Genomic DNA, 56,892 nt, shown 5'->3' with positions numbered 1-56,892 from the left:
CGGCCACCTGGCCTCGCACCTGGCCCTGGACACCGCCGGGCCGCCGCTTGCGGGCGCCGTGATCTGGTACGGGCCGAGCGACCTGACGGTCCCGCGGGGCCCCTTCGCCCCGGAGGACCCCGCCACCCCCGAGGCGCTCCTCCTCGGCGCGGCTCCCGCGACCGTCCCCGGCCTGGCCTCGGCGGGCAGCCCGCTGGCCCGCGTCCACCCGGGGGCGCCGCCGTTCCTGCTGGTCCACGGCGAGAGGGACACCATGGTGGACCACTCGCACAGCGCGTCGCTCGCGGCCGCCCTGCGGGACGCAGGGGCGCGCGCCGAGCTGTGGACCGTGCCGGAGGCGGACCACGGGTGGCTCGGCGCGCCGGAGGAGAGGGCCGAGGAGATCTTCACGTACTCGCTGGAGTTCGCGAGACGCCGGACGGGCGGGGACATCTGAGCCCGTCCGGCGTCCGAGGACGAGCCGGGGGCGGCCCCGGCGGGCGGTGACTACAGGTTGCCGCGCCGCTCCTGCTCCCGCTCGATCGCTTCGAAGAGCGCCTTGAAGTTGCCCTTGCCGAAGCCCATCGAGCCGTGCCGCTCGATCATCTCGAAGAAGACGGTCGGCCGGTCCTGGACCGGCTTGGTGAAGATCTGGAGCAGGTACCCGTCCTCGTCGCGGTCGACGAGGATCTTCAGCTCGCGCAGCGTCTCGACGGGCACGCGGGTCTCACCGGCCCACTCGCCGAGCGTGTCGTAGTACGAGTCGGGGGTGTCGAGGAACTGGACACCCGCCGCGCGCATGGTGCGCACGGACTCCACGATGTCGTTCGTGGCGAGCGCGATGTGCTGGACGCCTGCGCCGCCGTAGAACTCCAGGTACTCGTCGATCTGCGACTTCTTCTTGGCGATGGCGGGCTCGTTGATCGGGAACTTCACCTTCAGGGTCCCGTCGGCCACCACCTTCGACATCAGCGCGCTGTACTCGGTCGCGATGTCGTCGCCCACGAACTCCTTCATGTTCGTGAAGCCCATGACCTTGTTGTAGAAGGCGACCCACTCGTTCATCTTGCCGAGCTCGACGTTGCCCACGCAGTGGTCGATCGCCTGGAAGGTCCGCTTGGCCGGCGGCTCGACGATCGGCTTCGCGGCGACGAAACCGGGCAGGTATGGACCGTCGTAGTCGGTGCGCTGCACCAGCGTGTGCCGGGTCTTGCCGTACGTGGCGATGGCGGCGAGCACGACCGTGCCGTTGTCGTCCTTCACCTCGTACGGCTCGGTGATGCCGCTCGCGCCGTGCTCGACGGCGTAGGCGTACGCGGCGCGGGCGTCCGGCACCTCGATGGCGAGGTCGACGACGCCGTCGCCGTGCTCGGCCACGTGGGAGGCGAGGAAGTGGCCCCAGTCGCTGGAGGGCTTGATGACGGAGGTGAGGACGAAACGGGCGCCGCCGTTCGTGAGCACGTAACTGGCGGTCTCGCGGCTGCCGTTCTCCGGTCCGGAGTAGGCGACGAGCTTCATGCCGAAGGCCGTGCAGTAGTAGTGCGCGGCCTGCTTGGCGTTGCCCACGGCGAAGACGACCGCGTCCATTCCCTTGACCGGGAAGGGATCGGCCTCGCGCGCGGTCACGGGGGTGGTGTGAGTGGTTGTCTCAGTCATGGCCCGAGACTCCCGCCGATTTACAAGGTGCGCAATAGTTCGAGTTTTCAGTGGTCAAACTGCTCAGTGACGGACCAGGATGGCCGGGCTATCTGTACATCATGACCACCGCGGAGGCCGTATGGCGATCGATCATCTGGACGGCAGGCTCATCGTGCTCCTCGCGCGGGAGCCCCGCATCGGGGTCCTTGAGGCCTCGCGCAGGCTCGGCGTCGCGCGCGGCACGGTGCAGGCGCGCATGGACCGCCTTCAGTCCAATGGAGTCATCCGGGGCTTCGGCCCCGAGGTCGACCCCGCCGCGCTCGGCTACCCGGTCACGGCCTTCGCGACGCTGGAGATCAAACAAGGCCAGGGTGCGGATGTGCGCGCCCATTTGGCGGGCGTCGCCGAGGTCCTCGAACTGCACACCATCACCGGCCACGGCGACATGCTCTGCCGCCTCGTGGCCCGCTCGAACGCCGATCTCCAACGTGTGATCGACCGGGTCGTGGGTTTTGATGGCATCGTCCGGGCCTCCACCGCGATCGTCATGGAGAACCCCGTTCCGCTGCGGATCATCCCGCTGGTGGAGCAGGCGTCCGAAGACCCCTGAGTCCTCCGGAAGAACGAGGTGAGCACTTCAGTGAACTTCTGGGACTACCTCGGCAGCCGCCACCAGCAACTGCTGACCGACGCGTACCAGCACGCCAGCGCCGTCTTCCAGTGCATGGTCGTCGCCACCGTCATCGGCGTGGTGATCGGCGTCCTCACCTACCGCAGCGAGTGGGCGGGCAACGTGGCCACGACCGTCACCTCAACCATCCTCACCGTGCCCTCGCTCGCCATGATCGGCCTGCTCATCCCGGTCGTCGGTCTCGGCGTGGCGCCGACCGTCGTCGCCCTCACCCTGTACGGCCTGCTGCCGATCGTGCGCAACGCCATCGTGGGGCTGCGGGGCGTCGACCCGACGCTCGTCGACGCCGCGAAGGGCATCGGGATGTCCCGCTTCGCCCGGCTCTTCCGGGTGGAGCTGCCGATCGCCTGGCCGCCGATCCTGACCGGCATCCGGGTGTCCACGCAGATGCTGATGGGCATCGCGGCCATCGCCGCGTACGCGTCGGGGCCCGGCCTCGGCAACGAGATCTTCCGCGGCATCGGCTCGCTCGGCAGCAAGAACGCGCTCAACCAAGTGCTCGCGGGCACGCTCGGGATCGTCATCCTGGCGCTGCTCTTCGACGCCGTGTACGTCCTGATCGGCCGGCTGACGATCCCGAGGGGTATCCGTGTCTGAGACGTCCGAGACCACCGCCGGCGGCTCCGGCGCCACGGCGGACGATGCCGCCGGGCCCGCTTCCGCCGTCTCCGCCACTTCCGGGGCGACGATCGAGCTGGAGAACCTCACCAAGCGCTATCCAGGGAGCGCCGAACCGGCCGTCGACAGCGTCAGCATGGAGATCAAGGCGGGTGAGACGGTCATCTTCGTCGGCCCGTCCGGCTGCGGCAAGTCGACGACGCTGAAGATGATCAACCGCCTGATCGAGCCGACCGGCGGCCGCATCCGCATCAACGGCGAGGACGTCACCGACATCGACCCGGTGAAGCTGCGCCGCAAGGTCGGGTACGCGATCCAGTCGTCCGGCCTCTTCCCGCACATGACGGTCGCCCAGAACATCGCGCTCGTGCCGAAGATGATCGGCTGGGGCAAGACGCGGGTCAGACAGCGGGTGGAGGAGATGCTCGACCTGGTCGGCCTCGACCCGGCCGAGTTCCACGGCCGCTACCCCCGCCAGCTCTCCGGCGGCCAGCAGCAGCGGGTCGGTGTGGCCCGCGCCCTGGCGGCCGACCCGCCCGTCCTCCTCATGGACGAGCCGTTCGGCGCCGTCGACCCGATCACCCGCGACCACCTCCAGGACGAGCTGATCCGGCTCCAGCGGGAGCTGCACAAGACCATCGTCTTCGTCACGCACGACTTCGACGAGGCGATCAAGCTGGGCGACCGCATCGCCGTCCTGCGGGAGCACTCGCACATCGCGCAGTTCGACACCCCGGAGGCGATCCTCACCAACCCCGCGGACGACTTCGTCTCCGGCTTCGTCGGCGCGGGCGCGGCGCTCAAGCGGCTGAACCTGACCCGCGTACGCGACGTGGAGATCGCCGACATCCCGACGGTGACCGTCGACACCCCGCTCCAGGACATCTTCGACGCCCTGCGCGCCCACGGCACCAACGAACTGCTCCTGCTCGACAAGCGGCGCCGCCCCTACAAGTGGCTGCGGCGCGGCGACCTGATGCGCGCCAGGGGTTCGCTGGCCCGCGCGGGCACCCTCGTGCACGACACGGTGACCCGTGACGCCACGCTGCGCGACGCCCTTGAAGCGGTCCTCACGGACAACGCGGGGCGGGTCGCGGTGACCGGTCGGCGCGGTGAGTACACGGGCGTGGTCGACATGGAGACGCTGATGAACTCCGTGCACGAGATGCTGGAGGCCGACCGCTTCGACGCCATCGAGCACCAGCACGAACTGGAGGAGCAGCGGGCCCAGGTGACGCACCAGGCCCAGGAGGGCACCCCGGGGGAGTCGAAGGCATGAGGCCCCACGAACACCGCCCCGAGGGCGAGCACGAGGTCAAGGGCCTCGCCTTCCGCGACATCGGCGAGGGCGAGCAGGAGGCCCCGCCGCCACCGGCACCGCGGGGGCAGCCGCGGCGGGTCACCTGGCAGAAGCTCACGTTCCTGCCCGCGGTGCTCGCGGTGGTCCTGCTGCTGACCTGGTTGTGGTTCCAGCAGGCGGACCTGGACTCGATCTCGCGGAACGCGCTGGCCGACGGCAACGTTTGGCTCCGCCTGCGCCAGCACATCGAACTGACGGTGATCTCCACCTTCTTCGTACTGATCATCGCCATCCCGCTCGGCATCCTGCTGACCCGCAGGAAGCTGCGGAAGGCGGCCCCGGGGGCGATGGCCCTGGCCAACATGGGCCAGGCGACCCCGGCGATCGGCCTGCTGGCGCTGCTCGTGATCTGGATCGGCATCGGCAAGAGGGCGGCGCTGATCGGCATCATCATCTACGCGGTCCTGCCGGTCCTCTCCAACACCATCGCGGGCCTGAAGGCGAACGACCCCACGCTCCTGGAGGCCGCGCGCGGCATCGGCATGTCGCCGATGGGCGTCCTGACCAAGGTGGAACTCCCCCTGGCGGTCCCGCTGATCCTGGCGGGCGTACGGACGGCACTCGTCCTCAACGTCGGCACGGCCACCCTCGCCACGTTCGGCGGTGGCGGCGGCCTCGGCGACCTGATCACCACCGGGATGACGAACCAGCGCATGCCGGTCCTGATGCTCGGCTCGATCCTGACGATCGCGCTGGCGCTGCTGGTGGACTGGCTGGCCTCCGTGGCCGAACTGTTCCTGCGCCCACGCGGTCTGGAGGTGCGGACATGAGGGTCACGACGCGTACGACGGCGGTCGCCGTGGTGGCGGGCGCCCTGCTCGTGAGCTGCGGTCTCACCAGCGGCAGCCCGATGGTGGACGACGTGCGGCCCGGCTCCGTCGGCAAGGGCCTCCCCCTGAAGGGCGTCGATCTCACGGTCACGTCCAAGGAGTTCACCGAGCAGCTCATCCTCGGCGCGATCATGGGCATCGTCTTCAAGGCGGCCGGAGCGGACGTGCTCGACCGCACGGGCATCCAGGGCTCGATCGGCGCGCGCGAGGCGGTGAAGAGCGGGGACGCGGACGCCATGTACGAGTACACGGGCACGGCATGGATCACGTACCAGGGCAACACGGACCCGATCACGGACCCGCACGAGCAGTGGCGGGCCGTACGGGACGCGGACCTGAAGAACGGCGTCACATGGCTGGCCCCGGCGACCCTGAACAACACCTACGCCCTGGCGATGAACGCGAAGAACGCGGCGAAGTACGGCACGAAGACCCTCTCGGACGTGACGGCACTGTCGAAGAAGGACCCGGGGGCCGTGACGCTCTGCGTGGAGAGCGAGTTCGCGTCCCGCGACGACGGACTGCCGGGCATGCAGAAGGAGTACGGGATGAGCATCCCCTCCTCCAACATCACCAAGATGGACACCGGGATCATCTACACCCAGGCGTCGAAGGGGAAGTGCGTCTACGGCGAGGTCTTCACCACGGACGGCCGCATCAAGGCGATGAACCTGACGACGATGGAGGACGACAAGCACTTCTTCCCCAACTACAACGCGGCCCCGGAGATCAACACCAAGTCCCTCGAGAAGCACCCCCAGATCGCGGACATCCTGGCCCCCATCACGGCGAAGCTGAACAACACGGTGGCCCGTGACCTCAATTCGAAGGTGGACGTGGACGGCAGGGACCCGCACGAGGTGGCGAAGGACTGGCTGGTCGAGGAGGGTTTCGTGAAGGAGTAGGACGACCGGGCTCCATGGGAGAACGAGAGTTACAAAGACTTAGTTGCAAAGAATCCGTTGCAACGAAGTCTCTGCATCTCTACGCTCACTGTCATGACGGAACAGCCCGAGCCCCGGAAGCTCCACACGCTCAACCCCCGTACGCTGCGCGGGCTCGCCCATCCGCTGCGGGTGCGGCTGCTCGCTTCGCTGCGGCTCGACGGCCCCGCGACCGCGTCCCAACTTGCCGAGCGCCTGGGCGAGTCCAGCGGCGCCACCAGCTACCACCTGCGCCAGCTCGCCGCGTACGGCTTCGTCGAGGACGACCCCGAGCGCGGCAAGGGACGCGAACGCTGGTGGCGCTCCAGCCACCAGGGCACCTACTTCGACGAGTCGCTGCGCCACGACCCGGACCCCGCCGTCCGTGGCGCCGCCGACTTCTACCTCCACGAGAACGCGACGCTGCACGCCCAGGAGCTGTCCACCTGGCTCGGCACGATGCGCGAGTGGCCGAAGGAGTGGACCGAGAGCGCGGACATGAGCGACTACAGCCTGCGGCTGACGCCGGAGCTGACCGCCGAGCTGAACCAGAAGCTGAGTGCGCTCATCGAGAGTTACCGCCCGCTTGCGGTGGACCCGGACACCCCGGACTCCGCCAGGGTCCGGCTGCACACGCACGTCTTCCCGACCCGTTCCACCGAGTGAGAGGACCCAGCCATGCACTCCGACATACACCTGCTGCTGCACCACGCCCGCTCCGCCGACCTACGGCGAGCGGCGCCCTTACGGAAACGGCGCCCCCGGCTCCGTACGCGAGTGGGCTGGACCATGGTCGAACTGGGCCTGCGGCTGGTCAGCAGCTCGGGACGTCGCCGTTCTTCTTCAGGGCTCGCAGTGCGTCGACCGTCCCCTTCAGCGTGGTGATCGGGATCAGGCGCAGCCCCTTCGGCTTCTCCGCCTCGGCGTCCGCGCACTCGTCCTTCGGGACCAGGAAGACCGTGGCTCCGTCGCGGCGGGCCGCCTGGGTCTTCAGGGCCACGCCGCCGACCGCGCCCACCTCGCCTGAGGCGGTGATCGTGCCGGTGCCCGCGATGGTGCGGCCGCCCGTCAGGTCACTGCCGCTGCCGTCGCCGTCGCCGTCCAGCTTGTCGATGATGCCGAGCGAGAGGAACAGGCCCGCGCTGGGGCCGCCGATCTTGCCGAGGTCGGCCTCGACCTTCACCTTGCCGGTGTTGTCGACGCCGTTCGCCTTGAGGTAGGCGAGCGCCGCCTCCGTGGCGTCGTCCTGCGACTTCTTCATGTCGCCGAGGTTGTGCTTCTCGACTTCCTTCACGTTGTCCCCGGTCGGGTAGACCGAGTCCTTCGGCATCACCGCGCGGTCCGTGCGGAACCACCCGTCGATCACGTCGCCGAGCCGCACGTCCATCTGCGGCCCCGTGGCCACGATCGTCGTCATGCGCAGCGCGCCCTCGGTCTTACGGGTGGGCACCCCGGTGATGGTGAGCACCGGCTTCCCCTCATGCTTCCCCAGGACGTTCGTGGTCCCCCCCGGCTGAGCCACGGCGAACGGCAACGGCGCGAGCCCCGCGACAGCGAGCAGAGCCACCACGGGCAGCGCGCAAACGGCGAGAACCTGGGGACGCGTGAGACGAGAGAGGGAGAACAGCACGGGATCAATCTAACGCGACCCGCACAACCGCCGACGCCTGAGCCCGCCCGGACGAAGATTGAGCCCGTCAGGCCAGGGATTGAGCCCGTCCGGCGATTGAGGACAAGCTCGGCGCAGCCGGCGAAGACCAAGCCCGTCCGGCGATTGAGGACGAGCTCGGCGCAGCCGGCGATGGACCGAGCCAAGAGAAACCGCTCAAACCGCGCGGTCAGCGCAACGCGTCGGCGACCTCCCGCGCCGCGTCCACCACCCGCGGCCCCACCCGCTCCGGCACGGAGTCCGCCAGCATCACCACGCCCACGCTGCCCTCTATCCCCGTCACGCCGACCAGCGGCGCCGCGGCCCCGCTCGCGCCGGCCTCCAGTTCGCCGTGGGTGAGCGCGTACCCCGGGTCGGTGACCAGGTTCTGCCGGGCGGCGAGGATGGCGCGTCCGGCGGCGCCCCGGTCCAGCGGGTGACGGAAACCCGTCCGGTAGGCGACGTGGTAGTCCGTCCACGTCGGCTCGACCACGGCGACCGCGAGGGCCTCCGTACCGTCGACGAGGGTCAGGTGGGCCGTCGCCCCTATGTCCTCCGCGAGCGAGCGCAGCGCGGGCAGCGCGGCCTCGCGCACCAGCGGATGCACCTGGCGGCCGAGCCTCAGCACCCCGAGCCCGACGCGGGCACGGCCGCCGAGGTCACGACGGACCAGGGCATGCTGTTCGAGCGTGGCGAGCAGGCGGTACACCACGGTGCGGTTCACGCCGAGCTTGTTGGAGAGCTCGGTGACCGTGAGGCCATGGTCGGTGTCGGCCAGCAGCTTGAGGACACGCAGTCCTCGGTCGAGCGTCTGGGAAGTCTCCGCGGTCACGACGCCCACTCCTTAAGTGAGGACGGCGACCCCCTTACGCGGCGGTTGCGCCGCCGGTCCCGTGGGCGACGCGCGTCAGAGGCCGCCGGTCGGAACACCGGCTGCGCTCCGCGGCGGCGCTGCCACGGGGCGTGTGCGTAGCTCGGGACATTAGCGAGGCCGTCCCGCTCAGCGGAAGACTCCGTCCAGAATCCGGGCACGGAGACGCCCCTAGCGCCCCCCATTGCCCCGTTACGCGGGGGGCGCAACAAAAACACCAGGCGCCTCACGCGTCACTTCATGCGCGTGGCCCACTCCTGTACCTTCTCGATGCGCTGCCTGAGCTGCCCGGCCGTGGCCTCGGCGCTCGGCGGTCCGCCGCAGGTGCGCCGCAGCTCCGTGTGGATGACGCCGTGCGGCTTGCCGCTCTGGTGCACGTACGCGCCGACCATCGTGTTCAGCTGCTTCCGCAGCCCGAGGAGTTCCTTGTGGGAGACCACCGGGCGCCGCTCGGCGGGCATTTCGAGGAGGTCGGCCTCCTCGTCCGGCTTCTTCCTGCTGTGGGCGATCTGCCGGGCCTGCCGCTTCTGGAGCAGCATCTGCACCTGGTCGGGTTCGAGGAGCCCGGGGATGCCGAGGTAGTCCTGCTCCTCCTCGCTGCCCGGGTGCGCCTGCATGCCGAACTCCGCGCCGTCGAAGAGCACGCGGTCGAAGACGGCCTCGGACTCCAGCGCCTCGAAGGAGAACTGCTCCTGCTCGCCGGTGTCCTCGTCCTGCTCCTTGTTCGCCTCGTCCATCTCCTTCTCGGACTCGGCGTAGGGGTCCTCCTCCCCTTCCTTCTTCGGCTTGTCGAGGGCGTGGTCGCGCTCGACCTCCATCTCGTTGGCGAAGGTGAGCAGGTCGGGGACGGTCGGCAGGAAGACGGAGGCGGTCTCGCCGCGCCGCCTGGACCGTACGAAACGGCCGACGGCCTGCGCGAAGAAGAGCGGCGTGGAGATGGTGGTGGCGTACACGCCGACGGCGAGGCGCGGCACGTCGACGCCCTCGGACACCATGCGGACCGCGACCATCCACCGGTCGTTGCTCGCGCTGAAGTCATCGATGCGGTTGGAGGCGCCCGTGTCGTCGGACAGCACGACGGTCGCCTTCGCCCCGGTGATCTCCCGGATCAGCTTGGCGTAGGCGCGCGCGGAGTCCTGGTCGGAGGCGATGACGAGGCCGCCGGCGTCGGGGATGGCCTTCCTGACCTCGGTGAGCCGCTTGTCGGCGGCCTTGAGGACGTTCGGCATCCAGTCGCCGCGGGGGTCGAGGGCGGTGCGCCAGGCCTGGCTGACGGCGTCCTTGGTCATCGGCTCGCCGAGCCGCGCGGCGATCTCGTCACCGGCCTTGGTGCGCCAGCGCATGTTGCCGCTGTAGGAGAGGAAGATGACGGGCCGCACGACGCCGTCGCCGAGGGCGCTTCCGTAGCCGTAGGTGTAGTCGGCGGATGAGCGCCGGATGCCGTCGTTCCCCTCCTCGTACGTGACGAAGGGGATCGGGTTGGTGTCGGACCGGAACGGTGTACCGGTCAGCGCGAGCCGCCGCGTCGCCGGCTCGAACGCCTCGAGGCAGGCCTCGCCCCAGGACTTGCTGTCGCCCGCGTGGTGGATCTCGTCGAGGATGACGAGCGTCTTGCGCTGCTCGGAGCGGTTGCGGTGCAGCATGGGGCGCACGCCCACACCGGCGTACGTGACGGCGACCCCGTGGTACTCCTTGCTGAGCGGGCCCGCGCTGTACTCCGGGTCCAGTTTGATGCCGATACGGGCGGCGGCCTCCGCCCACTGCTTCTTCAGGTGCTCGGTGGGCGCGACCACGGTGACCTGCTGCACGACGTGGTGGTGCAGCAGCCAGGACGCGAGGGTGAGCGCGAACGTCGTCTTGCCGGCGCCGGGGGTGGCGACGGCGAGGAAGTCTCGCGGCTGTTCCTGGAGGTACCGCTCCATCGCGCCCTGCTGCCAGGCACGCAGCTTGTTGGCGGTGCCCCAGGGGGCGCGGCCGGGGAAGGCGGGCGAGAGGTGGTGGGAGGAGTTGGCGGCGGCGCTGGTGGTAGTCACGGTCTCCGCGTTTGACTGCTCGGGTACGTACGACAACCGGGCCACCCTACCGGTGCCGCGTTGACACCTCCCCTGGCCGACGAGGCCGCGGGGCTCCGGTGCGACAGGCATCACATGGCGCCGCCGGGCGACCGCGGTACCGCTCCGCGAAGCCCCGGCGGCGCCCCGGCGGCGCCCCCCGTCAGGCGTCGGGCGTCCGCGCCCGCAGCCGGGTGCCGACCCAGGCGCCCACCAGCGCGACCGCCGCCATCGGCAGGAAGACCGCCACGAACGCGGCCGGGTGGGAGCCCGCGACGCCGTCCGTTCCGTGGCCCGCGCCCACCGTGCCGCCGCCCAGCGCGGCGAAGGCCGCGCCGCCCGCGGCCAGCAGGAGGACGTTGGAGAGGCCGTCGGAGATCTGGAGGGCCGCCGAGTTGGCGCCGGCGTCCTTCGGGGGCGAGAGCTTGAGCAGCAGCACGCTCGTGGAGGCGATGACCATGCCCATGCCGAAGCAGCCGAACGCCCACGCGACGGCGACGACCCACACCGGCACGGCCTCGGCGAGGACGGTCGGCGCCGCGAGGATCGAGGCGGCCACCAGGAGCATGCCGGTGACCATGAGCCGCGCGCGGTGGGGCTCCATGCGGGGCCGCGACTGTACGTACGATCCGAGCGCCCACGTCGCCCCGCCCACCGCCAGCGAGAGTCCGGCCATGGTCGGGCTGAGCCCCCGCTGCGTGACGAGCATCAGCGGCACGAAGGACTCGGCGGCGATGAAGGACCCCGCGGCGACACCGCGCAGCAGCACCACGGACGGCAGCCCGCGGGCGGCCCGGTACGTGCCGCGGGGCAGCAGTCCGAGCACGGCGGGCACGAGGACGACCGCCCCCAGCACGGCGGGCAGCACCGAGAGCCAGTGCAGGTCCTGGGCGGCGTACTGGAGGAGGGCCGCCCCCAGCGAGATCCCCAGCGCGAGGCGGATGCGGTGCCGGTCGTAGGGGGCGACGGGCGCCGACGGGTCGACGGGCCCCGCGGCGGTCCGCCGTATCGCGGGCAGCGCGAGGACGAGCGGCGCGACGACGAGGACGGGGATGCCGACGAAGACCCAGCGCCACCCGAGGTGTTCGGTGACGGTCCCCGCGATGAGCGGACCCACGACGGACGGCACGACCCAGCTCGCCGCGAACGCCGCCATGATGGAGGGGCGCAGGTGTTCGGGGTAGGCCCGGCTGACGACCACGTACAGCGCGACGATGACGAGCCCGCCGCCGAGCCCCTGCACGGCCCGCCCCGCGATGAACAGCCACATCGTCCCGGCGGTCCCGCTCAGCAGCAGCCCCGCCGCGAACAGCGAGATCCCGGCGGCGAGCGGCCCGAGCGGCCCCCGCCGGTCGGCCCACTGCCCGCTGAACACCATGCCGAAGAGGCTGGTGGTGAAGTACCCGGAGAAGGCGAAGGCGTACAGCGAGACCCCGTCCAGCTCCCGCGCGGCCACGGGCATCGCCGTCCCCACGGCGGTCGCCTCGAAGGCGATGAGGAGAACGACGGAGACGATGCCGATGCTCAGCGCGCGGTAGGGCTTGCGCAGGACGCCGGGGTTCTCCCGGCTCGGCGGGGCCTTGGGTGCGGCGGTGACGCCGGTGTCGGGGGCGGTGTCGGTCATGGACGCCAGGGTAAGTGGCGTCCGAGTTGTTCACCCCTGTCGAGGGGCGGGACTTCGGGGGTCCCTTAGTCGTAGGTCTCTCCCGAGGAACGTGACTCAGCCCATGCTGAGGGCGCCGTCCAGGGACTCGCGGATGATGTCGGCGTGCCCCGCGTGCTGCGCGGTCTCGCCGATGATGTGCAGCAGCGTCCGGCGGGCCGTCCACGACCCGCCGGGCTCCCACCACGGGGCCTCCGGGAGGGGGTGGGACACGTCCAGGTGGGGCAGGCCGCGCACCACGTCCTCGGTGCGGGCGGCGACTTCCTCGTAGGCGTCCAGTACGCCCGCGAGCGTCTCGCCGGGCTGCATCCGGAACTCGTCCGCCCGCTGGGCCCAGTCGTCGTCGGTCATGTCGGTGACGGCGCCGAGGGCCGGCAGGCCCTCCTGGATGAACGCGGTCCACACCTTCTCGACCGAGGTGACGTGCTTGATGATGCCGCCGACGCACAGTTCGCTCGCGGTGGTGCGCAGGCCGGCCTGCTCGTCGGTGAGGTCACGGGCCGTGTGGCGCAGCATGGTCCGGTGCTGGGCCAGCGTCTCCAGCAGGTCGGCGCGCTCGCCGGTGACCGTCGGCTGGTCGAGGCTCGTGGTGTCGGGCATGGTGGCCGCCTTCCGTTGGTACCGCTCCTTCGGACAAGCAGCACGTTAGAACCCAACTAGGTCAAGGTTTGGCCTAGTTGACGCCCCACGCATGCGGGCTCCCTTCGTGAACGGCGCATGGCAGTCCCGTTGCGGCACGCGGTGATTCCTTGAGCGTGCCGCCCGGCCGCCGCTACGTTCGAGGAGTCAAGGTGACGACTTGGCCGTGTGCCCGAGTGGCTGAGGGGCTGGACTGCAAATCCAGTAACGCGGGTTCGATTCCCGCCACGGCCTCTGGCGGCGCGGGGCGGCACGGAGGGCCGTGCCGCCCCGGCCCGTGTCCAACTTCCGTGCGTATCTCGCCGGTTACCCCCGCCCCCGCGCCCTCCCGACGCCACAATGGCGTCGGCGAACGTGAGCGGCCACGGGCGAGAGGTACGGGGTGGAGGCTGGGGACTACATCACGGCGGCGAACTCCGCCGTGGCCGGCGGCGCCGTGGCCGTCGCGTGGTGGCAGGTCAGGGTGTCGAAGCTGTCGGCCGTGGCCCAGACGGAACAGTTGCGCGAGCAGACGACACGGGCCCGGGACGAGCGGGACAGGGCCGACTGCCCGCAGTTCATCCTGGTGGAGAGCGACGTCCACGCCGGTGACGACGCCCCTGAAGTCGTCGCCGTCATCAAGCAGACCGCCGGTTCCGACCTCGACGAGGCCAAGGTCACCGTCCATCTGAACCACCGGCCCGCCCCCATCATCGGGGGCGCCGACGACGGCACCCTGCTCTGGCCGCACACCGGCCCCACCGCGATGAGGCGGCTGCGCCTCCCGGCGCCGGACGGGCACCGGGGAGTCCTGGAGATCCGCGCCGATCTGGTGTGCCGCGAGGCGGGCGGCGGCGGACGGACGTGGGCGTGCCGTGTCTTCGGCTATCCGAGCGTCGAGTGGGAGCAGATCCTCGACGAGGCGGCTCTCACGCCACCGCCGCCACCCTCGCCCCCACCGCTCCCGCGTCTCTCCGCGATCCGCCCCGCTTCCCCCGGCCGCTCGGCCGACGCGGCGGTGCTCGGCCGCCGGGGAGACCCGCCCATGATGCACTGGCGGGCCGCCCTGCCTCTCGTGGCCGACCGCCCCCGCCGGCTCCCGGCGCCCGAGGTCGTCCTCCCGACCCTGGTCCACCCCGAGGACGTCGGCCTGCTGGCCGTGACCCCGGTCCTGACGAGTACCGCCGGTCGGCGCACCTGAGGCGGCGCCAGGGTCACGCCACCCGCGCCGTCTCCCGCTCCGTGAGGATCGCGTCGATCGTCTCCTCCACCGACATCTCCGAGCTGTCCAGCCACAGCCCGATCCGCGGCGTGGTCTCGCGCATGCCGGTGTCGAGGTCCTCCACCGTCCACGCGCCGTAGCCGGTCTTGCCGCGGCCCGCCTCGCGGGCGGCGACCACGTCGGGGCGCGGGGCGAGCACGACGACGTACAGGGGGCGGGTGCGGACCAGCTCCGCGTACGTCTTCAACTCCTCGCCCAGGATGACGTCCTGGACGACCGCGGTGAAACCGGCGTCCGCGTACGCGTCCGCCGTCGACGCCGAGAGGCGGTACCGCAGGCGCAGTTGGGCCTCGGCCTCGGCGCCCGCGCCCGGCTCGTAGTCCAGGCCGCCGGAGACCATCATCCGCCGGTAGACGTCACCCCGTACGTGCGCGGCCTTGGGCAGCCGCTCGGCGAGTGCCTGCGCCACCGTGGACTTTCCGGAGGCCATGATGCCGGTGATGACGACGACACCGGAGAGGGCGGGCGCGGGGGCGGAGGCGGAGGTGGGGTCAGAGGTGGTCATGCGGCCCATGGTGCCACCGGCCGCCCACGCGGGGCCCGCGATTATTGGGCGACGGCCGCCTGCGGCCGGATCGGGAGGCGGTTGACCGGGCGGCCCGTCGCGGCGCGGACCGCCGAGGCGATGGCCGCCGGGGACGTCACGACCGGGACCGCGCTCGCCGCCTTCGCGCCGAAGGGGGCGACGACGTCCCGCTCCTCCACCAGTTTCACGATGCGGATGTCGGGGGCGTCCAGGGCGGTGGGGAGGGCGTAGCCGGTCAGGTCCGGGTGGCGGACGATGCCGCGCGGAGTGCGGAGGTTCTCCGTGAGCGCCGCGCCCACGCCCTGCGTGACGCCCGCCTCGATGCGGGTCCTGAGCTGGGCGGGGTTGAGGATGCGGCCGACGTCCTGGGCGACGGCGAGCTCCACCACCCGTACGGACCCCATCTCGACGTCGACGTCGACGACCGCGCGGATCGCGCAGAACGCCATGCCGACGAAGGCGTCGCCCTGCCCGGACTCGTCGAGCGGCTCGGTCGGATGCGGGCGGCACTGGGCGGTGGCCCAGAGCTCCTTGCCCTCAAGGGCCTCCGTGACCGTCGTGGACAGCACGCCGTCGTACGAGGTGATCTTGCCGTCGGTGATCTGGAGCAGCTCGGTGGACATCCCGAACTTGTGGGCCAGCGGCTGGAGGAGCTGGGTGCGCACCATCTTCGCCGCGCGCTCCACGGCACCGCCCGACACCCACGTGTGACGGCCGCGGCAGCTCGGGCCCGCGGGCGGCTGGTCGGTGTCCACGGGCGCGACGCGGACGTCGTCGATGCCGAGCGTCTCCTGGACGATCTGCCGGGCCAGCGTGGTGAAGCCCTGGCCGGTCTCGACGGCCGCGCAGATCACGGTCGCCGCGCCGTCGTGGACCTTCACCGTGGCGGTGGAGACCTCGTCGGTGCCCTCGGCGCCGAGGAGCTGGACCATGCCGAGGCCGTAGCCGACGCCCCGCCGGACGGCGGCCGGTTCGCCCGCGCCCTCGGGGCCGCCGGGCAGCAGCCACCCGCTCTCGGGGCTGTCCTTGGGCAGGTCGGGCAGGGGGAAGTCCCTGACCGCGCCGAGGAGTTCGGCGACCGGGGCGGGGCAGGTCACCGTCTGTCCGGTGGGCAGGATGTCGCCGGTCGCCATGGCGTTGCGCAGCCGCAGCTCGGCCGGGTCGGTCCCCAGCTTCTTGGCGATCTTGTCCATCTGGGCCTCGTACGCGGCGCACACCTGCATGGCGCCCTCGCCGCGGACGTGCCCGGAGGGCGGGTTGTTCGTACGGACGGCCCAGCCCTCGATGAAGGCGTTCGGCACCACGTAGGGGCCGCAGGCGAAGGAGACGGCCGCGGCGAGGGCGTCCGACGAGGTGTCCGCGTAGGCCCCTGCGTCGAGCAGGATCTGCGCCTCGACCTTGACGAGGCGGCCCTCGGCGTCCGCGTGGTGGCGGTAGCGCAGGAGCGTGGGGTGGCGGTGGGCGTGGCCGAGGAAGGACTCCTCGCGGGTCGCCGTCAGCTTGACCGGGCACCCCGTGCGCAGGGCGAGCAGTCCGAGGGGAAGCTGGAAGCTCGCGTCCTCGCGGTCGGCGGTCGCGCCGGGCACGCCGGTGACGACGACCTTCACGCGCTCGGGCGGAATGCCGTAGCAGGCGGCGGCGCGGTCGCGGTCGGCGTGCGGGTCGGTGGAGGCGATGTAGAGCTCCACTCCCCCATCCGGACGCGGCACCGCGAGGCCAGCCTCCGCGCCGATCGGCGCCGGGTCCTGGCGGCCGATGCGGTAGAGACCCTCGACGACGAGTTCGCCCGCGGCCTCGGGGTCGCCGTGCCGCAGCGGGATGTGCCGGATCAGGTTGCCGTCGGGGTGCAGCGGCTCGGCCTCGAACGCCTTCTCGGGGTCCGTGACCGGTTCGAGCACCTCGTACTCGACGATGACGGCGGCGGCGGCCATCCGCGCGGTGTCGGGGTGGTCGGCGGCGACCGCGGCGATGGCCTCGCCGTGGTGGCGCACGACGTCGGAGGCGAAGACCGGCCGGTCCGCCGTCCTGCGGCCGTGCAGCGATTCGCCCGGCACGTCCTCGTGCGTGATGACGGTGTGCACGCCCGGCATCTCCAGGGCGTGGCTGGTGTCGATGGAGACGATGCGCGCGTGCGCGTGCGGGGAGCGCAGGACCGCCGCCCACAGCAGGCCCTCGGCCCACAGGTCGGCGGCGTAGGGGAAGGTGCCCTCCGTCTTGGCGCGGCTCTCCGCCGACGCCAGGGACGCGCCGATGCCCTGCGTCGGCTCGGCGTCCCGCCCGTCGGCGGGATCGGCCGTGGTGATGGTCTCGCCGCTCACGCCCGGCCTCCGTCCCGGCCGTACGGCCCCTGTGGTCCTTCGGGTCCTTCGTACGGGTGGGGCGCCTCGTAGGGGCCGCCTGGGGCGCCGCCGTACGTCGCGTCGTACCCGTTCTCGTACGGGCCCTCGTGCTGGTGGTGGACACCGCCCGCGCCCGGTCCCGCCTGGTGCGGGATGCGGCCCTCGGCGGTGTGCTCATCGGGCGCCGGGGCCTGCTCGGCAGCGGCGGAGGCCTGGCGCTCGGCGACGACCTCGCGCACGGCGTCGAGCACACCGCGGTAGCCCGAGCAGCGGCAGAGGTTGCCGCAGAGCGCGCGGCGGGTCTCCAGATCGGTGGGAGCGGGGTTGCCCTCAAGGAGGTCGTGCACGGTCATGGCCATGCCCGGTACACAGAAGCCGCACTGCACCGCGCCGCAGGCCCCGAGGGCGCGCTGCACGTCGGAGGGCTGCCCGTCGACGGCCAGGCCCTCGACGGTACGGACCTCGCTGCCCGCGGTGGTCGCGGCGGGCACCAGGCAGGAGGCAACGAGCCGCCCGTCGACCTGGACGTTGCACGCGCCGCACTCGCCCTGCGAGCAGCCGTCCTTGGCGCCCGCGAGGCCGAGCCGCTCCCGGAGGACGTAGAGCAGGGACTCGCCGATCCAGGCGTCGGTGACGGGACGGTCGGTGCCGTTCACGCGCAGGACGTAGGAGAGGAGGGGGTGGTCGTCGTGGAGGGGGGCGGCCGGGGGCTCGGCGGATTCGTCCGCCTCGCCCGCCTCTTCGGGGCCTGCGGCCTCGGGGTCCGGGCCGTCGGCGGCTTCGTCCTGCTCCGGGGCCGAGGCGGCGGCTTCCGGCTCGACGGAACCGCCCGGATGGCCCGCATCGCCCGCATCGCCCGGGCCGACCGGATCGCCCTGCTCGCCTGGATCGCCCTGATCGGCGGGCTCGAAGGCCCCGGCAGGTTCGACCGGCTCGGCCTGCTCGGCCTGTTCGGTCCGCTCGGCCTGTTCAGTCTGCTCGGGCCGCTCGGTCTCCGTGGAGCCGATCGGCTCCTCGGGGCCCGCCTGCTCGACGGGCTCGTCCGGCTCGATGTCCTCGAAGGGCTCGGCGGGCTCCGCGGTCGGGTCCTGCTGAGGGCGCGCGTCGAAGGGCGCCATGGCGTCGGCGGCCGGTTCGGCGGCCTCCGGGTGCCCCGGCGCCCCGACGGACCGGCCGGAGCCACGGTCGGAGGCCGGCCTTTCGACCTCGGGCACGCTGATCGCCCTCAGCAGCGTCGTCCGCTCGAACGGGTTCTCCCCGTCCGGGTGGCCCGCGCCCGCCGGAGCCGTCTGTTCCGGGGCCTCCCGAAGCTGCGGCCCTGCGTCCTGCGCCGGTGCTGGTGCCTGTGCCTGCGCGCCCCACGGCGCACCGGCCCCCGCGCCCGTCGCCCACGGCGCGGGCGCGCCGCCCGGCAGGGTCGCGGGAGGCGTGCCGCCGCCCGTCCAGGCGTTGAACCGCGTCGCCTCCGGGGTGGCTCCGTCCGCCGTCAGCGCCGATGCGGAGTACTCGCCGGACTCGTCCGGCAGGTCGCCGCCCGCGACGGGGATCGACCACTGCCCCGTGACGTCGTGCCCGGTGCCGTCGTGGCCGGTGCCGCCCTGCCCGTACTGCTGCTCGTAACCCTGGGCGTAGCCCTGGTGGCCGTCGTGGCCCTGGTGGTGTCCGTAGTCCTGCCCGTACGGCTGCTGTTCGGCCGCTTCCTGCTCGGTGAAGCTCCACTGGCCGGTGGCCCGGGGGTCGTAGCCGTGGTGCTCCGCGTGGTGCGGCTCGGGTTCCTGGGCCGTGCCGGCCTCCGGCCAGCGCACCGCGCCGGCCGCCCCCGTCAGCTCGGGCGGCATGACCCACGTGCCCGTGGCCGCCGGGTCGGTGGCGTCCGCGGTGGCGGGGGTGACCGTTATCGGCGGTGGTACATAGCCGTGCCCGGGCGCGGCGAGCGGCGCGTCCAGCATGCCTTCGGGGAGCTGCACGAACGCCGTGGCGTCCGAGTCGTACTCGCCCTGGGGATGCGGCTGCCAGCCGCCGCCCTCGTTGCTCCGGTCGTCGCTCACGACAGTGCCCTCCCCAGTGCTCGTCGGGCCAGCGCGGCGACGGTGCGCCGCAGGTGCAGTACGGCGGGCGACAGCGGCTGTTCGGTGCCGTCGGCCGCCGGTGGCTGGTCCGGGATACAGGCGGATGCCACGTACTCACCGAAGGCGGTGACCGCCTCCGGCACGAGGCTGCCGCGCCCGCCGTCCCAGTCGATCAGGGAGGCGACCCACTCCTCGGCCTCCAGGGGCCGCAGCGGCATCGGCGCGATGGCGCCGACCGCGCACCGCACGCCGCGTCGCGCGGGGTCGAGGACCAGCGCCACGGAGGCCGTCGCGCGGCCCGGTCCGGTGCGTCCGGTCGCCTTGAGGAAGACCTGGGGGGCGTGCAGCAGCGGCACGCGCACGAAACCGATGAGCTCGCCGGGGCGGAGCATCTCCATGCCCGCGAGCAGGTGCGACACGGGGATCTCACGGCGGTTGCCGCCGGGCCCCGCGATGATCAGGACGGCTTCGAGCGCGGCCAGCACGGGCAGCGCGTCGCCCGTGGGCGCGGCCGAGGCGATGTTGCCGCCGAGGGTGCCCGCGTTGCGGATCTGGGGCGGCCCCGCGGCGCGCGCGGCGGCGGCCAGGGCGGGGATCAGGGCGGCGAAGTCGGGACGGCCCATGCGGGCGTGGGTGAGTCCCGCGCCGAGGAGCGCGTGGCCGTCCTGGTACTGCCAGCCGCGGATCTCGCTGATGCGCCCCAGGCCGACGAGGGCGGCGGGGCGGAGCTGCCCGGAGTTGACCGAGGCCATCAGGTCGGTGCCGCCGGCGACGGGCACGGCGGCGGGCATGGCGGCGAGCGCCGCCACTGCCTCATCGAGCGTGGCGGGCAGCTTCACCGACTGCGGTGCCTGTGCCGCCCGCGGTGCGTGCGTGGTCAAAACCGGCTGCCCCTTCCCGATGCCCGGCCGCGTCCCTCACGTACGACACGTACGTGAAGTGCTCGCCGTTCGCGACGTGTCACCGTTACGCCTGCTCCGCCGTACGGTACGTGCTCACAACCCGGACGTGGCAACTCTGGCACATCTTCACCGGGGCCCGACGCGGGGGTCCGCTAGGAGGCATTCGTCCGTAGACCAGGGGGATATGCCGTTTTCGTACTCCGTTGACGGTCGGGGCGATTCGCCCCTCTCCGGTGGCACTTGGGAGCCTTGCGCCGACTGCCGCCACGGGGTCCCCGCCGGGGTTCCCGGCAGCCGCGCGTGCGCGCGAGCCGCCGGGAACGGGCGTGCGGCGACCGCCTCACACGTTCGGGGGCGGCCCCTCGATCGGGCGGCCGAGCACACCGGGCCGCTGCTGGTGCGGCAACGGTCCGTTCGGCGGCCGGTAGTCGACGCCGAGTGCGTCAAGTCGCGCGTAATGGGCCGTCATCCGCCGCTCGAAACCGGCGAAGTCGCGCTCGGCGGGCGCGGGCAGCCTGCCCCAGGCGACCTCGCTGAAGGCGGCGAGGCGCGGGAACACCTGGTAGTCGACGCGGCCCTGGTTTTCCATCACCTCGGTCCAGACGTTGGCCTGGGCGCCGATGACGTGCGCGGCCTCCTCCTCGGTGAGTTCGGCGGGAACGGGTTCGAAGCGGTAGACGTCCTCAAGAGTGCGGATGAAGCCGATGGGCATCGGCTCGTCGGGACCGCCGTGCTGCCGGTGGTCCAAGTACACGTGCTGCTCGGGGCACATGATGACGTCGTGGCCCGAGCGGGCCGCGGCGATGCCGCCCCGGTAGCCGCGCCAGGAGGAGACGGTGGCGCCTTCGGCGAGGCCGCCCTCCAGGATCTCGTCCCAGCCGACGAGCCGCCGCCCGCGTGCCGTGAGCCACCGGTCGAAGTGGCGGATGAACCAGCTCTGGAGGCCGTCCTCGCCGTCGACCCCGAGCTCCTTGATGCGGGCCTGCGCGGTGGCCGAGGCCTTCCACTGGTCCTTGGGGCACTCGTCGCCGCCGACGTGGATGAAGGTGGAGGGGAAGAGGTCGAGGACCTCCTCGAAGACGCCCTCGTAGAAGCGGATCACTTCTTCGGTGGGGGCGAGCACGTTGGGGTTGACGCCCCAGGTGTCCCAGACGGTCAGCGCCCCGGTGTCGACGACGTCCGTGTTGCCGAGGTGCGGGTAGGCGCTGATGGCCGCCTGCGAGTGGCCGGGGATCTCGATCTCGGGGACGACGGCGATGTGCAGGGAGTCGGCGTAGGCGACGATCTCTCGGATGTCGTCCTGCGTGTAGTAGCCGCCGTGCGGGCGCTCCTCCCAGAGAGGGGAGGCGCGGTGTCCCCACTTGGAGCGGGCCCGCCAGGAGCCGGTCTCGGTCAGCTTCGGGTGGCGCTTGATCTCGACGCGCCACCCCTGGTCGTCGGTGAGGTGGAAGTGGAAGACGTTGAGCTTGTGGGCGGCGAGCAGGTCGAGGTAGCGCAGGACGCCGTCCTTCGGCATGAAGTGCCGGGAGACGTCGAGCATCATGCCGCGCCAGCGGAACCGCGGGGCGTCCTCGATGGCCACCGTGGGGACCGACCACGCGCGCGTGGGGTCGAGCGGCGCGCGCCGGAAGGCGTCGGGCCCCAGGAGCTGGCGGAAGGTCTGGGCGCCCCAGAAGACGCCCGCGGCCGCGCCGCCCTCGATGCGGACCGTGCCGTCCTCCGCGGTGAGGCGGTACGCCTCGGCCGCGAGGCTTCCGTCGATCCGCAGCACGATGCCGCCGCGGCCTTCGCCACCCTGCGCCTCCCCGTCCTCCGGGGCGTCGGGGAGGCGGAGTCCTGTCGCGGCGCCGACCGTGGCGCGCAGCCACCGCGCGACGCCCTCGGTGCCGGGCCCCGCGCGGAGCACGGTGTCGTCGTCGAGCGGGAGGGAACCTGGGGTGGGAGCCACCCAGCGGGCGCTGTTCGGCGCCGGGATCAGCTGCTCAAAGGTCATGCCACAGAAGGCTGTCACGCGATTGCGCAACGCAAAAGGGGCGTTGCGGCAGGCGCAACGCCCCTTCCGTTCAGAGCGGAGTACAGCGGTAGAACAAGCCCCCGGAAGGGCTACGAAGAACTACGAAGGACTAGGAAGGCCTAGGAAGGCCTACGAAGGACAGGACTACTTCTTGCCGTCCTTGCCGCCCTTGTCCTTGTCACCGCCGGCGTTCATGGACTCGTAGATCTCCTTGCACATGGGGCAGACGGGATACTTCTTCGGGTCGCGGCCGGGGACCCACACCTTGCCGCAGAGCGCGACGACGGGGGTGCCGTCGAGCGCGCTCGCCATGATCTTGTCCTTCTGGACGTAGTGCGCATAGCGCTCGTGGTCGCCGTCACCGTGCGACACCTGGGGTGCCGGCTCTACGAGGGTCCCCGTACCTGCCCCGCGCTCGGGCTCGGGCTCGGGCTCAAGAGTGCTCATGGTTGCCAAGGGTACTCACGCGCGCGGCGTCCTGGCAGCGACCGGCTCCCGGAGCCTTCCGCGAAGGCGCCGTCACGAGGTGCAGCACGAGCCCCGCCCCCGCCACCGCGGCCGCCGCCCACGGCAGATGGCGTGGCGCGAGCCCCGCGGAGAGGGCGATTCCCGCCAGGCCGGAGCCGACCGCGCTGCCCAGGTAGAGCGCGGAGTTGTTGAGCGCGAGGGCGACCGTGCCGCGTTCGGCGCGCGGGGCAAGGAGCCGGTGCTGCTGCGGGACCTGGAGCGCCCAGCCGGCGGCGCCCCACAGGACCAGCGCGGGGTACGCGGCGGCGCCGAGCGGCGGGAGCACGCCCACGGCGACGGCGAGGGCGGCCATGATCCCGCCCACCAGCACGGCCGCCCTGCCCGTACGGTCCACCAGCGGCCCCGCGACCACGCTGCCGAGGACCCCGCCGATGCCCCAGGCCCAGAGATAGGGGGCGAGGTCGCTCTCGGCCACGCCGCCCGCCGAGCCGAGGACCGGGGCGAGGTAGGTGTAGAGGCCGAGGCTCGCGACCGCGGCGAGGAAGGAGACGCCGACGACGGGGACGACACCCCGGTCGGTGAGGGCCGCGAGCCGCGTCCGGGCGGGCACCGGGGGGTCGGCGGGCACGGCGGGCAGCCACACCGCGAGCCCGGCGAGGGCGAGCGCCCCCAGCGCGGTCACCACCCACATGGTGGCGCGCCACCCGGCGTGGTCTGCGAGCAGCACACCCAGCGGCACCCCGAGGACCGTGCCGGAGCTCATCCCGCCCATCACCAGCGCGAGCGCCCGGCCGCGCCGCTCCTCCGGTACGAGCGTGGCCGCGGCCGCGGTGGAGAGCGCGGAGTACACCCCGGCCCCGGCGCCCGCCACGGCCCGGGACAGGAGCAGCACCGCGAGTCCTGGCGCCAGGGCGGTCAGGGCGTTGCCCAGGGTGAAGACGCCGAGCGCGCCGATGATGAGGACGCGGGGGCTCGGCCCGGCGGCCGCTCCCGCGACGAGGGGCGCGCTCACCGCGTAGGCGAGCGTGAAGACGGTGACCATCTGCCCCGCGAGCGAGACGGTGGTCCCCAGATCCCCGGCGACGACCGGCAGCAGCCCGGCCATCACATAGGCATCGAGCCCCAGCGTGAAGGCCCCCAGCATCAGCAGCCATACCTTGCGCACGGCGTTCAACTCCCTCTGTCTCCGGGCCGCTAAGCGCGGCGGAACGGAAACGTAGGCACCCTCCGCATCCCGGGGGAAATGCCGACGGAGCCCATTTATGCTGGGGCGGCATGGATCACGTACGGGATGAGGGCGGCGTGCGGGATACGGGTGCGGGGCGCGAGGTGGCGGGGCGCGAGGTGGCGGGGCGTGAGGTGGCGGGGCACGCGGGGGCAGGGCATGCGGGCGATGAGCATGCGGGGGCGGGGCACGAGGGCGCGGAACGCGAGGCGGCAGGCCACGAAGGGGCAGGGCACGCAGGGGCAGGCCACAAAGACGCGGAACGCGAGGCGGCACGCCACGAAGGGGCGGGGCACTCTGGGGCAGGCCACGGAGGGGCGGGACGCGAGGCGGCAGGCCACGAACAGGCGGGACGCGAGGCGGCAGGCCACGGAGGGGCGGAGCACGCGGCGGCGGGGCTCGCGGGGGCAGGGCGCGCGGGGGCGGATGCCCTTCTCGGTGTTGAGTTGCGGCATCTGCGGGGGTTTCTCGCCGTGGCCGGCGAGCTGAGCTTCACGCACGCCGCCGACCGGCTCCGCGTCGGGCAGCCCGCGCTCACCCGGACCGTGCGGGCCCTGGAGGAGAGCCTCGGGACGCGGCTGCTCGACCGGACCACGCGGCGCGTCGCCCTCACCGAGGCGGGCCAACGGCTGCGCGACGGCCTCGGCCCCCTGCTCGGCCGCCTGGACGCCACCCTCCGCACCGCCGCGGGCACCGAGCCGCCGCTCCTGCGGCTCGGCTTCACCTCGCTGCTGCCCGAGGCCTGCGCCACGCTCAACGCCGCGTTCGAGGCGGCCACCGGCGCCGGCGTCCGCCTGGTCCGGCGCGACGCGCCCCTCGCGGGCCTCAAGTCGGGGGCGTGCGACGTGGCGGTCGTACGGGGCGACATCGCACCCGGCAGCCCGGTGCGCTCACACGTACTGCTGCACGAACCCCGCGTCGCGGTCGTCGCCCGCGGCGCGGCCGAGCTCGCGGGCCGCCGCGTCGTGGACTGGTCGGAGCTCGCGGAGCTGCCCCTGGTCGTGAACACGGTCACCGGCACGACCCGGCCCGACCTGTGGCCCGAGCACCGCCGCCCGCGCCTCGCCTGCACCGCCGACAACTTCGACGAGTGGCTGGAAGCGGTCGCCGCGGGCCATGGAGTCGGCGTGGCCCCCGAGCCGGTGGCCCGCAGACACTCCCACCCCGCGCTGCGCTACGTACGCCTGAAGAACGCCCCGCCCGTCGCCGTGCGCCTGGCGGTCCCCGCGCGGGACGCGCACCCCCTGGCCGAGCGCTATCTCGCTCAGTTCATCGAGGCGTCGTCCGGATAGGTCGCCACCATCGCCAGTTCACTGCGCTGGCGTCTGAGGACCGCGCGCCACAGCCGCTCCGGGTCCGGGGACGAGACGTCGCCGGGCTCGGACTCGACCACGTACCAGGCGCCGTCCGCCAGCTCGATCTCCAGCTGGCCGGGGCCCCACCCCGAGTACCCGGCGAAGATCCGCAGGCTGCCCAGGGCCGGGGAGAGCAGCTCGGGCGGGGCCTCCAGGTCGACCAGGCCGATCGCGCCGTGCACTCTGCGGAAGCCCACGGGATCACCGCCGCCCCCGCGGAACCTGGAGCCCGCGGCGGACGCCTCGTCGCCGGGGACCACGGCGATGCCCAGTGCCGAGTCCAGCGAGACGGGGCCGCCCTGGAAGACGACGCCCGGGGCTCCCGCCAGGTCGCCCCAGCCCTCCAGGATGTCGGCGACGTCGACCGGCGTGGGGCGGTTCAGGACCACGCCGAGCGAGCCCTCCTCGTCGTGGTCGAGGAGCAGCACCACCGCGCGGTCGAAGTTCGGGTCCGCCAGGGCCGGTGTGGCCACGAGCAGCCGCCCTGTGAGGGAGGACACCTCGGTCATGAACGACATGATCCCGCATCTTCCCCCCGCACGGGGAGGCTATGGGCGTACGTGAGTGAATGCAGCTCAGGGCGCAAGGAGGCGGACGGAGCGCACACGGCGGGCAGTGACCCAGAGCGTCCGGATACGTACGGTTCGTGTTGTCACGAACTCCTGACCTGATCTGGACGCCCTCACCCTTACGGAACGGGGGTACGCGGCCATTACGCTTGCCCTTTGGTCCCCCCGTCCATTCAATCGGAACGCGAGATTCATGACCGTCACCGACGATGTCCTGCTTGTCCACGGCGGAACCCCGCTTGAGGGCGAGATCCGTGTCCGCGGCGCGAAGAACCTCGTGCCCAAGGCCATGGTCGCCGCGCTGCTCGGCAGCGCGCCGAGCCGGCTGCGCAATGTCCCCGACATCCGCGACGTCCGTGTCGTACGCGGCCTGCTGCAGCTGCACGGCGTGACGGTCCGCCCCGGCGAGGAACCGGGCGAACTCGTCATGGACCCGTCGCACGTGGAAAGCGCGAATGTCGCCGACATCGACGCCCACGCGGGCTCGTCGCGCATTCCGATCCTCTTCTGCGGCCCGCTCCTGCACCGCCTCGGGCACGCCTTCATCCCCGGCCTCGGCGGCTGCGACATCGGCGGCCGGCCGATCGACTTCCACTTCGAGGTGCTCCGCCAGTTCGGCGCGACCATCGAGAAGCGCGAGGGCGGCCAGTACCTGGAGGCCCCGCAGCGGCTGCGCGGCACGAAGATCAAGCTGCCGTACCCGTCCGTGGGCGCCACCGAGCAGGTCCTGCTCACCGCCGTGCTCGCGGAGGGCGTGACCGAGCTCTCGAACGCCGCGGTCGAGCCGGAGATCGAGGACCTCATCTGCGTCCTGCAGAAAATGGGCGCGATCATCGCCATGGACACCGACCGGACCATCCGGATCACCGGTGTCGACAGCCTCGGCGGCTACAACCACCACGCCCTCTCGGACCGCCTGGAGGCCGCCTCCTGGGCTTCCGCGGCCCTGGCGACCGAAGGCAACATCTACGTCCGCGGCGCCCAGCAGCGCTCGATGATGACGTTCCTGAACACCTACCGGAAGGTGGGCGGTGCCTTCGAGATCGACGACGAGGGCATCCGCTTCTGGCACCCGGGCGGCTCGCTCGACGCGATCGCCCTGGAGACGGACGTCCACCCGGGCTTCCAGACGGACTGGCAGCAGCCGCTCGTCGTCGCCCTGACGCAGGCCGCGGGCCTCTCGATCGTCCACGAGACGGTCTACGAGTCGCGGCTCGGCTTCACCTCCGCGCTCAACCAGATGGGCGCGCACATCCAGCTCTACCGCGAGTGCCTCGGCGGCTCCCACTGCCGCTTCGGCCAGCGCAACTTCCTGCACTCGGCGGTCGTCAGCGGCCCCACGAAGCTCCAGGGCGCCGATCTGGTCATTCCCGACCTGCGCGGCGGCTTCTCGTACCTCATCGCGGCCCTCGCGGCGCAGGGCACGTCCCGCGTCCACGGCATCGACCTGATCAACCGGGGCTACGAGAACTTCATGGACAAGCTGGTGGAACTGGGCGCGAAGGTCGAGCTCCCCGGCAAGGCGGCGCTGTAACGGCGTCAGCCCGGCCGGCGTTTGAGGCCATTCTTTAGACGGCAACCCAAAGGGGCGGCCACCCGCAACGGGTGACCGCCCCTTTGAAGCTGCTCGAGGCTACTTGCCCTTAGCCGCTTCCTTCAGCTTGGAACCAGCCGAAACCTTGACGCTGTAGCCGGCCGGGATGTTGATCGGCTCGCCGGTCTGCGGGTTCCGGGCGGTGCGAGCGGCACGGTGGGTGCGCTCGAAGGTCAGGAAGCCGGGGATGGTGACCTTCTCGTCGCCCTTGGCAACGATCTCGCCGACGGTCTCGGCGAACGCGGCCAGCACGGCGTCGGCGTCCTTGCGGGTCACCTCTGCGCGGTCGGCCAGCGCGGCCACCAGCTCACTGCGGTTCATGTTTGTACTCCCGTGTTCTTTTGCCGTTGAGGCGTGCCACGCGGCAGAGCCGCATGATGGGCACAGCGAAGACGATGCTGCCAGGGTCCTCGGACAGTCCCCGGACCCGGGTCCTGAGTCAGACCCTCGCGCCCGATTACGCATCCTGCCCCCACCTGCGGCGGTAAAGCCAATCCGGCGCCCTCAGGGGTCACACGGAAAGCGTCCGCCGTCCCCGGAAGTGGGGCGTGGGAGGCCTGCTGCCAAGCCACCCTAGAGGGGGCCCGTGGGGGCAGGGTCCCGCGACGCGCCGTTGGACTAGACCGTGGGGCCTGTCACAGCGGCCCCCGCGGCCTTGGCGGCGGTGCGCACCGCTCCGGCCACCGCGCCCGCGACCTTGTCGTTGAAGACGCTGGGGATGATGTAGTTCCGGTTCAGCTCGTCCTCGGCGACGACGTCGGCGAGGGCGCCCGCGGCGGCCAGCATCATCTCCGTGTTGACCGTACGCGACTGGGCGTCGAGCAGGCCGCGGAAGACGCCGGGGAAGACCAGGACGTTGTTGATCTGGTTCGGGAAGTCCGAGCGTCCCGTGGCCACGACTGCCGCCGTCTGGCGCGCGATGGCCGGGTCGACCTCGGGGTCCGGATTCGCGAGCGCGAACACGATGGCGTCGTCGGCCATGGCGGCGACGTCGTCGCCGTTCAGGACGTTCGGGGCCGACACGCCGATGAAGACGTCGGCGTCGACGACGGCCTCCTTGAGCGTGCCGGTGAGACCCTCGGGGTTGGTGTTGTCGGCGATCCAGCGCAGCGGCGAGTCCACCTCGGTGCCGACGAGGTCCTCGCGGCCGGCGTGCACGACGCCGTGGATGTCGGCCACGACGGCGTTCTTGACGCCCGCGGCGAGCAGCAGCTTCAGGATGGCCGTGCCCGCCGCGCCCGCGCCGGACATGACCACGCGCACGTCGCCGACGTTCTTGTTGACCACGCGCAGGGCGTTGGTGAGGGCCGCGAGGACGACGATGGCCGTGCCGTGCTGGTCGTCGTGGAAGACGGGGATGTCGAGGGCCTCGCGCAGCCTGGCCTCGATCTCGAAGCAGCGGGGCGCGGAGATGTCCTCCAGGTTGATGCCCGCGAAGCCGGGGGCGATGGCCTTGACGATCTCGACGATGGCGTCGGTGTCCTGGGTGTCCAGGCAGAGCGGCCAGGCGTCGATGCCCGCGAAGCGCTTGAAGAGGGCCGCCTTGCCCTCCATGACCGGCAGCGCGGCCTTCGGGCCGATATTGCCGAGGCCGAGCACCGCGGAGCCGTCCGTTACGACCGCAACGGAGTTCCGCTTGATGGTGAGGCGGCGGGCGTCCTCGGGGTTCTCCGCGATGGCCATGCAGACCCGGGCGACGCCCGGGGTGTAGATCATCGAGAGGTCGTCACGGTTCCGGATGGGGTGCTTGGACGCCATCTCGATCTTGCCGCCGAGGTGCATCAGGAACGTACGGTCGGAGACCTTGCCGAGGGTGACGCCCTCGATGGTCCTGAGCTGCTCGACGATCTCGTCGGCGTGCGTGGTGGAGGACGCCGCGATCGTCACGTCGATCCGCAGCATCTCGTGGCCGGAGGCCGTGACGTCGAGGCCGGTGACCGAGCCCCCGGATGACTCGACGGCCGTGGTGAGCTGGGAGACCGCGGTTCCGCTCGCGGGCACCTCCAGCCGGACCGTCATCGAGTAGGAGACGCTGGGCGCCGTTGCCATGGCCGACTTCCTCTGCTTTCACCTTGTAGCTCTTGCCGTCCGATGGTCGCACCTACCGCTGAGTACGTGGTAGCCGCCCCGGATTGAGAACGTTTTGTTCATCGGCCGCTGGGGTTCAGTGGGGCTTCATTTTCGGAAACTTGTTTCCACCATACGAGAAGTGGCCGGAAACAGAAAGAGGCCCACGCCACCATGTGACGTGGGCCTCTCTACGTTCATGACACCGACCCGCCATGCTCGCCTCGCGGCAAGTGGTCGCTCGTAGCGACGATGGTTGGGCCCGGGGGCTTGGATCGAGCCGGTGCCACATCCAAGGTAACACCGCACCACCCGGAGGGAAGACCCTCAGGCCCCCCTCATGCCGCCTCGTGCCGCCTCATGCCCGTGAGGCGAATCCAGCCCCTAGGGTCTGTCGTTTGGATCAGGTCGGCTGTAGGGGCGGTGCCTTTGAGCCTGGCCGGAGCGGGGTCTGGTGCGTGCAGCTGCAAGGCGGAGGAGGGCGACAACGCGATGGGGGTGCCCCCTGCTCGAGCGGAGCCGAGAGCTTGGGGGAGTTGGCAACCGACGACAACGCCGGTGGGGGTCCCCCCGCGCCGTTCAGGCGTGGGGGAGTGCGTGCCAGACCCCGCGACGCCGAGATGACCAAACGACAGGCCCTAGTCCCGCAGCAGATCCGGCACGCCCTGCGCGTCCGGGTCGTCGCGCTCGCCCGACAGGACCGTCAGCTGCTGGGTCGCGCGCGTCAGCGCCACGTACAGGACACGCAGGCCCGCCGGGGACTCGTCGGCGATCTCCGCGGGCGAGACGACGAGCGTCGCGTCGTACTCCAGGCCCTTGGCCTCCAGGCTACCGAGCGCCACCACGCGGTCGCCGAGCCCGGCGAGCCAGCGGGCGGCCTGCTCGCGGCGGTTCATCGCCACGACCACGCCGACCGTGCCGTCGACCCGGTCCAGGAGCCGCGCGGCCTCCTCGCGCACCGAGGCGGCGAGGTCCCCGCCCCGTACGACGGCGAAGCGGGGCTCCACGCCGGTGGAGCGGACCGCCGACGGCGACGCGGCGCCCGGCATCGCCAGGGCGAGGACCTTGGCGGCGAGCTCCGCGATCTCGGCGGGGTTGCGGTAGTTGACCGTGAGCGTGAAGCGCCGGCGCGGGCGGGAGCCCAGCGCCTCGTCACGGGCTTCGGCGGCCTCGTCCGGGTCGGACCAGGAGGACTGCGCCGGGTCGCCCACCACCGTCCAGGTGGCGTGCCGCCCGCGGCGGCCGACCATGCGCCACTGCATGGGCGTGAGGTCCTGCGCCTCGTCGACGATGACGTGGGCGTACTCGGTGCGCTCCGCCGCCAGGCGTTCGGCGCGCTCGCGCTGGGTCTCCTCGCGATGCGGCATCAGCTCTTCGAGGCCGGTGAGCAGGTCGAGCGGGTCCAGGTCGCGCTTCTTCCTCGGCCGGTGCGGCGTGCCGAGGATCGCCTGGAGCTCGTCGAGCAGCGCGACGTCGTGCACGGACAGGCCCTCGCGCCGCAGCGAGCGGGCGACCTTGCGGGTCTCGCCGGAGTTGAGGACCCGGCGGGCCCAGCGGCCGAGGCGCCGCTCGTCGCCCATGGCGGCCAGGACGCCGCGGGGCGTCAGCTCCGGCCACCAGGCGTCGAGGAACGAGATGAAGTCGTCCTCGGAGGTGATGTCCTCGTCGAAGGAGGAGCGCAGCTCGGCGGCGAGCTCGGGATCGCTGTGGCGCCCCGCAGCCCCGGACTGCGACCACAGGGCGTCCAGGAGCAGCTTGCGGGCGCGGGGGCGCAGCAGGTTGACCGGGGCGGTACCGCCCAGGGCGTTGTGGCGGATGCGGTTGAGCTGGTCGGCTTCCAGTTCGAGCCGGCGCCCGAAGGCGACGACGCGCAGGCGGGTGGGGACGCCTTGGACGTCCCTTCTCGCCCCGCCTTCGGCATCGTCCTCCTCCTCGCCGAAGGCGAGCTGCTGGTTGACCGCCGTTCGCGTCTGTCCGTCCGCTCGCGGCTCCAGCCCCTGTTCGAGCGCCCCCCGCGCCGCCTTCCGCAGCACCTTCAGCATGCGCGACGAGCCCTTGACGCGGGCCACCGCGGGCGAGTCGTAGACCGTGGCCTCGGCGCCGTCGACCAGCGAGCCGACCGCGCGGATCGCCACCTGGCCCTCCTCGCCCAGGGAGGGCAGCACGCCCTCGGTGTAGGCGACGAGGAGCGGGGTCGGCGAGACGATGAGGATGCCGCCCGCGTACCGGCGACGGTCCTGGTAGAGCAGGAAGGCCGCGCGGTGCAGCGCCACGGCCGTCTTGCCGGTGCCGGGGCCGCCCTCCACGTACGTCACCGAGGCGGCGGGCGCCCGGATCACCATGTCCTGCTCGGCCTGGATCGACGCCACGATGTCCCGCATCGAGTGGCTGCGGGCCTGGCCGAGCGCGGCCATCAGGGCGCCGTCGCCGATCACCGGGAGTTCCTCGCCGTCGAGGCGGGCGGTGATCTCCGGGCGCATCAGGTCGTCCTCGACGCCGAGGACCCTGCGGCCCTTGGAGCGGATGACGCGGCGGCGCACGACCCGGCCCGGGTCGACCGGGGTCGAGCGGTAGAAGGGCGCGGCGGCGGGCGCGCGCCAGTCGATGACCAGCGGCGAGTAGTCGGAGTCCAGGACGCCGATGCGGCCGATGTGCAGCGTCTCGGCGATGTCCGCGTGCTTGCCGGTCTCGTCCTCCCTGATCGTGCCCTCCGCCGGCTCGACCGCCGTGTAGGCGCCGTCGGGGCCCTTCTTGCCGTCCTTGCCCCTGAGCAGGTCGATGCGGCCGAAGAGGAAGTCCTCGAACTCGTTGTTCAGCCGGTTCAGGTGCACCCCGGCCCTGAAGACCTGGGCGTCGCGCTCGGCGAGCGCGCCCGGCGTGCCGACCTGACCGCGCTGGGCCGCGTCGTTCATCAGGAACTCGGCCTCGTGGATCTTCTCCTCGAGGCGCCGGTAAACCTGGTCGAGATGGTCCTGCTCGACCTCGATCTCGCGGTCGCGTGTGCCTGACGGCATTACTGCGTTGACGTCGGCCACCGGGGCCCCTTTCAAGACGGCTGCTCACCGAACCGAGCAGCCGTCCACCGTACGCGAAAGGGGCCCTGCTTGTGCACCCGGAAGCGCTTACACGTCGACCTTGACCAGGCGTTCGCCGTCCAGCGTGGTCACCTCGAAGTGGTCGATGTCGTTGCGGTCCATGGCGGCGCCCCCGTGCACGTACAGCGGGCCGCGCGCCCATTTGTTGGGGCTGTCCTTGATTCCGTAGCCCCACTTCGGCACCGACCAGGTGGTGACCGTCTCCTTCTCACCGTCCTTGCCGACTGCGACCAGGGAGCATTTCAGCGGGCCCTTGACGTTCTTCAGCTCCAGGACGGCGTGTGTGCCCCAGGCCTTCTCCTCGGTGCCGACCGTGGCGCTGACCTTCGTCGCCGCGTCCGTGCCCCGCGACTTCTCCGTCATGTGGTGGAAGAAGGCGTCCTCGGCGGGGCTGGTGGGGTGCGGCTCGGCCACGGCGTCGCGTGAACCGCCGTCGTCGCCGCTCACCGGGAGGACCGCGAGCGGCCCGCCGACGATCAGCACGGCCGCCGCCGCGACGAGGAGCAGCGTCCTGCGGCGCCCGCGCCGCCGCTCGGCGGACACCTCGCCGGCCAGGCGTTCGGCCAGGCGCGGCCCGGGGCGCGCGGCGAGCCGCTCGCCGATCTCCGGTGCGCCGTGCCCGGCGGGGAAGTCGGCGAGGGCCGCCAGCATGGGCGCCATGCCGGAGAACTCCTCCAACTGGTGCGCGCAGTACTCGCACCCGGCGAGGTGCGCCTCGAACCGGGTCGCCTCGGACGCGTCCAGTACGCCGAGGGCGTAGGCGCCGACGGTCTCGTGGATGTTCTCCTCCTGCCACCCGCCGTGGTGGCCGTAGGACCCGGTCATACCGTCACCCCCCGCTCCTCGAGCGCCAGCTTCATCGAGCGGAGCGCGTAGAAGACCCGCGAGCGGACCGTCCCGCTGGGTATGCCCAGGGTCTGTGCCGCCTCATTGACCGTACGCCCCTTGAAGTAGGTCTCGACAAGTACCTCACGGTGCGCGGGAGTCAGGTCCTCCAGCGCGTCGGACAGTGTCATCAGCCACAGCGCCTTATCGATCTCGTCCTCCGCGGGGATGACCTCCAGCGGCGACGGATCGACCTCCTGCGGCCGGGCCTGCCGGCTGCGGTGGCCGTCGATGACGATGCGCCGTGCGACCGTCACCAGCCAGGGGCGTACCGAACCGGTGGCCCTGTTGAGCTGACCGGCGTTCTTCCAGGCACGGATGAGCGTCTCCTGCACGACATCCTCGGCGCGCTGCCGGTCGCCCGCCACGAGGCGGAGCACATAGGCGAGGAGCGCTCCCGCGTGCTCGCGGTAGAGCGCGCGCATCAACTCCTCGTCGGGTCCCGGTGGCTGGCGCGAGCGGTGCCGGGGCGACGGCGGGCGTTCATCGGCCACGGCGGAATCCTTGCGCACGGCTGCCTCCGGTGTCCGCGGTTCGGGCGGTCTCACGACGGAGGTACGTAGATGAGGCGGATGGTGTTCAACGCCGCGGGCGACGCGTCGCGGGCCCGGGGCCGCTCACGTACGGGCGAGCGCGGCCCTGCGGCGGTGCCTCGCGACGCGTTCGCGGTTGCCGCAGACCTCGCTGGAGCACCAGCGGCGGCGGCGGCCCCGGGAGGTGTCCAGGTACACGAGCGGGCAGTTGTCGCCCTCGCAGCGGCGGAGCAGGACGCGGGCCGCGGGGTCGGTGAGCAGGTCGACGGCGTCCCTGGCCACGGCGGCGACGAGCGCGGCGCAGCCCGGTTCCTCGCGCAGGGTGCGCACCAGGGTGCCGTCGGCGGCGCGTACGGCGTACGGGGCGGGGGGCGCGGCGGCGGCCAGCGCGTTGACGCGCTCCAGCGCGCCGGGCGCGGGCCGCCGGTCGATCTCCCCGCCGACCAGCTCCGCGATCCGCGCGCGCAACTCCCGGAAGTGGTCGAGCCACTGGGGGCTCGCCGCGGCCGGCCGCGTGTCCGGCGGTACGAGGCCGACGCCCGCGAGCCAGGCGCGCAGCGCCGTCACGGAGTCGAGCCGTTCCACGGGGTGGTCCGTCGCCACGAGGTCGAGGCAGCTGCGCCCCGAGTCGAATCGCGGCTCGTACGGAGCCGGGGCCATGCCCAACGCCATGCGTCTGTCACCGCCTTGGGGATCACGGTCACCGGTGAGGAATGCCGTTGCGTACCCCTACAGTGCCCGTCCCCCGCCGGGTCCGGAACCCCTGCCACCGGGCGAGACTCCCGCTCATGGCTCCCGGGCGCCGGTCAGTCCGCGTACTTGGAGTCCGCCGCCGGGTCGACGGCGAGGCGGTAGCCCCGTTTGACGACCGTCTGGATCAGCTTGGGGGCGCCGAGTGCCGTGCGCAGGCGGGCCATCGCCGTCTCCACCGCGTGCTCGTCGCGGCCCGTGCCCGGCAGCGCCCGCAGCAGTTCCGCGCGGGCCACCACCCAGCCGGGCCTGCGGACGAGGGCCCGCAGCAGGGCCATGCCCGCGGGCGGCACGGCCCGCAGCTCCTCGTCGACCACGACCGCGTGCCCCCGGATCTCCACGCGGTGCCCGGCGATGGGCAGTACCCGCGCGCGGGAGGGCAGTTCCTGGCAGAGGAGCTGTACGAGGGGGCCGAGCCGGAAGCGCTCGGGCCGCACGGTGTCCACGCCCCGCGACTGGAGCGGCAGCGCGGTCACCGGCCCCACGCACGCGGCGAGCACGTCATGGCCGAGGGCGGCGAGGAACTCGTCCGCCATGCCCCGCTCCTCCGCCCGCGAGAGCAGCGACGCGGCGGCGGGCGCGCTGGTGAACGCCAGGGCGTCGACGCCCCGCCCGACCGTCGCGTCGAGCAGCCGGTCCACCGGCCCGAGGTCCTCCGGCGGCAGCCACCGGTAGACGGGCACCCCGACGACCTCCGCTCCCCCGGCCCGCAGCGACTCGACGAAGCCGGGCAGCGGCTCCCCGTGCAGTTGCAGGGCGATGCGCCGCCCGGCGACGCCTTCGCCGAGCAGCCGGTCGAGCACCTCCGCCATGGACTCGGACGAGGGTGACCACTCCTCGGTGAGCCCGGCGGCCCGTACGGCACCCTTCACCTTCGGACCGCGGGCCAGCAGTTCGCTGCCTCGCAGGCAGCGCAGGAGCGCCTCGCCGTGTCCCCATCCCTCGGCGGCCTCGATCCAGCCGCGGAACCCGATGGCGGTGGTGGCGATCACGACGTCCGGGGCGTGGTCGATGAGCCCCTTCGTCGCCGACAGCAGTTCGCTGTCGTCGGCGAGCGGCACGATGCGCAGCGCGGGCGCGTGCAGCACGGTGGCGCCACGCCGCTGGAGGAGCGCGCCGAGCTCGTCGGCGCGCCGGGCCGCGGTCACGCCGACGGTGAACCCGGCGAGGGGCCCGTGCTCCGCCTTCGCGGCCGGGCTCGGGTCGTTCGATGGAGTGGCGTGCATGGGGTCCGTCTCGTCTGAATCCCGCGGGGCTGGTGGCTGGTGGGGAAGGTCCGTCCTGGGCGGCGGACAGGGCCGTCGTCCGTGCCCGAGCGTGCCAACGGTGCGTGACGGGCCCGGTTCACGGTGATGTCCGCCGTGTTACGTCACACTTCGGTGTAGCTGAGCTGCGGCTTCGCCTCCGTGTCCGTACCGGGAACCCTACGGCCGGCCGCGGGCCTCCGGCGAAGGTATACGGCCCAGGTGACGACCGCGCACACACCGTAGAAGGCGAGGAAGGCGACGTACGCCCCCGTCCCGGACCCCACCGTTTGGAAGGACTGGCGCAGGGCGAGGTTGATGCCGAGCCCGCCGACCGCGCCGACCGCGCCGATGAGCCCCATGGAGGCCCCGGAGAGCCGCCGTCCGTAGGCCGCGGCCTCCTCCCCCGTCAGCCCGAGCGCTTCGCCCTTGGCCTGGAAGATGCCCGGGATCATCTTGTACGTGGAGCCGTTGCCGAGCCCGGTGAGCACGAACAGCGCGATGAAGGCGCCGACGAACAGCGGCAGCGACTCCTTCACGGAGGCGATGACGACGACGCCGGTCGCGGCCCCCATGGCGAGGAAGTTCCCGAGGGTGATGCGGGCCCCGCCGAACCGGTCGGCGAGCCGCCCGCCCACGGGGCGGATCAGCGAGCCGAGCAGCGGTCCGATGAAGGTGAGCTGGGCGGCCTCCAGCGGCGTACGCCCGAACTGCGTCTGGAGGACGAGCCCGAAGGCGAAGCTGTACCCGATGAACGACCCGAACGTCCCCACGTACAGAAGCGCCATGACCCACGTGTGCCGCTCCCGCACGGCAGCCTTGGCGGCGCCGGTGTCGTTGCGTACGGAGGAGATGCTGTCCATGTAGCGCGCGGCGCACAGCACGGACAGCAGGATGAACGGGATGTAGATCCCAAGGACCACACGCGGCCCGCCGCTCGCCCCGACGACGGCGAGTCCGACGAGCTGCACGACGGGCACGCCGATGTTGCCGCCCCCGGCGTTCAGGCCGAGCGCCCATCCCTTCTTCCGCAGCGGGAAGAAGGAGTTGATGTTGGTCATGCTGGACGCGAAGTTGCCGCCACCGACACCGGTGAGCAGCGCGCACACCATGAAGGTGGTGTACGAGGTGCCGGGCTCCATCACCACGAAGGCGGCGACGGTGGGCACGAGCAGCAGCGAGGCGGCGATGACCGTCCAGGCACGGCCTCCGAAGCGGGCCACGGCGAAGGTGTAGGGGACGCGCACGACGCCCCCGACGAGCGTCGCCATCGACACGAGGAAGAACTTCCCCGCGGCGTCGATCCCGTACTCAGGACCCATGAACAGCACCATCACGGACCAGAGGCTCCACACGGAGAACCCGATGTGCTCGGACAGCACGGAGAACGCCAGGTTCCGCCGGGCGACCCGCTCCCCGCCCTCCTCCTTCCAGAACCTCTCGTCCTCGGGCTCCCACCGTTCGATCCACATCCCAGCCTCCACACCGTCGGCCAACACCGGTTCCCGAAGGTAGGAAGCCCCCATTTCAGCGCTGTGGCCCCCAGTGACCACGGGGGAACGTTGCTCTCACTCGGGGTGGGGCGGGGTGGTGAGGGCGATCCCTGCGGGCCTCGGCCCAGGTGCGTGTCGTCCAGGGACACCAGCAGCCTGCGCCGGCCTGAGCCGCCGGCTCAGGCCGTGGTGATCAGGGGGTTCTCGAAGGTGACGAGGCGGGCCATGCGGTCGAGGACCGCGCGGTACTGCGCGCGCCGGGCGACGGCGGCCGTCGTCAGCGCGAGGACCGCCGTCCGCTCTCCCTCGGGGTGCGGGAGGTGGGCTCGGACCTGCAACAGCGGCTGGCGCAGCCCGGGTTCCTCGGCGGGAGTGCGCAGGACTTCGCTGAACGTGGCGGGGCCGCACGGCATGTCGCGGTGCTCCACGCGCGTGTGCCGCTCGGCGCCCGCCTCGGCACGGGCCGCGGCGGTCGCCCGCGGCGGCCCCGCGATGTCCTGCCAGGACACGGTGAAGAGGCAGAGCAACGGCCTCCCCCGGCCCCCGGAGCCGTCCCGGTGCAGGCCCAGCGAGCAGTGCACGACGCCGGTCTCGCGCAGGGAGAGCAGCAGCCGTTGGGCCGCCGGTAGCTCCCCGATGAACAGCTCACGGGGCGTGCCCTTCGGCATGGCCCCGACCATCGACCCGAGCACGGCCCCGAGCCGCCGCGCGGCGGACGAACCGGGGGCCGCGCCCAGCACGTCGAGGGGCAACTCCGTGAAGCCGGAGGGGAGGGCGAACCAGATGTCGGCGCGGGGGTCACGGGCGGAGTCTTCGACGATGTAGCGGGGTGCGGACATGTCCCGTCTCTCTTTCCGGATCTCTCGGAAGTGAGCAAGGGAAGCTATCGGCGCCGAGTGGGGCGTGCCAGTGGCATGTTCGGGCGGACGGCCGGGCATACCGCGCATATCAACCGACCCGCAGAGGCGGCGCATGGCCCACCCCGCCGCCTGGGGCCCGGTCAGCGCCCGCCGGAACAGCCGGTGGCGGCCGGTGAGCGGAGCAACGGTTGCATCGGCGTTCGAGGGGCGCGCCCCGGCCCCCACACGCCACCCACCCGCCGGACACGCCGCCCCGTCAAGGCGCCACCCCTCAAGGCGCCACTCCTCAAGGCGCCGCCCGGCAAAGGGAAATGGCCGCGCATCGTCACCATCCGACGCACGGCCATCCGTCCCGTGAACCCGCCGTCCCGCGGCGGGGCACGGCTACTTCGCGGGGAACTTCCAGATCAGCGGCTCGTTCTCGCTGTCCTCCGGCGACCAGTGGACCTCAAGGGCCTTGGTGCCGGTGGGGACCAGGTAGGTCTGGCAGAGCACGTGGCTCTCGCCCTTCTTCCAGCCCTCGAGCTCCAGCTCGTCCTCGCAGCCCGCGGCGTCCTCGGAGGCGCCGATCAGGAGGCCGCCGCGGGCGCCGTCCGCGTAGACCTCCGCGCCGTCGCCGACGTCCGGGACGTCCGTGAGCGTGGCGCCCGCCTTGTGCGTGTACTTCACGTGGGCGACGGCGGCGACCAGGCCCTTGGCCTTCTTCGGGTCGGAGACCAGCTTCGCGGTCTCCGCCTCCGTGCTGAGGTCGACCTTCTGGGCGGCGATGTCGTACGTGACCATGGCGTCGCCCTCCTTGGTCTTGCCCGTGGTGCTCTCGCCGGGCTTCAGCGCGGAGGGCGCCTTGGCCTCGGAGTTGGCCGAGTCCGAGTTGGCCGAGTCGGACTTGGGCGCGTCCGCCTTCTTGTCCTCGGACTTCTTGTCGTCACCGCCGCCGCAGGCGGTCAGGGCGAGGGCGAGTACAGCGACGGGCGCGGCGAAACGCAGCGCGGTCTTCTTGCGAAGCAAAACGAACTCCCGGCAGGTGTGGGGCCCCGCCGCCTGACGCGTGATCCGTCCGCACTTGCAACGCGCGTGATCAGCACGCGTGTTGCGGCCGGTTGAGAAGTCCACCCTAGGAGGTGGTCACGTATCGCGTCGAGTCAGTTACGGGACCTGGCACGCGGCTCGTTAGCGCCTGCCAACTGTCATGCCCATATCCGCCCGTACACACGGCGTACAGCCATTCGCCCGAGCGAAGTTCCGCCGTCCGCGCGGCGGGTGCGGTCGTCCTGGCGCCGTGCACGGGCACCCGAACTACCCCTCCATGCGGGGATATTTCCACGCCCCTCGGGGGCCCGCCGGCACCCGTCGCGCCGATAACGGTTGCACAACTCGTCGTCACGCGCCGTTCGGCCACAGGCGCGGACGGCGCTTCGCCGCCAGGTCCTCGACCCAGCCGACGGCCACCACCATCAGCCCGATCAGCGGCCAGACCAGCAAGGTCATCCACAGCATGTACGTGGTGTCCAGCGCCGAGCTCCAGCGCTCGTCCTCCATGAACGGCAGGTCGTACGCCAGGTCGATGACCGGCACCGTCGCCATGATCAAGAGGTTGTGCCAGAGGTAGATCGTGACGGCCCTGTTGTTGGCGAGCGTCACCAGCTTGTCCCACCTCGCCAGCTTGCCCGGCAGCTCCTGCCAGGACGGCGCGTACTGGAGAAGGACCACGACGAACCCGAAGGACCACGCGGCCTGGGCCAGCGGGATGTCGTTCAGGTCCCAGCCGTCGGGGCCCAGGTGGCCCGAGGCCCACCACAGGCCGAAGGCCATGATCAGCGTCGCGGCCGACACCGCCAGATAGCGCGGGACGCGGGCCAGCGAGCCGTTCTGGTGGGCGAAGCCGAGCACCCAGCAGCTCCCGTACTGCGCGAAGTCCGTGACCGCGTTGCCCGTCTCGCCCGGGATCGTGACAAGGCCCGTACCGACCACCGCCGTCAGGGCGAGCGGGGCGATCAGCGTCACCCACGGGGCCCTGCGGAACGCCCACAGCAGGAGCGGCGACGCGATGACGAACCACAGGTACGCGCGGAGGTACCAGAGCGGGCCCGCGGCCTGCGCCGGCCAGGTGTCCTCCAGGAGGCCCGCCTTGTCGCCCAGGTGCCAGGGGAAGGGCGGGGCGCCCACCGGGAACACGTAGTTGGCCATGCTCACCAGGCCCCACGTGCCCCCGTGGTCGGGGTCCTCGCTCACACTCCAGCCACCGGCGAAGAGGAGGAAGAGGACCGCGGCGCTGAAGACCCACATGGGCGGCAGGAGCCGGCGTATCCGGCCCCTGACCACACCCCACGCGGGACGCTTCAGGGAGCGCGCCATCAGGGAGCCCGCCAGCGCGAACATCACGCCCATGGAGGGGAAGACGATCGTCAGCCAGGCCCAGCCGAACAGGTGGTAGATGACGACGCGGACGAGCGCGAGCGAGCGCAGCAGGTCCAGATAGCGGTCCCTGCCCGGCTTCACGGGAGCGGCCGGGGTGTCGGGAGCGGCGGGCGGCGTGGCCGGCGGCGTCGGCGGGTGGCCGGGTGCGTAGGCGTGGCTCATGCGACGGGCCTCCGATCATGGCTGCCCGACCGCTGTCGCGGGATGGTGCCGGGCGCCTCGAGAACTCCCGTGCGCCGGAGCTTCTGCCAGCGCAGACGGCCTCCGGTGAGAGCGGTTATCCAGGACTGGAGCAGCACCACGTACATGAGCTGCCGGTAGAGGATCTGCTGGAGCGGCAGCGAGATCAGATGGGTCATGCGCTCGCGGTCGAGCCGGAAGGCGTACGCGGCGCAGACCGCCTGCACGGCGAGTACGCCGAGCCAGGCCACGACGGTCTTCCCGGTGGGGCCGAAGATCAGGCCGTAGAGGAGGAAGACGTCGATGAGCGGGGCCAGGAGCGGGGCCAGGACCATGAAGAGCGACACCAGGGGCAGCCCGACACGGCCGAAGCGGCCCGAGGGACCCGACTCGACGACCGCGCGGCGGTGCTTCCAGATCGCCTGCATCGTGCCGTACGACCAGCGGTAGCGCTGGGACCAGAGCTGCTGGACGGACTCGGGCGCCTCGGTCCAGGCGCGCGCCTTCTCCGCGTACACGACGCGCCAGCCGTCGCGGTGCAGGGCCATGGTGATGTCGGTGTCCTCGGCGAGCGTGTCGTCGCTCATGCCGCCGACCCGCTCCAGGGCGGAGCGCCGGAACGCGCCGACCGCGCCCGGAATGGTCGGCATGCAGCGCAGCATGTCGTACATCCTGCGGTCGAGGTTGAAGCCCATCACGTACTCGATGTGCTGCCAGGCGCCGATCAGCGAGTCCCTGTTGCCGACCTTCGCGTTGCCCGCGACGGCGCCCACGCGCGGGTCGCCGAAGGGCTGCACCAGTTCGCGGACGGTGGCCTCCTCGAAGACCGTGTCGCCGTCCATCATCACGACGATGTCGTGCCGTGCGTTGGCGAGGCCGCGGTTGAGTGCGGCGGGCTTGCCCGCGTTGAGCTGGCGCACCACGCGTACGTTCGGCAGGCGCAGGCCCTCGACGATGCGGGCCGTGCCGTCCGAGGAACCGTCGTCGATGACGACGACCTCGATGGGGTGGTCGCTCGCCATCAGGGAACGGACCGTCGCCTCGATGCACTTGGCCTCGTTGTACGCGGGGACCAGGACCGACACCGGCTCGGTGACCGGCGGGCCCCAGCGGAAGTCGCGCCGCCGCACCCTCCGGGCGTGCACCCCGGAGAGCAGCAGCATCAGGCCGAAGCGGGTGAAGACCAGGACGCCGATGACGGCGAGGGCGACGACGAGGCCGTCGGTGATGTGCTCGGAGGCGCCGACCAGGAAGACCCAGGACTTGCCCTTCCACAGCTCGACGCCGCTGACCTTCGTGTGCGCGCTGGGCGCGTCGAGCGCCTCGGTGAGGTTCCCGAACTCGTAGCCCTGCTTCTGGAGCGTGGGCAGGAAGCGGTCGAGGGCGGCGACGGTCTGCGAGCGGTCGCCGCCGGAGTCGTGCATGAGGACGATGGCGCCCTTGCCGCCCTTGGGCGTGGCGCGGCGGATGATCTCGTCGACGCCGGGACGCTTCCAGTCCTCGCTGTCGGTGTTGTTGACGACCGTGAGGTAGCCGCGGCTGCCTATGTACCGCGCCACCGGGTACGACTTGTCGTCCATCGCGTCGGCGAACGAGGAGTACGGCGGGCGGAAGAGCGAGGTGCGGATGCCCGCGGCCCCGGCGAGCGCGAGCTGGTTCTGCGAGAGCTCCCGGTCGATGCGGCTGTGCGACTGGTACGAGAGGTCGGGGTGGTTGAAGGTGTGCAGGCCGACCTCGTGGCCCTCGTCGACCATGCGCTGGACGAGGTCGGGGTAGCGCGAGGCCATGGTGCCGGTGACGAAGAAGACGCCGTGCGCGCGGTGTTCCTTGAGGACGTCGAGGACCTTGGGGGTCCACTCCGGGTCCGGGCCGTCGTCGAAGGTCAGCACGAGCCGGTGGTCGGGCACGCTCAGGGTCGCCTCACGGCCGCCCCGGGTGTCGATGACCGGGCCGCCCTCCAGGATCTTCTCCGGTACGTGGTCCGTGGGCGCCGGCGGCCGGACGCGGTGGTCGGCGGCGATCTCGCTGTGCACGTATCCGCGCAGCATCAGCATGGCGAGCACCGCCACGAGCAGCAGCGAGGGCAGCAGGTAGCGCAAGGGCAGGCGGCGGCGCCGGGCGGGGGCCGCCTTGCCTCGGCGGCCCTTGCCGCGGCGTCCCTTGGGCCGGTCGGTCCGGGGAGTGTGGCCGGCCTGGGCGCGGTGACTGGAGTGGACGTTGCTGTTCAGGGCGGGGCCGTTCTGGGGGTGGCTGTGCGGAGCCGGAGCGTTCTGGGGGTGGCCGTTGCGGGGGCGGGGGAATCCGCCCCTGTTGGTGCCGGGGTTCATCGCGGTGCCGCCTCCGGGGGCAGCCGGGTGTCCGCGGGGCGCTGCCGGCCGGGCGGGGTGTAGGCGACGGGGACTTCGGCGCCGTCGCCCGCGCCCGCCGTGTCGCCGCCGGGGTCCGCCGACCGCGTGGGCGGGCCGGTGGGCTCCTCGGCCGGTTCGGTGGGCTCGGTCACGGGGCCTTCGTCGTCCCCGGACGGTTCCTGGCCGGGGCCGTCGCCCGAGGAGCCGGTGCCGGGGTCCGGCCGGGCGTCGCCGTCCGCGGGGACGGGGGCGGGCGCGGTGCCGGACCTGCCGGGGCCGTCGCCTCCGCGGGAGGGCGCGGGGCCGTCCGGGTCGCCGGGCCCGAACCCGTCCGCCCCGTCCGTCGCGCCGGGCGAGGCGGACGCGTCCGACGGGGCGGACGGGTTCGGGGCGTCCGCGGGGCGGCCCGGGGTCTCCACCTTGGTCGCGGGTCTGCCGTCCTTGGGGTCCTCTATCGGCACCCAGGGCGCGCTGGAGTTGCCGGAGAGGAGCGTGGCGACGATGGCCACGGCGTAGACCGCGCAGAGGAGGGCGACGAACATGCCTATGCGGCGGTACCTCCGGCCGCGGCGGCCCGTCTCGTCGACGAAGACCGGCCCGTCGGCCGCCCCTTCGGGCGACTCGGGAACCAGGTCCGCCAGGTGACGCCCCACTCCGTCGATCTGAACGGTGACTTCGTTCGGATCATGGGTGTGTCCTGGCAGGGCGTTTTCTCGCCACTTTTCCATGCGTACGCACAACCCCCCACTCAATGGACCGGGTGCGCGCACGACTTGGGGCACTTGCCCACCGGACCGGGCCCCCACCCGTTCCGAGCGCTCCCCCTATCACATCGCACCCGAGCGATGAATGTAGCGCACCGGAGTGACAAGCGTTGTTCTCGGTCAGTTTTGCCCCGTCATGACGCGTGCGTCCATGGCTGGAACCCAGCTGTTCTCGGGCTTCCGCAGCCACCCTTCGGCGGCCGACAGCTCCGCGGCGGCGGTCCGCAGCGCCGTCACACCCGGATGAATCAGCCCCTTTCGCCACACCAGTGACAGTGGTGACAGCGGAACGGGGTCGACCAGTGGCCGCAGCTCGGCACCCGGCATGGCCGGAAAGTCCACGACTGCCAAGACTGGATTTCGCTTCTTCGCCATAATCCGCCCGAATTCTTCCGGTCCTACGGCGAGTGGCGCCGGTTCTGCCACGCTGATGCCACGCCCCTCGAAGAGCCGGTGCGCGAGATCGGTCCACTCCGGCGTCCGATGGTTTCCGGCCCCCGCGTACACGGTCTCCCCCGCGAGCGCCGCCAGCGGCACCGCGTCGAGCCCCGTCAGCGGATGCCCCTCCGGCAGCAGCACCGCCATCGGTTCGTACCGCACGGGCTGGTGGGCGAGGGCGGAGCGCAGAGCGGGGTCAAGGCCCGCGTACCTCCCGAAGGAGACGTCGAGGCGCCCGGCGATCATGTCGGCGGCGGCGCCGGTGAGGCCGCTCTCGTAGCGGGCCATGAGTTCGCACTCCGGGGCGAGCTCGCGGGCCCGCTCCAGAATCCGTCCGCAGACGAGGCCGGGGCTGTTCAGATCGACGAGCAGCGGGCGCTCGGCCCCGGTGAACGCGGCGACCAGTTCGTCCTGCGCCGCGAGGACACGCCGCGCGTGCGGCAGGAGCCGCTCCCCGTCGGCGGTCAGCGTGACCTGCCGGGTCGTGCGCGAGAAGAGCTCCGCGCCCAGCTCCCGTTCGAGACGGCGCACATCACGGCTCAGCGCCTGCTGTGCCACGTACAGCCGGGCGGCGGCCCGCGTGAAGTGCAGCTCCTCCGCCACGGCGAGAAAGGCGCGCAGCAGCCGGGGGTCGATGTCGCCCCGCCGGGGGCCTGATGGTCGTATCACCGGAACCGGAATCACCGGAGGAACTTACAACGCCAGTGCGTGAATCGGTACGGAGAAGGTGTTGGACCCCGGCACGGGCCCCCGGCCAGGGTGAGACCCATGCCGAAGCTTCTCTCCCGCCGAAGAGGCGTGCCCACCGGCGGCCCGCCCCGCGGCCCCCGCAACCCCTACGCCGCCCTCTTCGCGATACCCGGGGCCACCGCCTTCACCGCGGGCAACCTCATCGCCCGGCTGCCCATGGGCATGTTCAGCGTGAGCGCCGTCATCATGATCTCCGGGGCCCGCGGTTCGTACGCCCTGGCCGGTGCCGTCACCGCGACCGGCCTCGCGGCGACCGCCGTGGTCGCGCCCTGGACGGCACGGCTCGTCGACCGGTACGGACAGGCGCGCGTCGCCGTGCCCGCCACCGTGATCGCCGCGCTCGGCTCGCTCTCACTGCTGCTCTGTGTGCGCTACGGAGCGCCCGACTGGACGCTCTTCGCCTCGTACGCGGCCACAGCCACCACCCCGAACACGGGCGGCATGTCCCGGGCCCGCTGGGCCCACCTCCTCAAGGGCGACACCGCGGCCGCGCACACCGCCAACTCCTTCGAACAGGCCGCCGACGAGCTCTGCTTCATGCTCGGCCCCGTCCTCGCCGCCTTCCTCTGCGGTGCGCTCTTTCCGCAGGCGGGCACCTTGGTCGGCGTGGTCCTGCTGGTGACCGGGGTGCTCGTCTTCGCCGCCCAGCGGGCGACGGAACCTCCGCCGCGAGGGCGTACGGACGCCGCCGACAGCACACGATCGCCCCTCCGCGCGCGCGGGATGCCCGCCCTCCTGGTCGCCTTCCTCGCCACCGGTGCCGTGTTCGGCTCCCTGGAGGTCGTCACGATCGCCTTCGCCGACGCGCAGGGGAACAAGGCCGCCGCGGGTGTCGTCCTCGCCCTCCAGGCCGCGGGCTCCTGCGCGGCGGGGCTCGTCTACGGGGCCGCGAAACCGCGTGGCCCGCTGGTGCGCAGGCACCTGCTGTGCGGCGCGGCGATGGCGGCCCTGATGACGCTGCCGCTGCTCGCGGTGACCGTCACGGACTCGCTGATCGTCCTCTCCCTGGCCCTGCTCGTCGCGGGCATGGCCACGGCTCCCACGATGGTCACCGGTATGACGCTGGTCCAGCGCCGCACCCCCGAGGGGCGGCTCAACGAAGGCATGACCCTCGCCGTGACCGGCCTCCTCGGGGGCATCGCGTGCGGTGCCTCGGGCGGCGGCTGGGCCGTGGAGCGGTTCGGCCCCGCCGCGGGCTACTGGGTGCCGGTGGCCGCCGCCTGCACCGCCCTGCTGCTCAGCAGCGCGCAGGCTTGCGCCACGAGCACTCCACGTCGCCGTTCTCCTCGGCCGCGCGTACCGAGCGGGGTCTGACCGGCTCGGCCCTGTCCGCGGTCGAGGAGGCCAGGGTCACGACGATCGCGTCCTCCAGGGCCTTCACCGAGGAGGGAAGGTAGTTGTTGAGGATGATGCTGAAGACCAGTTCGCGCCCGTCCTTGTCCTTCACGTAGCCGGACAGCGCGGACGCCCCCGTCAGCGAGCCGGTCTTGGCGTGGACGTTGAGGGCCGCCGGGGTCCCGCACATCCGCGAGCGCAGCGTGCCGCCGCCGGTCTTGCCGGGCGCGCACGCCACCGGCAGGGACTTGTACCAGTCGTCGAACCAGGGCTCGCCCTTCACCGAACGCAGCAGTCCGATGTACTGCTCCGCCGCGACGTTGTCCTTGCGCGAGAGCCCGGAGCCGTCCACCTGGCGGATCTTGCCGGGGTCGACACCGGCGGTCTTCAGATAGCCGCCGATCGCGGCGATCCCGTCGCCCCAGCTGCCCGGCCGCCCGGTCGCCTCGTACCCCATCGCCTTGGTCAGGGACTCCGCGTGCATGTTGTTGGACAGCTTCATGAAGGGGATCATGAGGTCCTTGACCGGCATGGAGTCGTGCGAGGCGAGCCTCTTGGCCCCCTTGGGCGCGGCGGTCCCGGTCCTGGTCGGGCCGCTCACCTTCACGCCGTGCGCGGCGAGCGCGTCGCGGAAGACGGCGGCGGCGTACCCGGTCGGCTCCCAGACGGTCACCCACTCCTTGGTGGTGTCCCCGCCGGCCGGCACCGTGCCGCTGACGGTGATGGTGTTCTCGCCGTGCCGCCGCTCCACGGCGATGGTGTCGTCGCCGCCCGCGGCGACGGTGGCCGCCCGCAGGTCGATGTCCACGTAGTCCGTCTTCGGCGTGACGCTCACGCGCGGCTTCGCCCCCGCCTTCGCCCCCGGCGAGACCTCGACGATGACGGTCCCGGTGTCGTAGTCCGTGTCGGGGGCGACACTGAGCGCGCTGATCTGCGCCGCGTAGTACGCGGACTCGTCGTCGCCGCCCCACGTGTCGCCGACGCGCTGGGCGTCGAAGCGGGTGTCGTCGGCGACCAGGCGCCCCGAGACCCGCCTGATCCCGGAGTCCGCGATCTTCGCGGCGAGGCCGTCGTAGTCCTTGGCGAGCGTCGTCGGATCGCCTGTGCCGCGCAGATACAGGTCTCCATGGAGCACGTTCCCGCGCCGCGGGCCGTCGGAGAGGACGTCGGTGGTGAAGCGGTGGTCGGGTCCGAGCAGCTCCATGGCGGCGGCCGAGGTGAGCAGCTTGGTGTTGGAGGCGGGCATGAGGCGCCCGCTGGGCAGGTGCTGGTAGAGGGTGTCGCCGGACGCGGCGTCGGCGACCACGACACTGGCCGTGCCGCCCTCCATGCGGGGGTCGCCGAGGATGGTGTCGATGGCTTCGGGGAGCCCGGACCGGTCGGAGTCGGCCCCGGCCGGCGGCCCGAAGGAGAGGCCGGCCGCCGCGACGGCGAGCACGGCGGGCCAGATCCAGTGGCGCATGCGGTTGTTGACGCGTCTCACGGGTCTACTCATGACCCTGGAGCATCCCCGACCCGGTCGCGTCGCGACAGACCCCGCTCCGTACGGAACGGGAAACGGCACCGGAAACAGCACGGAAAGAGCCCCCTGGTCCGGGGACCAGGGGGCTCTTTCCTCACATGGGAATTGTGGAGATGGCGGGAATCGAACCCGCGTCCAACGGTGCAGAATCAGGGCTTCTCCGTGTGCAGTTCGCTGCGATTTTCTCGGCCCCGGCGATCACGCGAACAAGTCGCCGACGGGCCCAGTCACTGTTTGATTTCCTTCCAGGTCCCGTGACCGGGCCTAGAAGTTTAGTTCCCTAGCTGATGCCAGGATCCGGGTCGGGAACAGCCCCGGGCTGACACTTCGCAAGTCGCTACTTAGGCAGCGAGGGCGAAGGAATCGCGCTTGGTGTTGGCGATTATTTTTTGCGACATATGGTTTACGAGATCATTGCCGCTTCCTCGACACGCTTCCCCTGCTTCGACATCCGCTGTCGAAACCGATCATCCCCATGTTGATTTTTCAAAGTGGATCTCTGGTCCGCCTCGCAGTGGACCTTCGATCCCGCTCGCCCCGTCACCAGCGGAGCAAGCCCCATCGTACGTGACCAACGCACGACCGTGCCAGCCTATTCCCGCGGACGGCGGACCGGCGGCCCCGACGGGCCCGCGGCCGGCTGCTAGCCGATGCCCTGGCGCCGGCGCACCGCCGAGACCTCGCGGTTCGTCTCGCGCGTGTCCTGCTTCTCGCGGAGCGTCTGCCGCTTGTCGTACTCCTTCTTGCCCTTGGCCAGGGCGATCTCCACCTTGACCCGGCTGTCCTTGAAGTACAGGGCGAGCGGCACGATCGTGTGCCCCGTCTCCTTCGACTTCGACTCCAGCTTGTCGATCTCCGCGCGGTGCAGCAGGAGCTTGCGCTTCCGCGTGGCGGAGTGGTTGGTCCAGGTGCCCTGCACGTACTCCGGCACGTGGATGTTGTGCAGCCACGCCTCGCCGTGGTCGATGTGCACGAAGCCGTCCACGAGGGAGGCCCTGCCCATGCGCAGCGACTTGACCTCGGTGCCCATCAGGACCAGGCCGCACTCGTAGGTGTCCAGGATGTGATAGTCGTGCCGCGCCTTCTTGTTCTGCGCGACCATCTTGCGGGCGGGAGCCTTCTCAGCGGCCTTCGCGGCCTTGCGCTTTACCTTTTCCTTCGCCATAGTCCGGCTATTTTCGCACTACGAGGGGGGTCCGAGGCCAGTCAATACTGTCTCGGCCCGCTCTTTGGCCCCGTGCTCGGCCTCCAGGTCCGGCGTGATGCCCCTGCCGTCCACCGCCCGCCCCGACGGAGTGCGGTACTCCCCGACGGTCAGCTCGGCCACGGAGCCGTCGGGGAGGCGGCTCGGCATCTGGACCGAGCCCTTGCCGAAGGTCCGCGTGCCCACCACGACCGCGCGCCCGCGGTCCTGCAAGGCGCCCGTGAGCAGCTCGGCCGCGCTCATCGTGCCGCCGTCGACGAGCGCGACCACCGGTCTGCCGGTGTCACCGCCGCGCTCGGCGTGCAGGGCCTTCTGCTCGCCCCGTACGTCGTACGTCGCCACGAGACCGCCGTCGACCAGGGCGGACGCGGCGGTGACCGCCTCCGCCACCAGGCCGCCCGAGTTCCCGCGCAGGTCAAGAAGGATGCCCGCGCCGTCGGGTGCCTCGCGCACCGCGTCCCGCACGGCCTCGCCCGAGCCCTTGGTGAACGCGTCGACCTTGATCAGCGTCGCGCCGCCGGACAGCTCGGTGACCGTGACGGAGTCCGTGGAGAGCCGGGCCCTGCGCAGCGTCTCGCTCCACGCGCGCGTGCCACGCTCCAGGCCGAGCTTCACCGGTGTGCCCGCGCGGTCGCCGCGCAGCAGGGAGACGGTCTCCGTGACGGGGCGGCCCGTGACGCGGCGGCCGTCGACGGAGCGCAGCCGGTCGCCCGCGCGGATGCCGGCCAGGGCCGCGGGGCCGCCCTCGCGCACCCGGGAGACCTCGATGTGCCCGTCGGCCGCGCGGCGCGCCCACAGGCCGACGCCGGTGTAGGCGCCGTCGAGTGCCTGCTCGAACTTCTGGAACTCCCCGTGCGAGTACACCGAACCCCAGCGGTCCCCGCTGCGGCTGACGGCCTCCTCGGCGGCCTCCTTGGCGGACTTGCCGTCGGCCATGGCCTCGGCGGCGGCGTCGGCCGCGTCGTCGGCGGTGCCGTCGAGCGGGGCCGCGGCGTCCGAACGTACCGAAGGAGAGGGCGTTTTCCGGCCGTCGCCGGCCTCGTCGCTCCAGGACCCGGTGGCGGCCCCGGTGACGAGAACACTCGCGAACACCAACGTCAGGGTCGCCCCGCGGCGGACACGGCGGGGCGGTGAGAACCGGTCCACGAACCGGTCGAGGCCTGACATGCCGGTGAGTCTAGGACAACCGGGGGCGCCGCACGGTTGGTTGAACCGTGCGGCGCCCCGTTTCGCTGTGCGTGTCCGTCACACCTTGAGGTACTTGCGCAACGCGAAGAACGCGGCGAGCGCGGGCATCAGCAGGCCGATCGCGAGGACCAGCGGCAGCTTCGCGAGAACCGCGTCCCAGCCGATGAAGTTGATGAGGTTGATCTTCTCGGAGAGCGCGAGACCGTGGTCGATCATGAAGTAGCGGCCCACGACGAGCATTCCGCAGGCGAGACCGCCGCCGATGAGTCCGGCGACCGCGGCCTCCATGATGAACGGCATCTGGATGTAGAAGCTGGACGCGCCGACGAGACGCATGATGCCCGTCTCCCGTCTGCGGCTGAACGCCGAGACGCGCACGGTGTTGACGATCAGCATCAGCGCCACGACGAGCATGAGCGCCATCACGGCGACCGCCGCCCAGTTCATGCCGTTGAGCAGCTCGAAGAGGTTGTCCAGATAGTCCTTCTGGTCCTGCACCGACTGCACGCCGTCACGGCCGGAGAAGGCGGTGGCGACCACCTGGTACTTCTCCGGGTCCTTCAGCTTGACGCGGAACGACTCCTGCATCTGGTCCGGCGTCAGGGAGCTGGCCAGCGGGGAGTCGCCGAACTGCTCCTTGTAGTGCTTGTACGCCTCGTCCGCCGACTCGTGCTGGACGGTGTCCACGACCGGCATCTTCTTCAGATCACCGAGGATCTGGTCCTTCTGCTCGTTCGTGACGGCACCCTTGGCGCACTTGGGGTCCTGCTCGGCGTCCGCCTTGTTGCAGAGGTAGATCGAGACGTTGACCTTGTCGTACCAGTAGCCCTTCATCGTGCTCACCTGGTCACGCATGAGCAGCGAGCCGCCGAACAGGGCGAGCGAGAGCGCTACGGAGACGATCACCGCGAAGGTCATCGTGAGATTCCGGCGGAGACCGACGCCGATCTCCGACAGGACGAACTGGGCGCGCATGACGGCCTTTCAGTGGATCAGGTGGATCAGGTGAATCAAGTGGGTCAGTGCTGGTACCCGTACACGCCGCGCGACTGGTCGCGGACGAGACGGCCCTTCTCCAGCTCGATGACACGCTTGCGCATCTGGTCCACGATCTGCTGGTCGTGGGTGGCCATCACGACGGTGGTGCCGGTCCGGTTGATCCGGTCGAGCAGCTTCATGATGCCGACGGAGGTCTGCGGGTCGAGGTTGCCGGTCGGCTCGTCGGCGATCAGCAGCTTGGGGCGGTTGACGAACGCGCGCGCGATCGCCACTCGCTGCTGCTCACCTCCGGAGAGCTCGCCGGGCATCCGGTCCTCCTTGCCGCCGAGGCCCACGAGATCGAGCACCTGGGGAACGGACTTGCGGATCTCGCCGCGGGACTTGCCGATGACCTCCTGCGCGAAGGCGACGTTCTCGCCGACGGTCTTGTTGGGCAGGAGGCGGAAGTCCTGGAAGACGGTGCCCAGCTGGCGGCGCATGTGCGGCACCTTGAAGTTGGACAGGCGCGCGAGGTCCTTGCCGAGGACGTGCACCTGGCCGTGGCTGGTGCGCTCCTCGCGCAGGACGAGCCGCAGGAAGGTGGACTTTCCGGAGCCGGAGGACCCGACCAGGAAGACGAACTCGCCCTTCTCGATCTCGAGGGAGACGTCCCTCAGTGCGGGGCGGGTCTGCTTCGGGTAGGCCTTGGAGACGTTGTCGAATCGGATCACGGATGCACCACGGGTTGCCGGGGGTAGGTGAGCGTGACCATACGCGAAGCCGGTGGGCGAGCGCAGTCGGCGTCCTGAGTTGCACGATTTGTCACCGCGCAGTCGGGGAACAAATGGGGTAATGCCCTGGCGGGGCGGTGACGCGTCGATCGGTCGGAAACCGTCGGAATGCGGCGGGCCGCGCCGAAATCCGCGGAAGCTGGCACAGTGGTAGGGGGAACGATCGGGTTCCCCGTAGCGTTGGGCAGGCTGAGACTGTGCGGGAGGAGAAGCGCATGACCCTGGATCGGTTGGTATGCGCGAACTGCGCAGCGCCCGTGAGTGAAGGCCGCTGCCCCGTGTGCCGGGCCAGTCGCGAGCGACTGCAGCAGGACGGCCCCTTCGCGGGGCTCAATCCCGCGGCTCTGATAGCGCTGCTCGTGGTGCTGATCGCGGCGGTCGCGCTGCTGGCGCACCAGTCCGCGTAGCGACAGGTCGCACGCGGCGTGGAGACAGAGACAAGGCGCATGAGGAAGGGCCCGGAACTCGCGAGAGTTCCGGGCCCTTCCTCGTGTCGTGCGCCGCGCGCGTCGCCGTACGTGGCTACACCGTCACCGTCAGGCAGTGGCGCCGCGGTTGCCGACGAGGCGCGGCAGGAGGCGGAAGCCGATGCCGCCGGCGATCATCGTCGCGGCACCGATCAGCAGGAAGGTGGTCTCGGCGGCGCCGGTCTCGGCCAGCTCGCCCTTCTCACCCTTGTCGGCGTTGCTGCCGCCCTGCTCGACCGGCTTGGAGCCGGTGTCGGTCAGGCTGTCCTTGCCCTGGCCCTGCTCGACCGGGTTGGAGCCGCCGTCGGGGTCGGTGTCGTTGCCGCCACCGCCGGTGCCGCCACCGTTGTCGTTGCCGCCGCCGTTGCCGCCGCCGGTGTTGCCGCCGTTGCCGCCGTTGCCACCGCCGGTGCCGTTCCCGTCACCCGGGGCGGTCGGGTCGGAGGTGGGCGGGTCGTTGGGGTTCGGGTTCGTGGGCTCGCTGGTGGGCGGGTCCGTGGGGTCCTGGGTGGGCGGGTCCGTCGGCTCCTGCGTGGGCGGAACCGTCGGGTCCTGGGTGGGCTCGGTCGGGATCACGGTGGGCGGGTCCGTCGGCTCTTCGTCGTCCGGGCCCGGCAGGTCCACGTCCACACCGACGCCGCTCTCGTCCGCGTGGGCGCCCGCGCCCACACCGCCGAGGTCGACGCCGACGTCGAGTGCTGAGGCGGCACCCGCGGCGGTCAGCGAGGCACCGGCGGCGATCACCGCACCGGCGGCTATCCGCGCGACACGGATCCGCGTCTTCTTCGTCATCTGGCTGCTACCCCCAGTAGCTAATCGTCAATGAGGCAGCGTCCGGGGCGGCGACCGCCGGGGCGCTCGATCGGCCCCCACAGATCCCACACGCCCCACGAATACGCATGCCGCGCGCCAGCCTTTCCACTTTTCCCAGCAGCGTCAAGGTCGTTGCGGGCGCGATGTCCGATATCGAGGCAGTTGACCGTCGTACGGAGATACGACTGTGACGCAAAAGGCAACTGCCGCCTTTGTGGCGGCAGTTGCCTTGTCGATAAAGCCGCTCAGGGCGGTTGCTACTTCTCCTGCTGCTTGCGCCAGCGAATTCCGGCTTCGAGGAAACCGTCGATCTCGCCGTTGAACACGGACTCGGGGTTGCCGACCTCGCAGTCCGTACGGAGGTCCTTGACCATCTGGTATGGGTGCAGGACGTACGAACGCATCTGGTTGCCCCAGGAGTTGCCGCCGTCGCCCTTGAGGGCGTTCATCTTCGCCTGTTCCTCCTGGCGGCGGCGCTCGAGGAGCTTCGCCTGGAGGACGTTCATCGCGGTCGCCTTGTTCTGGATCTGCGAGCGCTCGTTCTGACAGGAGACGACGATGCCGGTCGGGATGTGCGTCAGGCGGACCGCGGAGTCGGTCGTGTTGACGCCCTGGCCGCCGGGGCCCGACGAGCGGTACACGTCGACGCGCAGCTCACTCTCGTCGATCTCGATGTGGTCGGTCTGCTCCACCACGGGGAGGATCTCGACGCCGGCGAAGGAGGTCTGGCGGCGGCCCTGGTTGTCGAAGGGCGAGATGCGCACGAGGCGGTGGGTGCCCTGCTCCACGGAGAGCGTGCCGTAGGCGTACGGGACGTTGACGGCGAAGGTGGTCGACTTGATGCCGGCCTCTTCCGCGTACGACGTCTCGTAGAGCTCCGTCTTGTAGCCGTGGCGCTCGGCCCAGCGCAGGTACATGCGCTGGAGCTTCTCGGCGAAGTCGGAGGCGTCGACGCCGCCGGCCTCGGCACGGATGGTGACGACGGCCTCACGGGAGTCGTACTCACCGGAGAGGAGGGTGCGGACCTCCATCTCGTCCAGCGCCTTCTTGACGGCCGTGAGCTCGGTCTCGGCCTCGGCGCGGGTGTCCGGGTCGTCCTCCTCCTCGGCCATCTCGAACAGCACGCTGAGGTCGTCGATGCGACCGCGCAGCGCCTCCGCCTTGCGGACCTCCGCCTGGAGGTGGCTCAGCTTGCTGGTGATCTTCTGCGCCGCCTCGGGGTCGTCCCAGAGGGACGGGGCGGCCGCCTGCTCCTCGAGCACGGCGATATCGGCCCTCATCTTGTCGAGGTCCAGGACGGCCTCGATCGACTCCATGGTCGAGGAGAGGGACTTGAGCTCTTCGGATACATCGACGACTGCCACGACTCCAGCGTAACGGCTGCGGCAACCGTTTCCCTCCGGGGTGCTCAGCGGTCATCGCCGCGCCGCCCGGGGCCCCGCTAGGGGGCCGGAGGGGCCGAGGTGCTGCTGTCCGGGGGTGCGGACTCGCCGTCGGACGTGGCCGCCCACGTGCCCGCGGCGGCCGCGGCGACCAGCACCGCCCCCGCCACGCCGAGCGTGATCCGGCGGCGCCGTGCCGACGCCCGGTGCTTCGCCGAGCCCGGCCGTGCCGCCCCCGAGGCCCGCGGGGCGCGCGCCGTGCCGCGGGCGCCGCCGGCCAGCTCGTCGGGTCCCGGCACCCGCATGGAGGTGTGCGTGTCGCGGTTGGAGTCGGCGGGCGCCGCCCCCGGCACCAGGGGGACCGCGCCCCGCCGGGGAGCGGCCTCGCGCGGCTCCGGGTCGGACTCCTCGTGCGCCTCCTCGGCCGGGGAGTCCTCCGTGTCCGGCTCGTCGACGTCCAGCGGCGGCATCCCCGCGACCAGCGGCAGCAGCTCCCGCAGGCGCGCGGCCAGCTCGGAGGCGCGCAGCCGCGAGGCGGGGGCCTTGGCGAGGCACTGGACGAGGAGCTGCCAGAGCTCCTCGGGGATGCCGGGCAGGGGGACGACCGTCTCGGTGACGTGGCGCCGCAGGATCGCCCCGGGATGGCCGCCGCCGAAGGGGGTGAAGCCGGCGAGGAGCTCGTAGAGGACCGTGGCCAGGGCGTAGATGTCGACGGCGGCGCGCGGCGGCAGGCCCTCGATGATCTCGGGGGCGAGATAGTCCGGGGTGCCGATGATCTTCGTGGCGCGGGTCCTGCGCGGTGAGTCGATCAGCTTGGCGACGCCGAAGTCGGTGAGCAGGGCGGGGTGCGAACCGCCGGGTCCGAGCGGGCCCTGCATGTCCAGGAGGACGTTCTCGGGCTTGACGTCCCGGTGCACGATGCCCGCGGCGTGGGCGGCGGCGAGCCCGTCGGCGACGTCCGCGACGATGGCCACGGCCGCCTCGGGGGCCATGCGCCGCTCGCGGTCGAGGCGGGTGCGCAGGTCCGTGCCGCGTACGAGGTCCATGACGAGGGCCAGGTCGTTGCCGTCGACCACGAGGTCGTGGACGCCCACCACGCGCGCGTGGTCGAGGCTGAGCAGGGCCGTGCGCTCCTGGACGAAGCGGCCGACGAGTTCCTGGTCGGAGGCCAGGTCCTCGCGCAGCAGCTTGATGGCGACGGGGCCTTCGGGCCCCTCGCCGAGCCACACCGTGCCGGCACTGCCACGGCCCAGGATCTGGTGGGCGGTGTACCGGCTGCCGATCTTGCGCGTCAAGACTGCTCCTACGGATGCGTGTTGGCGACAAAACTACGCGGCCTTGCCGCCAACCTTCACTCCGGGAGCAGAAATCACTCTGCGGGTGTCGACAAATCCCCAGAGTCGGCCAGGAATTGCGCCGAGGCGGCCAGGAATGGCGCCGGCCGGGGATTGTCGCTCCGGTGCCCGCCCGCTATTTGCCGCCGAGATCCCCGGCCCAGCCGCTGACCGTGTCGTACCAGTCCGTGAGCTGCTCCCAGTAGCCCTTCGTCGTCCCGATCCACTCCTGGAGCGGGCTGAACTCCCAGACCAGCCAGCTCACGACGAAGAGGATGACGATCGTGAACAGGCAGCCCTTGAGGCAGCCGAGGCCCGGGATCTTCATCGGGCTGGCACTGCGCTGCCTCGGCTCACGCGGCTCGCGCGCGGGGCGCGGGACGGGCTGCTGGGGCGGCGGAGCCTGCGGGGGCGCCGCGTACTGCTGGGGCTGCTGCTGCGGCTGGTGCTGCTGCGGCGCGGGGGCGTACTGCTGCGGGCGCTGCCCGCGGGGCTGCTGCGGCGCGTACTGCTGGGGGCGCTGCTGCGGCGGCTGCTGCTGGGGCCTGGCCACCTGACGCTGGGGGCGGCGGCGCAGCGGGTCCTGGCCGGGGTCGAGGTACGACTGGACCTGCGTCTGTTCGTTGCGGTCGCGGGCCGCGCGCATCTGGTTCTGCCAGGGGTGCGGATCGTTCGGGTCCGCCCCGGGGTCGTTCGACGGTACGGGCGGCATGACCGAGGTCGGGTCGGCGTCGCCGGGGCCCGGTCCGTGGCCGGTGCTCCGCATGACGCTGGTCGCCGCGTTCGGGTCGTACGAGCCCGCGTTGCTCGGCAGCACCTG

At 71.8% G+C, this 56,892-nt stretch carries 50 protein-coding genes, 1 tRNA gene and 1 other RNA gene (2 of these 52 running past the window's edge); 13 read left to right on the top strand and 39 right to left on the bottom strand.

Annotated elements, in window-relative coordinates:
* A protein-coding gene (locus tag ACZ6JY_RS00440; protein WP_469190734.1) for an alpha/beta hydrolase fold domain-containing protein crosses the window boundary here: on the top strand, positions 1–436 show its 3' end. Its footprint begins 455 nt before the window's first position; the window shows 436 of its 891 coding nt (coding positions 456–891); its start codon lies off the left edge, out of view; its stop codon occupies positions 434–436.
* Positions 437–486: 50 nt separating this feature from the next.
* On the opposite strand, the gene hppD is transcribed toward ACZ6JY_RS00440, so the two are convergent.
* Complete coding sequence (gene hppD, locus ACZ6JY_RS00435) at positions 487–1,635, bottom strand: 4-hydroxyphenylpyruvate dioxygenase (protein ID WP_469190732.1); 1,149 nt, start codon at positions 1,633–1,635, stop codon at positions 487–489.
* Positions 1,636–1,756: 121 nt separating this feature from the next.
* Between hppD and ACZ6JY_RS00430 the strand changes: the two genes are divergently transcribed.
* From ACZ6JY_RS00430 to ACZ6JY_RS00405, 6 genes are all read left to right on the top strand, one after another.
* A complete protein-coding gene (locus tag ACZ6JY_RS00430) occupies positions 1,757–2,227 on the top strand; it encodes an Lrp/AsnC family transcriptional regulator (RefSeq protein ID WP_355816871.1) in 471 nt (156 codons plus the stop codon).
* 30 nt (positions 2,228–2,257) lie between these two features.
* The gene (locus ACZ6JY_RS00425; RefSeq protein ID WP_469191859.1) at positions 2,258–2,905 is read left to right on the top strand and encodes an ABC transporter permease; all 648 of its coding nucleotides are present in this window, start codon (positions 2,258–2,260) and stop codon (positions 2,903–2,905) included.
* Positions 2,898–4,205 (top strand): betaine/proline/choline family ABC transporter ATP-binding protein, encoded by a 1,308-nt coding sequence (locus ACZ6JY_RS00420; protein ID WP_469190730.1) that lies wholly within the window; start codon positions 2,898–2,900, stop codon positions 4,203–4,205. Before ACZ6JY_RS00425 ends, ACZ6JY_RS00420 begins: the two co-directional genes overlap by 8 nt.
* On the top strand, positions 4,202–5,056 hold the full coding sequence (locus tag ACZ6JY_RS00415; protein ID WP_469190728.1) for an ABC transporter permease: 855 nt from the start codon (positions 4,202–4,204) through the stop codon (positions 5,054–5,056). Before ACZ6JY_RS00420 ends, ACZ6JY_RS00415 begins: the two co-directional genes overlap by 4 nt.
* Positions 5,053–6,021 carry a glycine betaine ABC transporter substrate-binding protein gene (locus ACZ6JY_RS00410; protein WP_469190726.1) on the top strand — a complete coding sequence of 323 codons (969 nt, stop codon included), beginning with the start codon at positions 5,053–5,055 and terminating at the stop codon, positions 6,019–6,021. Before ACZ6JY_RS00415 ends, ACZ6JY_RS00410 begins: the two co-directional genes overlap by 4 nt.
* Before the next feature lie 93 nt (positions 6,022–6,114).
* Positions 6,115–6,705 carry an ArsR/SmtB family transcription factor gene (locus ACZ6JY_RS00405; RefSeq protein WP_469190724.1) on the top strand — a complete coding sequence of 197 codons (591 nt, stop codon included), beginning with the start codon at positions 6,115–6,117 and terminating at the stop codon, positions 6,703–6,705.
* 148 nt (positions 6,706–6,853) lie between these two features.
* On the opposite strand, the gene ACZ6JY_RS00400 is transcribed toward ACZ6JY_RS00405, so the two are convergent.
* The 5 genes from ACZ6JY_RS00400 to ACZ6JY_RS00380 all read right to left on the bottom strand — a co-directional run bounded on the left by ACZ6JY_RS00400 (position 6,854) and on the right by ACZ6JY_RS00380 (position 12,872).
* Positions 6,854–7,669: a S16 family serine protease gene (locus ACZ6JY_RS00400; RefSeq protein WP_469190722.1), complete on the bottom strand. Its 816-nt coding sequence runs from the start codon at positions 7,667–7,669 to the stop codon at positions 6,854–6,856.
* Positions 7,670–7,877: 208 nt separating this feature from the next.
* Positions 7,878–8,519, bottom strand: a complete 642-nt coding sequence (locus tag ACZ6JY_RS00395) for an IclR family transcriptional regulator (RefSeq protein WP_363251085.1) — start codon at positions 8,517–8,519, stop codon at positions 7,878–7,880.
* A 272-nt stretch (positions 8,520–8,791) separates the two neighbouring features.
* Entirely contained in the window at positions 8,792–10,591 is a 1,800-nt protein-coding gene (locus ACZ6JY_RS00390) for a DEAD/DEAH box helicase (RefSeq protein ID WP_469190720.1), read from the bottom strand.
* Positions 10,592–10,772: 181 nt separating this feature from the next.
* The gene (locus tag ACZ6JY_RS00385; protein ID WP_469190718.1) at positions 10,773–12,233 is read right to left on the bottom strand and encodes an MFS transporter; all 1,461 of its coding nucleotides are present in this window, start codon (positions 12,231–12,233) and stop codon (positions 10,773–10,775) included.
* A gap of 96 nt (positions 12,234–12,329) precedes the next feature.
* On the bottom strand, positions 12,330–12,872 hold the full coding sequence (locus ACZ6JY_RS00380; protein ID WP_469190717.1) for a DinB family protein: 543 nt from the start codon (positions 12,870–12,872) through the stop codon (positions 12,330–12,332).
* Positions 12,873–13,073: 201 nt separating this feature from the next.
* Here ACZ6JY_RS00380 and ACZ6JY_RS00375 point away from each other — a divergent pair.
* Positions 13,074–13,145 (top strand) — tRNA-Cys (locus ACZ6JY_RS00375).
* Between the two features lie 148 nt (positions 13,146–13,293).
* Complete coding sequence (locus ACZ6JY_RS00370; RefSeq protein ID WP_469190715.1) at positions 13,294–14,091, top strand: hypothetical protein; 798 nt, start codon at positions 13,294–13,296, stop codon at positions 14,089–14,091.
* 13 nt (positions 14,092–14,104) lie between these two features.
* Here the strand turns inward: ACZ6JY_RS00370 and ACZ6JY_RS00365 are convergent, their stop codons facing one another.
* The 8 genes from ACZ6JY_RS00365 to ACZ6JY_RS00330 form a co-directional block, all read right to left on the bottom strand.
* Positions 14,105–14,677 (bottom strand): AAA family ATPase, encoded by a 573-nt coding sequence (locus ACZ6JY_RS00365; protein ID WP_469190713.1) that lies wholly within the window; start codon positions 14,675–14,677, stop codon positions 14,105–14,107.
* Positions 14,678–14,718: 41 nt separating this feature from the next.
* Positions 14,719–17,016, bottom strand: coding sequence for a xanthine dehydrogenase family protein molybdopterin-binding subunit (locus tag ACZ6JY_RS00360; protein WP_469190711.1), 2,298 nt, complete (start codon positions 17,014–17,016; stop codon positions 14,719–14,721).
* Entirely contained in the window at positions 17,013–19,085 is a 2,073-nt protein-coding gene (locus ACZ6JY_RS00355; protein WP_469190709.1) for a (2Fe-2S)-binding protein, read from the bottom strand. Before ACZ6JY_RS00355 ends, ACZ6JY_RS00360 begins: the two co-directional genes overlap by 4 nt.
* Positions 19,082–19,987 (bottom strand): FAD binding domain-containing protein, encoded by a 906-nt coding sequence (locus ACZ6JY_RS00350; protein WP_469190707.1) that lies wholly within the window; start codon positions 19,985–19,987, stop codon positions 19,082–19,084. The genes ACZ6JY_RS00355 and ACZ6JY_RS00350 overlap by 4 nt, the downstream gene beginning before the upstream one ends.
* A 361-nt stretch (positions 19,988–20,348) precedes the next feature.
* Positions 20,349–22,001 (bottom strand): beta-N-acetylhexosaminidase, encoded by a 1,653-nt coding sequence (locus tag ACZ6JY_RS00345; RefSeq protein WP_469190705.1) that lies wholly within the window; start codon positions 21,999–22,001, stop codon positions 20,349–20,351.
* Between the two features lie 165 nt (positions 22,002–22,166).
* Positions 22,167–22,469, bottom strand: coding sequence for a DUF3039 domain-containing protein (locus tag ACZ6JY_RS00340; protein WP_469190703.1), 303 nt, complete (start codon positions 22,467–22,469; stop codon positions 22,167–22,169).
* Complete coding sequence (locus tag ACZ6JY_RS00335; protein WP_469190701.1) at positions 22,456–23,655, bottom strand: MFS transporter; 1,200 nt, start codon at positions 23,653–23,655, stop codon at positions 22,456–22,458. Before ACZ6JY_RS00335 ends, ACZ6JY_RS00340 begins: the two co-directional genes overlap by 14 nt.
* Before the next feature lie 95 nt (positions 23,656–23,750).
* On the bottom strand, positions 23,751–24,215 hold the full coding sequence (locus ACZ6JY_RS00330; RefSeq protein WP_469190699.1) for a hypothetical protein: 465 nt from the start codon (positions 24,213–24,215) through the stop codon (positions 23,751–23,753).
* Here ACZ6JY_RS00330 and ACZ6JY_RS00325 point away from each other — a divergent pair.
* Positions 24,189–25,007: a LysR family transcriptional regulator gene (locus tag ACZ6JY_RS00325; protein WP_469190697.1), complete on the top strand. Its 819-nt coding sequence runs from the start codon at positions 24,189–24,191 to the stop codon at positions 25,005–25,007. The genes ACZ6JY_RS00330 and ACZ6JY_RS00325 overlap by 27 nt on opposite strands.
* Here the strand turns inward: ACZ6JY_RS00325 and ACZ6JY_RS00320 are convergent.
* Positions 24,980–25,588 (bottom strand): YqgE/AlgH family protein, encoded by a 609-nt coding sequence (locus ACZ6JY_RS00320; RefSeq protein WP_469190696.1) that lies wholly within the window; start codon positions 25,586–25,588, stop codon positions 24,980–24,982. The genes ACZ6JY_RS00325 and ACZ6JY_RS00320 overlap by 28 nt on opposite strands.
* Positions 25,589–25,832: 244 nt before the next feature.
* On the opposite strand from ACZ6JY_RS00320, the gene murA reads away from it, so the two are divergent.
* Positions 25,833–27,173 carry a UDP-N-acetylglucosamine 1-carboxyvinyltransferase gene (murA, locus tag ACZ6JY_RS00315; RefSeq protein WP_469190694.1) on the top strand — a complete coding sequence of 447 codons (1,341 nt, stop codon included), beginning with the start codon at positions 25,833–25,835 and terminating at the stop codon, positions 27,171–27,173.
* Positions 27,174–27,272: 99 nt separating this feature from the next.
* Here murA and ACZ6JY_RS00310 read toward each other — a convergent pair whose 3' ends face one another.
* From ACZ6JY_RS00310 to ACZ6JY_RS00245, 14 genes are all read right to left on the bottom strand, one after another.
* Positions 27,273–27,554, bottom strand: a complete 282-nt coding sequence (locus ACZ6JY_RS00310; RefSeq protein WP_016645140.1) for an HU family DNA-binding protein — start codon at positions 27,552–27,554, stop codon at positions 27,273–27,275.
* Between the two features lie 297 nt (positions 27,555–27,851).
* Positions 27,852–29,282, bottom strand: a complete 1,431-nt coding sequence (locus tag ACZ6JY_RS00305) for an NAD-dependent malic enzyme (RefSeq protein ID WP_469190692.1) — start codon at positions 29,280–29,282, stop codon at positions 27,852–27,854.
* 656 nt (positions 29,283–29,938) lie between these two features.
* A complete protein-coding gene (locus ACZ6JY_RS00300; protein ID WP_469191857.1) occupies positions 29,939–32,314 on the bottom strand; it encodes a HelD family protein in 2,376 nt (791 codons plus the stop codon).
* 108 nt (positions 32,315–32,422) lie between these two features.
* Positions 32,423–33,220, bottom strand: a complete 798-nt coding sequence (locus tag ACZ6JY_RS00295; RefSeq protein WP_469190690.1) for an anti-sigma factor family protein — start codon at positions 33,218–33,220, stop codon at positions 32,423–32,425.
* Entirely contained in the window at positions 33,217–33,792 is a 576-nt protein-coding gene (locus ACZ6JY_RS00290) for a sigma-70 family RNA polymerase sigma factor (protein ID WP_369212544.1), read from the bottom strand. The genes ACZ6JY_RS00295 and ACZ6JY_RS00290 overlap by 4 nt, the downstream gene beginning before the upstream one ends.
* 105 nt (positions 33,793–33,897) lie before the next feature.
* Entirely contained in the window at positions 33,898–34,485 is a 588-nt protein-coding gene (locus ACZ6JY_RS00285; protein WP_469190687.1) for a CGNR zinc finger domain-containing protein, read from the bottom strand.
* A gap of 134 nt (positions 34,486–34,619) precedes the next feature.
* Positions 34,620–35,789 carry a uroporphyrinogen-III synthase gene (locus tag ACZ6JY_RS00280; protein WP_469190686.1) on the bottom strand — a complete coding sequence of 390 codons (1,170 nt, stop codon included), beginning with the start codon at positions 35,787–35,789 and terminating at the stop codon, positions 34,620–34,622.
* Positions 35,790–35,932: 143 nt separating this feature from the next.
* Positions 35,933–37,279, bottom strand: a complete 1,347-nt coding sequence (locus ACZ6JY_RS00275) for a nitrate/nitrite transporter (RefSeq protein WP_469190684.1) — start codon at positions 37,277–37,279, stop codon at positions 35,933–35,935.
* Positions 37,280–37,479: 200 nt separating this feature from the next.
* On the bottom strand, positions 37,480–38,139 hold the full coding sequence (locus ACZ6JY_RS00270) for a hypothetical protein (RefSeq protein ID WP_469190682.1): 660 nt from the start codon (positions 38,137–38,139) through the stop codon (positions 37,480–37,482).
* 405 nt (positions 38,140–38,544) lie between these two features.
* Positions 38,545–39,168 (bottom strand): hypothetical protein, encoded by a 624-nt coding sequence (locus ACZ6JY_RS00265; protein ID WP_469190680.1) that lies wholly within the window; start codon positions 39,166–39,168, stop codon positions 38,545–38,547.
* Between the two features lie 372 nt (positions 39,169–39,540).
* Complete coding sequence (locus tag ACZ6JY_RS00260; RefSeq protein ID WP_469190678.1) at positions 39,541–40,740, bottom strand: acyltransferase family protein; 1,200 nt, start codon at positions 40,738–40,740, stop codon at positions 39,541–39,543.
* A complete protein-coding gene (locus tag ACZ6JY_RS00255; RefSeq protein ID WP_469190676.1) occupies positions 40,737–43,085 on the bottom strand; it encodes a glycosyltransferase in 2,349 nt (782 codons plus the stop codon). The genes ACZ6JY_RS00260 and ACZ6JY_RS00255 overlap by 4 nt, the downstream gene beginning before the upstream one ends.
* Positions 43,082–43,834, bottom strand: coding sequence for a hypothetical protein (locus ACZ6JY_RS00250; RefSeq protein WP_469190674.1), 753 nt, complete (start codon positions 43,832–43,834; stop codon positions 43,082–43,084). The genes ACZ6JY_RS00255 and ACZ6JY_RS00250 overlap by 4 nt, the downstream gene beginning before the upstream one ends.
* A gap of 156 nt (positions 43,835–43,990) precedes the next feature.
* Complete coding sequence (locus ACZ6JY_RS00245) at positions 43,991–44,977, bottom strand: LysR family transcriptional regulator (RefSeq protein WP_469190672.1); 987 nt, start codon at positions 44,975–44,977, stop codon at positions 43,991–43,993.
* A 99-nt stretch (positions 44,978–45,076) separates the two neighbouring features.
* Between ACZ6JY_RS00245 and ACZ6JY_RS00240 the strand changes: the two genes are divergently transcribed.
* Complete coding sequence (locus ACZ6JY_RS00240; protein ID WP_469190670.1) at positions 45,077–46,372, top strand: MFS transporter; 1,296 nt, start codon at positions 45,077–45,079, stop codon at positions 46,370–46,372.
* Here the strand turns inward: ACZ6JY_RS00240 and dacB are convergent.
* From dacB to ftsE, 6 genes are all read right to left on the bottom strand, one after another.
* Complete coding sequence (gene dacB, locus ACZ6JY_RS00235; protein ID WP_469190668.1) at positions 46,296–47,888, bottom strand: D-alanyl-D-alanine carboxypeptidase/D-alanyl-D-alanine endopeptidase; 1,593 nt, start codon at positions 47,886–47,888, stop codon at positions 46,296–46,298. The genes ACZ6JY_RS00240 and dacB overlap by 77 nt on opposite strands.
* A 132-nt stretch (positions 47,889–48,020) precedes the next feature.
* Positions 48,021–48,390, bottom strand: a transfer-messenger RNA (tmRNA) gene (gene ssrA / locus ACZ6JY_RS00230).
* Positions 48,391–48,558: 168 nt separating this feature from the next.
* Positions 48,559–49,080, bottom strand: coding sequence for an SsrA-binding protein SmpB (smpB, locus tag ACZ6JY_RS00225; RefSeq protein WP_469190666.1), 522 nt, complete (start codon positions 49,078–49,080; stop codon positions 48,559–48,561).
* 18 nt (positions 49,081–49,098) lie between these two features.
* Positions 49,099–50,286 carry a S41 family peptidase gene (locus ACZ6JY_RS00220; RefSeq protein ID WP_469190664.1) on the bottom strand — a complete coding sequence of 396 codons (1,188 nt, stop codon included), beginning with the start codon at positions 50,284–50,286 and terminating at the stop codon, positions 49,099–49,101.
* A gap of 78 nt (positions 50,287–50,364) precedes the next feature.
* The gene (ftsX, locus tag ACZ6JY_RS00215) at positions 50,365–51,282 is read right to left on the bottom strand and encodes a permease-like cell division protein FtsX (protein ID WP_369214949.1); all 918 of its coding nucleotides are present in this window, start codon (positions 51,280–51,282) and stop codon (positions 50,365–50,367) included.
* A 44-nt stretch (positions 51,283–51,326) separates the two neighbouring features.
* The gene (ftsE, locus tag ACZ6JY_RS00210) at positions 51,327–52,016 is read right to left on the bottom strand and encodes a cell division ATP-binding protein FtsE (protein ID WP_030788113.1); all 690 of its coding nucleotides are present in this window, start codon (positions 52,014–52,016) and stop codon (positions 51,327–51,329) included.
* A 275-nt stretch (positions 52,017–52,291) separates the two neighbouring features.
* On the opposite strand from ftsE, the gene ACZ6JY_RS00205 reads away from it, so the two are divergent.
* Entirely contained in the window at positions 52,292–52,483 is a 192-nt protein-coding gene (locus ACZ6JY_RS00205) for a hypothetical protein (RefSeq protein WP_469190662.1), read from the top strand.
* Between the two features lie 129 nt (positions 52,484–52,612).
* Here the strand turns inward: ACZ6JY_RS00205 and ACZ6JY_RS00200 are convergent, their stop codons facing one another.
* The 4 genes from ACZ6JY_RS00200 to ACZ6JY_RS00185 form a co-directional block, all read right to left on the bottom strand.
* Positions 52,613–53,335, bottom strand: a complete 723-nt coding sequence (locus tag ACZ6JY_RS00200; RefSeq protein WP_469190660.1) for an LPXTG cell wall anchor domain-containing protein — start codon at positions 53,333–53,335, stop codon at positions 52,613–52,615.
* Between the two features lie 278 nt (positions 53,336–53,613).
* Positions 53,614–54,720 (bottom strand): peptide chain release factor 2, encoded by a 1,107-nt coding sequence (gene prfB / locus ACZ6JY_RS00195; RefSeq protein WP_469190658.1) that lies wholly within the window; start codon positions 54,718–54,720, stop codon positions 53,614–53,616.
* A 77-nt stretch (positions 54,721–54,797) separates the two neighbouring features.
* The gene (locus tag ACZ6JY_RS00190) at positions 54,798–56,033 is read right to left on the bottom strand and encodes a serine/threonine-protein kinase (protein WP_469190656.1); all 1,236 of its coding nucleotides are present in this window, start codon (positions 56,031–56,033) and stop codon (positions 54,798–54,800) included.
* A 175-nt stretch (positions 56,034–56,208) separates the two neighbouring features.
* A protein-coding gene (locus ACZ6JY_RS00185) for a serine/threonine-protein kinase (RefSeq protein ID WP_469190654.1) crosses the window boundary here: on the bottom strand, positions 56,209–56,892 show its 3' portion. Its footprint extends 954 nt past the window's final position; the window shows 684 of its 1,638 coding nt (coding positions 955–1,638); the start codon falls outside the window, past its right edge; it ends in the stop codon at positions 56,209–56,211.

The sequence above is a fragment of the Streptomyces sp. NPDC046335 genome (assembly GCF_055587985.1).
The sequence above is the reverse complement of the archived record's forward strand: the minus strand, read 5'-3'. Positions and strand labels throughout refer to the sequence as shown.

Bases quoted from the DNA above. Each gene is read 5' to 3' on its own strand.
- ACZ6JY_RS00255 (WP_469190676.1), bottom strand. From the start codon at position 43,085: ATGAACCCCGGCACCAACAGGGGCGGATTCCCCCGCCCCCGCAACGGC.
- ACZ6JY_RS00410 (WP_469190726.1), top strand. From the start codon at position 5,053: ATGAGGGTCACGACGCGTACGACGGCGGTCGCCGTGGTGGCGGGCGCC.
- ACZ6JY_RS00430 (WP_355816871.1), top strand. From the start codon at position 1,757: ATGGCGATCGATCATCTGGACGGCAGGCTCATCGTGCTCCTCGCGCGG.
- ACZ6JY_RS00345 (WP_469190705.1), bottom strand. From the start codon at position 22,001: ATGACCTTTGAGCAGCTGATCCCGGCGCCGAACAGCGCCCGCTGGGTG.
- ACZ6JY_RS00385 (WP_469190718.1), bottom strand. From the start codon at position 12,233: ATGACCGACACCGCCCCCGACACCGGCGTCACCGCCGCACCCAAGGCC.
- ftsX (WP_369214949.1), bottom strand. From the start codon at position 51,282: ATGCGCGCCCAGTTCGTCCTGTCGGAGATCGGCGTCGGTCTCCGCCGG.
- smpB (WP_469190666.1), bottom strand. From the start codon at position 49,080: ATGGCGAAGGAAAAGGTAAAGCGCAAGGCCGCGAAGGCCGCTGAGAAG.
- ACZ6JY_RS00340 (WP_469190703.1), bottom strand. From the start codon at position 22,469: ATGAGCACTCTTGAGCCCGAGCCCGAGCCCGAGCGCGGGGCAGGTACG.
- ACZ6JY_RS00285 (WP_469190687.1), bottom strand. From the start codon at position 34,485: ATGGCGTTGGGCATGGCCCCGGCTCCGTACGAGCCGCGATTCGACTCG.
- ACZ6JY_RS00270 (WP_469190682.1), bottom strand. From the start codon at position 38,139: ATGTCCGCACCCCGCTACATCGTCGAAGACTCCGCCCGTGACCCCCGC.
- ACZ6JY_RS00405 (WP_469190724.1), top strand. From the start codon at position 6,115: ATGACGGAACAGCCCGAGCCCCGGAAGCTCCACACGCTCAACCCCCGT.
- ACZ6JY_RS00415 (WP_469190728.1), top strand. From the start codon at position 4,202: ATGAGGCCCCACGAACACCGCCCCGAGGGCGAGCACGAGGTCAAGGGC.
- ACZ6JY_RS00295 (WP_469190690.1), bottom strand. From the start codon at position 33,220: ATGACCGGGTCCTACGGCCACCACGGCGGGTGGCAGGAGGAGAACATC.
- ACZ6JY_RS00305 (WP_469190692.1), bottom strand. From the start codon at position 29,282: ATGGCAACGGCGCCCAGCGTCTCCTACTCGATGACGGTCCGGCTGGAG.
- ACZ6JY_RS00380 (WP_469190717.1), bottom strand. From the start codon at position 12,872: ATGCCCGACACCACGAGCCTCGACCAGCCGACGGTCACCGGCGAGCGC.
- ACZ6JY_RS00205 (WP_469190662.1), top strand. From the start codon at position 52,292: ATGACCCTGGATCGGTTGGTATGCGCGAACTGCGCAGCGCCCGTGAGT.
- murA (WP_469190694.1), top strand. From the start codon at position 25,833: ATGACCGTCACCGACGATGTCCTGCTTGTCCACGGCGGAACCCCGCTT.
- ACZ6JY_RS00320 (WP_469190696.1), bottom strand. From the start codon at position 25,588: ATGTCGTTCATGACCGAGGTGTCCTCCCTCACAGGGCGGCTGCTCGTG.
- hppD (WP_469190732.1), bottom strand. From the start codon at position 1,635: ATGACTGAGACAACCACTCACACCACCCCCGTGACCGCGCGCGAGGCC.
- ACZ6JY_RS00300 (WP_469191857.1), bottom strand. From the start codon at position 32,314: ATGCCGTCAGGCACACGCGACCGCGAGATCGAGGTCGAGCAGGACCAT.
- ACZ6JY_RS00280 (WP_469190686.1), bottom strand. From the start codon at position 35,789: ATGCACGCCACTCCATCGAACGACCCGAGCCCGGCCGCGAAGGCGGAG.
- ACZ6JY_RS00365 (WP_469190713.1), bottom strand. From the start codon at position 14,677: ATGACCACCTCTGACCCCACCTCCGCCTCCGCCCCCGCGCCCGCCCTC.
- ACZ6JY_RS00240 (WP_469190670.1), top strand. From the start codon at position 45,077: ATGCCGAAGCTTCTCTCCCGCCGAAGAGGCGTGCCCACCGGCGGCCCG.
- ACZ6JY_RS00275 (WP_469190684.1), bottom strand. From the start codon at position 37,279: ATGTGGATCGAACGGTGGGAGCCCGAGGACGAGAGGTTCTGGAAGGAG.
- ACZ6JY_RS00260 (WP_469190678.1), bottom strand. From the start codon at position 40,740: ATGAGCCACGCCTACGCACCCGGCCACCCGCCGACGCCGCCGGCCACG.
- ACZ6JY_RS00200 (WP_469190660.1), bottom strand. From the start codon at position 53,335: ATGACGAAGAAGACGCGGATCCGTGTCGCGCGGATAGCCGCCGGTGCG.
- dacB (WP_469190668.1), bottom strand. From the start codon at position 47,888: ATGAGTAGACCCGTGAGACGCGTCAACAACCGCATGCGCCACTGGATC.
- ACZ6JY_RS00250 (WP_469190674.1), bottom strand. From the start codon at position 43,834: ATGGAAAAGTGGCGAGAAAACGCCCTGCCAGGACACACCCATGATCCG.
- ACZ6JY_RS00310 (WP_016645140.1), bottom strand. From the start codon at position 27,554: ATGAACCGCAGTGAGCTGGTGGCCGCGCTGGCCGACCGCGCAGAGGTG.
- ACZ6JY_RS00220 (WP_469190664.1), bottom strand. From the start codon at position 50,286: ATGTCAGGCCTCGACCGGTTCGTGGACCGGTTCTCACCGCCCCGCCGT.